This is a genomic window from Mycolicibacterium confluentis (assembly GCF_010729895.1).
In the GTDB taxonomy this organism is placed as follows: Bacteria; Actinomycetota; Actinomycetes; order Mycobacteriales; family Mycobacteriaceae; genus Mycobacterium; species Mycobacterium confluentis.
Map to the genome: position 1 here is coordinate 1195890 of NZ_AP022612.1, position 57671 is coordinate 1253560.

Below are 57671 nucleotides of genomic sequence, written 5' to 3' on the forward strand. Positions count from 1 at the left end.
CTTCGAGAGCAAGAATGGAATTCTCGCTAACATCGAGTGCGTTTCCCGAGGTCTGGGCTAGGCCTCGGCGCGCGCCTGGAGACTTCGATTCCAGCATACTAGAATGATATTCTCGCAGGAAGTCCGCTCTGTGAGACACAAGGCCGAGGGAGAACACGTGCAACTCGAATTCGACACCGAGGTCGAGCAGTTTCGGGCGGAATTCGTCGCATTCCTTGATGAGCACCTGCCGGCCGAGTCGGAGACCTCCGAACGCTCGCAGACGTGTTCGCACATTCCGGAGTGGGCGCGGCGGTGGCAGGCCTGCCAGTTCGACCACGGTTGGCTGCTGCCCGGCAACCCGCCCGAGTTCGGCGGTCGCAACGCGACCGTGGTCCAGCAGTACGTCCACCGCGAGGAACTGTCGAAACGCCGGATCTACCACAGCTTCAACCCGCAGGGGGTCGGCATCGTCGCAGCGTCGATCCTGACGTTCGGGACCGACGAGCAGAAGCAGAAGTGGGCCGTGCCGATCCTGCGCGGGGAGATGACGGCCTCGGTCGGTATGAGTGAACCCGGCGCGGGGTCGGATCTGGCATCGCTGCGCACCAAGGCCGTGCTCGACGGCGACCACTTCGTCGTCAACGGTCAGAAGGTGTGGACCTCGGGCGCCCACGACGCCGACGTCCTGCTGACGTTCGTCCGCACCGATCCGGATGTGCCCAAGCACAAGGGGCTTTCGGTGCTGTTGATCCCCACCGACAGCCCGGGCCTGGTGCGCAGACCGTTCCCGACGATCTGCCACCACGACGACCTCGACTTCAACGAGGTGTTCTTCACCGACGTCCGAGTCCCCCGCGAGAACCTGGTCGGCCCGCTCAACGGAGGCTGGGGTGTGGCCAACGGTGCCTTGGGCCACGAGCGCACCATGATGTGGATGATGTACGCCGATCGGTTGCACAACCTGATCGAGGACTTCCGTCCCACCGATGCGCATGGCCGGGACCGCTACGCCACGCTGCTGATGGACTATCAGGCCCTGCGCCTGCTGGGGTCGGCCGCGATCGCCAAGGCCGCACGCGGGGAGACCGACATGACGACGATCTCGGTGCTCAAGGTGCTCGGCTCAGAAGCCGAACGCGATGCGACCGAGGCTGCGCTGGACTCCGTCGGCGAGGAGGGGCTGCGGCACCCGGCGACCACGTCGCCGTATCGCCCCTACGACCTGGACTATCTGTCGGCCAGTTGGATCGAGCGCTACTTCCGCAGCTTCGCGGGAACCATCGCCGGCGGGACGTCGGAGATCCAGCGCAACATCATCGCGCGCGGACTCGGGCTGCCGATGGGCTGAGTCAGCCCTCGTCGATGTTGATCGCGTGTTCGGGGCAGTGCTCCGCGGCCGCTCGCACCGATTCGACTGCCGCCAGCGGGATCTCGTCGGCGATCGCTTCGGCGTAGCCGTCGTCGGTCAGGGTGAAGACCGTGCCGCACGTCGCGACACAGTCGCCGTGGCCGGCGCACACGTCGGAGTCGACGTGCGCCCTCATACCGAGAACCGGATGTTGAGGTTGGTCAGCCCACGCAGGATGAAGGTCGGCAGATACCTGTAGCGCCGGTCTCCCGGCGGGCCGTGCACCTCCTCGTCGATCCAGAACTCCGACGTGCGTTCCAGCAGCCGCTTCAGACTGACGATCGCCTCGGTGCGGGCCAGCGGAGCTCCAGGACAGCTGTGTGGGCCACGGCCGAAGGCCACATGGTTGCGGGCGTTCGCGCGCTCGGGATCGAAGACGTCCGGATGCTCGAACTTGCGGGGATCGCGATTCATCGCGGCGTTGATGAGCATCACCGTGGTGCCGGCCGGGAGGTCCACCCCGCCGACGGTCACGGGCACCTTGGCGAGCCGGAAGTCGCCGCGGACCGGACTCTCGTAGCGCAGCGTCTCCTCGACGAACTTCGGCAGCAGGCTGAGGTCGGCTCGGATCTTCGCCTGCAGTTCCTGGTCCTCGGCGAGGATCCGCACGGCCGCGGTCAGCAGCCGCACCGTGGTCTCCTGGCCCGCGGCGAAGAGGTTGGCCGCCACCCGGACCGCGTCGATCACCTCCGGCATGCTGCCGTCGGGGAAGGCGGCCGAAGCCACGCCGGTCAGGACGTCGTCGCGCGGATTGGCCCGACGATCGCTGATGTACTCGGTGAACTTGCCGTACAGGTACTCCAGCGGTGAGTGCTGCAGCGAGTCACCCTTGCTGCTGCCGATCGTGCCGGTGCGGCCCTCCAGCAGGGCCCGCCGGAAATCGTCGTGGTCGCTCTCCGGTACACCGAGCAGGTCGGCGATCACGAGCATCGCGAACGGGCTGCCGTAGCCGTCGTTGTACTCGCAGCGTCCGTCGACAAGAACCTCGTCATACTGGCGGTCGGCGAGCTTCCAGATGAACTCCTCGTTCTCCTTGAGCCGCTTGGGAGTGATCATCCGCGACAGCATGGCGCGGTGCGCGGTGTGCTTGGGCGGGTCGAACGTCGGCAGCTGATCGTTGAACGGCAGTTCGTCGCGGTGCGCGTCGATTAGGGCCGAGATGTCGCTGTCGCCATGGCCTTCGAGCGACACCGGGAAACCGGGGAAGGGGCCGGTGACCGAAAGGCACGCGGAGAAGTTCTCGGTGTCGTTGTAGATCGAGACGCCCTCGTCGTACCCCGTGACCATCACGACGCCATGGTGGGGTTCGGGCAGCAGGGGAGACTGGGTCCGCATCTGAGCCAAAAACTCGTATGGGTCATGCAGGACCGTGCTGTCGGTGAAGAAGTCGCGTTCGTCGACGTCTGCTCGGTCGGACTGGGTTGTCACTCCGAGATCTCCGCTCCGTCGTAGCTGCCGAGCATGTCGAGGTTGGGCAGTGCCATCTGCAGATAGAGGTCCAAATGGCGGATTTTGTCCTCAGCCGTGAACTCGAACACCGTCAGAGAGTTGACCACCGACTCGAAGTCGCCGACCCTGCTGCGCTCCTCCAGTTCGAGGAACACCACACCGTTGACCTCGGAGACGCGTTTGAATGAGCCGTCCCATTCCGATGACGGCGCCCAGTTGGTCAGGAACTCGATGTACTCGGTCCAGTTCATGACCTCTTTGAAGTTGCCGACGCGCTCGAACTCGTCGACCGCGACCAGGGCCGCGAGATCGGCCCAACTGTCCTTTGTGAATCCGGGTTGCTTGGCGGCGTCGTTGAGGCGCTTGGTGGTCTGGGTGTACTGCAGTGCGATGAGTGATCGGCCCTGGTGGAGGGCGACGGCCGCGTCGATGTCTGACAACGTAAATCCTTCTCAGGTAGCGGTTGTGGACTCAGTTGGCGCCGGAGGCGGCCAGGTGCTTGTCGATCACGGAGTGGAAGTGGGCGATCACGACCTCCTCCTTGACCAGTGCCATGTGCTCGAGGCTGGTGTTGCGCAGCCCGATCTGCTGACGGGGCATCTGCACGTAATCCTGTTGCAGGGCTTCGAAATACTTGAAGCTGCCGGGTTCGTCGACCACGATCGGCTCGGCGATGAACGCGGCCTTGTGCTCGTCGGGCAGCCACATGTAGCTCGCGACGTGCCAGATGCACCGGTTGGGGTCGCCGTCGGGGTCTGGCATCGACATGACGATGGTCGCCTCGCCGGCGCGGATGGTCATGAAGAAGTTGGGGAACAGCACCCAGCCGTGGTTGTCGCTCATCTGGGCGTCGGTCAACCCGCTCACGTCCAGGCCCATTCCGGTGAGCGTGTCGCGGGTGGCCTGCTGCAACAGGTTTCGGGCCTTGATGCCCTCGGGGAAGGTCAGCGTGCCGTCGGCGTTGCGGTACTGCTCGACGAGCTCGGTGAACCGGGGGAGCACCGCGACCGTGGAGGGGAAGGTTTCGGGCAGCGCCATGATGCCGTCAACCTGGGCCTCGGGACTGGCGCCCACGACGTCGAAGGGCGCCATCGACACGCAGTGCTGGTCGAAGAAGCGGTATCGACTGGTCTTGGGGTCGATGTTGATGACCTGCAGCAGTTGCGGGTGGATGCCGTCGATGTGGTAGCCCTCCTGGAAGGCGTCCATCACGACCTTCCAGTTGCAGTCGATCGCCTCGGTCACGTCCATCACGGTGACCATCTCATCAAGGTGATACGGCGCCAGCATGGTCGCGACCTCGTCGCCGATGAACTCCGACAATGGCACGGCGTTCGGGTCCGGGTTGAGGAAGATGAAGCCGCCGAAGGTGTCCACCGGCACCTCGATCAGGCCGTGGGTGCTCTTGTCGATCGGGCCGGCCAGGGCCTCACGCAACATGCCTTTGAGGTTGCCCTGCAGGTCGTAGGACCACAGGTGGTACTGACACAGGAAGCCGCGCTTGGCATTTCCTCCTGCTTCCGGGCACAGCACGTTACCGCGGTGCCGGCAGGCGTTGACGAAACCGCGGATCTTGTCGTCCTTGCCGCGCACCACGATGTAGGACTGGTCGAAGAGGCGGTACTGCTTCCAGTCGGCCACCTTGGGCAGATCGTCGACCCGGCCCACCACCTGCCAGGTCTTCATCCAGATCGAATCACGCTCGCGGGCAACGAATTCCGGAGATACATAGCGTTCCGTCGGGATCTGCATGCGGTAGCGGTCGGGGGCGATGTCATCGAGGCCCGTCCCGTCCTGGTCGACCCATTCCCCGGGGCGTGTTGTCTGCATTGGCCAACCTCCTGGTCGTGGCTGTGTGTCGAACTGTGAGCGCGCGCAGGCCGTGCGCGAGCAAGTGACCCGCATCACTAATATACATAGTTGTATATAAGATTCAAGAGTGAAGATTTCAGCCCCGGCTCCCACGCGTGTGGGACCCGGGGCTGTCGAGGTGTCTGCGTGTTGAGCGAGACCGGAAGTCAGTCAAGGGGTTCGACATGGCTCATGACCATGCCGAGGAAGGGGCCGTAGAGGTCCTCGCCATCGATGTGGCTGGCCAGCGTCACGCCTTCATTCGTGGCGATGAGCACCTTGGCCAGGGTGTCGGACGGCACGCGGAGCCTGCCGCCGATCTTCTCCAGATGGGCGTCGATGTAGTCGGCCAGTGATCGCACGGTCTCCTTTCGCTGCGCTGCGACGCGCGCGCGGGCGTCCGGGTTGCGCAGCAGGAACAGCGTGAACTCATGGCCCAGTGCCGCGCGGTTCGGTGCGCCAATCGTCAACTCGCGCCACCGGTGCGAGAGCTTGTCGGCGTCGAAATCGCCCAGTGTCTCGAAGGAGTCCACGATGTCGTTGAACCCGTCGAGGAAGCGCTGAAGCTGACGCTCCATCACCGCGAGGAAGAGTTCCTCCTTGGTGCCGAAGTGTGAGTAGATCGCGCCGCGCGTGTATCCCGCGGCGTCGGCGATCACCTCCAGCGCTGCCGCGCCGAATCCGTCGCGCGCCACCACTTCTTCGGCGGCGTCGAGCAGGAGGTTGCGCGTGTGCTCGACTCGCCGTTGCCGTGTCCACCGTTCCGCCACGTTGTCATCCTCCCAGGACGGGCGGGGCACCGGCGCCGCACGGTTGCCGAATGGGCGAATCCATCCTTGTATCTAAGATACACCTCTGTATATTCGAGTGTGCGCTGCGCCACAGCTCCCGATGTCGGCGCCGCAGCGCAACTCTCGCGAAAGGAACGCAATGGAACTGGTGGACCGCATCGCCAAGCACCGCAGGATGGCCGAGAGCTACCGCGACAAGTACATACTGCAGACGGTGCAGGAGGGTGATTCGTACGACGAGTGGGAGTTCACCGACGACGCGGTCTACACCTCGCCCTACTTCGTGGCGGAGCAGGAACTGGTGCTCAAGGACGTTGCGACGTCGTTCGACACGGCCGCAACCGTCGAGGCCAAGGCGTACTCGGTGGTCTTCCCGGACTGGAAGCCCGTTGAATTCAAGTGCTGGCCGGCCGACAACGGCTTTGTCATGCGCAACCGGTGGGAGGGCACCTCGGTCGACGGAGAGACCATGGGGTTCTACTCCATCAGCTTCGTCGAGACCAATGACGAGGCCCAGATCACGCACTGGTCCACCTATGTCAACGACGAGGAGTACGGGCCGTTCCTTGAGAAGGCCATCGGGGCGCGCGGGCCGTTCCACGGGGAGGAGTACATGCAGGCGCTCGCTCGCCATTTCGAGAAGCACAGTCTGACTCTGTGAGTGGCGGAGAGGGCGCCGTGACGGCAGGGGCGACCAGGGGCCTCCTCCCCTTCGGGGTGGGTGCGCACTACTGCCTGGGCAATGCCCTGGCCCGCATCGAGGGCCGCATCGCCCTCGACGAGATGCTCAACAGGTTCCCCGATTGGGAGGTCGACATCAATTCTGCAGTGTTCTCATCATCTTCGGCCGTGCGTGGCTGGGACAGCATGCCCGCCCACACCGTGCGCGGGAACGGCTCGTGACCGCCGCGCGAGTCGCCGTGGTCACGGGCGGTGGATCTGGCATGGGGGAGTCGAGCTGTCATGAACTGGCCAAGCGCGGCAACGCGATCGCCGTCCTCGACATCAATGCGCAAGCGGCCCAACGGGTTGCCGACGAGATCAAGGCCGGTGGCGGGACGGCGATCGGAGTGGGCGTCGATGTCACCGATCGGTTCAGGGTGGAGGCGGCATTCGAGCGTGTTCGCGCGGAGTTGGGCCCGGTCGCCATTCTGGTGACCAGTGCGGGCAAGGTGGGCTTCGGGAAATTCGCGGAGATCACCGTCGAGGCCTGGCAGGACATCATTGATGTCAACCTGACCGGCACCTTCCACTGCTGTCAGGTGGCGCTGCCGGACATGGTGGCCGCGGGGTGGGGTCGCATCGTGATGATCTCGTCGTCGAGTGCGCAACGCGGGTCGCCGTATATGGCGCACTACGCCGCGGCCAAGGGTGGGGTGATCACGCTGACCCGGTCGCTGGCCAACGAATATGCCAAGAAGGGCATCACGGTCAACAACATTCCACCGTCGAGCATCGACACCCCGATGGCCAGACAGTCACAGGCCACCGGCAATCTGTTCAACCCCGAGGATCTGGCGAAGCGCATTCCGGTGGGGCACATGGGCACCGGCGAGGACATCGCGGCCGCCGTCGCATTCCTGTGCTCGGACGAGGCTGGCTTCATCACCGGTCAGGTTCTGGGCGTCAACGGCGGCGCCGTCATCTGAGCACGCATACGACAGTGGGGCCGTCATCGTGACGGCCCCACTTGTCGTTCTGCGGATCACCAGGTGATGACGGCAGCCTCCTTGCGTTCGGTGATCGGCCGGGCCAACTCCTGCTCGACGCAGATCTGCTGCAGGCGCTCCAGCGTCTCGTCGAGGCCGGGGCCCAGCTTCTTACCGGGGGTGAAGGTCGCCGGCAGATGCCGCATGCCCTGGATCACGCCGATGCTGTCGTAGTGCACGGTGCCCTCGGGATCGCACACGTAGTCGGGCATCCGGTCGAACACCGCGGTGACCATCGACTTGAACACGGTCCGTGCCACATTGGAGCCGACGCAGCGGTGCACGCCGATGCCGAAGCTGAAGTGCCGGTTGCCCTTACGGTCCAGGATGACCTCGTTGGGGCTCTCGAACACCGAGGGGTCGCGATTCGCCATCGCCCAGGACAGCCACAGCCGCTCGAACTTCTTGAACTTCTGGCCTTCGACCTCGACGTCCTCGGCGAACGTGCGGCCGTCGCCGGGGGCGGGCGTGAAGAAGCGCAGGAACTCCTCGGTGGCGGGGTTGAGCAGGGTGTCGCGCTCACGCGACAGTCGCTCCCGCTCGTCGGGATGCTCGCCGAGCCACTCCAGGGCATGCGCCGTCAGCGCTGTGGTGGTGTCGAATCCGCCGCCGATGACCAGGCCAAGGTTGCCCAGGATCTCCATATCGGGAGCGGGCTCACCGTCGATCCGCAGCTGCAGCAGTGCGTTCACCAGGCCGGGCCGCGGTGTCTCGCGGATCTCCATCATGTTGGTGATGAGGTCGAGCCCCATCTCCCGGTGCTGTTCGTTGATCTTCTCGCGGTCGGGGGAGTGCTCCGGGGTGTACACCGACGCGTGCGTGGGCTCGCTGTAGACGTTCCACTTCTTGAGCTCGATGCCCATCATCGCCAGGGTGAGCACCGCGGGCACCACGTTCGCGAGGTGCTCGACGAAGTCGATCTGTCCCGACTCGATGTGCTCATCGAGTGCGGCACGCGTGATCTCGTCGACGAAGGGTTCCCAGCGCTTGATCGCTGCGGGGGACAGGTACGGGTTCAGCGCGCCGCGGTAGGCGCTGTGCTCGGGCTCGTCCATCTCGAGGATGCCGCCGCGGACCACGGTCGCCCGGCTGGCCTTGGGGATCGTGATGCCCTGGAACGGCGTTTCACCGGAGATGTCGTGGTGATTCGACACCGCGGGGCAGCGGGCCAACTCGAACACATGCCTGCTGTCGGCGGCGACCCAGTGTCCGGCGTAGGTGTCCGTCCACGCCATGGGGCACTGGGACTGCATCTCCTCGGTGATCTTCTCGAACTGCAGCCGGTACTCCGGGGTGTGTCGATCGAAGTGATAGCGGTTCTGCTTGCGGGGGTCGTCGGTCGTGACATCGTCGATGCTCACGGCGTGGTCTCCTTGGCTGTTCAGTGGACGATCGGACGGCCGGTGCTGCGCCGCACCGTCATTCGATGACGATGGCCTGTTCGGGACAGGACTGGGCGGCTTCGCGGACGGCGTCCTGCTGGTCGTCCGGAACGATCTCGTTGACGGCCGACGCGTGCCCGTCGACGTCGTCGAGTTCGAACGAGTCGGGGGCGATCATCGAGCACAGGGTGTGGCCCTGGCACTTCTCCCGGTCAACCCAGACCTTCATCCTGTGTTCCTTCCCGGTGAATCAATGTGTGCTGCAACAGTTAAGGCGTCGACGATCAGACGTGGTAGTCGTACCACTTGAGGTAGCCGCCCGCGTCGACACGCAACTGCATGCCGGTTACGAAGCGGGACTCCTCCGAGGCCAGCCACAGCACCGCGTTGCTGACATCCTCGGGTTCGATGAAGTTGACCTTCATGGCCTGCTGCACACCGAAGACGGGCTCGGCGTCGGCGCGCGTGGGCTTCTCCAGGTCCGGGCGGAACGAGCGGTACATCGGCTCGCTCTGCAGCATGTCGGTGTTGCAGTTCGTGGGATGGATGACGTTGGCGCGGATCCCGCGGACCGCGAGTTCGGTGGCCAGGCTGTGCACGTACTCGGCGATGAGCCGCTTGGAGACCATGTACCCCATGCCGCCGGGATCGCCCCCGGGGTTGGGCTTGTTGTGCGCATCCATGAGCGCGGCCGCCGACGCCGTCGCGATGATCGAGGCACCCTCCTGAAGGTGGGGGAGTGCGACCTGGATGGCGTTGATGGTGCCGACCAGGTTGGTGTTGATGCCGTCGGTCCAGGCCTGCATCGCGGGCTGGCCCTTCATGGCGGCGACGCCCGCCTGCGCGACGACGATGTCGACCTTGCCGAACTGGGCGAGGCCCGCCTCCAGGGCGGTCTTGAGCTGGCCGGCCTCCCGGACGTCGGCCTTGGCCGTCACGATGCCCTGGCCGGTCTTCTCCACCAGGCGCGCGGTCTCCTCGAGATCCTCGGGCGTGGCCAGCGAGTAGCCGATGGTGTCGATGTTCTCGCAGATGTCGACGGCGATGATGTCGGCGCCCTCCTCGGCAAGCCGCACCGCGTGGCTGCGACCCTGGCCGCGCGCGGCTCCGGTGATGAATGCGACCTTGCCTTCAACGCGTCCCACAGGCGTTCCTTTCGTTCTGATTACACCGTGCTCGCGCCGACGTGCGGCGCCTGATCGCAGGGCGTTGAGGACGGCCGTCCCGGATGAGCGCGTGGCTGGCCGTTTCCTCCGTAAAGAATCGCCCTTTCGATTATGAGAACCGTACTCTCCCGGTCTCGCGTCCCGCAAGGATACTGCACCATTGGTCTCGAAAATCGCCTGCGCACGGCCCTCACCTGCGTGCGGTTGACAGCCCCGTGGGAGTCCTGCTTAGTTGCTTGAGTTCTCGTCTGGCGAATGTAAGATTCGCCGAAGATGAGAATGCAGTTATCACCGAGCAGGAAGGCCCTTTGATGGGATCTCCGGAGACGGCGACGATCGAATCCGCGGACGGTGCCGAACGCCCCGTGGATCGGCGCATGCTGATCGACGGCGGCCTTGTCGCGGCGGCGCGGTCCTTCCCGAGCCTCAACCCTGCGACCGGGGAGGTGTTGGGCTACGCCCCGGACGCCACGATCTACGACGCCGAACGTGCGGTCGCCGCGGCGCGGCGCGCGTTCGACGAGACCGACTGGTCAACCAACGTGGACCTGCGGATCCGGTGTCTCGAGCAGCTGCACTCGGCACTCGTCGAGCACCGGGATGAGTTGGGGCAGTTGACCACCGATGAGGTGGGCGCAACCCCGGCTCTGCTGGCGGGCGCGCAGTACGACCAGCCCGTCGAGATCGTGCGTTTCTACGCCGATCTGCTCAAGACCGTGGACCTGACCGAGGACCTCGGCAACATCGAGATCCGCGGCGGACTGCATCACCGCTGGGTAGAGAAGGAGGCGGCCGGCGTCGTCGCCGCGATCATCGCCTACAACTACCCGAACCAACTGGCGCTGGCCAAGCTCGCCCCAGCCCTGGCCGCCGGATGCACGGTGATCCTCAAGGCCGCACCTGACACCCCGCTGGTCACCCTGGCCCTCGGCGAGCTCATCGCCAATCACACCGACATCCCGGCCGGTGTCGTGAACGTCCTGTCCGGCGCCGATCCCGAGGTCGGTGCGGTGCTGACGACCAACGCTGACGTCGACGCGGTGACCTTCACGGGTTCGACCCCGACGGGCCGGCGCATCATGGCCGCCGCCAGCGACACCCTCAAGCGCGTGTTCCTGGAACTCGGCGGCAAGTCCGCGGCGATCGTCCTCGACGATGCGGACTTCAAGACCGCGGCGACGTTCTCGGCGTTCTCGATGGTGACCCACGCCGGGCAGGGCTGTGCGTTGACGTCTCGGCTTCTGGTTCCGCGCAAGCATCACGACGAGATCGTCGAACTGATCAAGACGAACTTCTCCTTCGTCCGGTACGGCGACCCCAACGACCCGAAGACCTACATGGGCCCGCTCATCAGCGAGAAGCAGCGCGACAAGGTCGACGGCATGGTGCAGCGCGCCGTGGCGGCCGGCGCCACGCTGGTCACCGGCGGCGAGAAGAAGGGGCCGGGCTACTTCTATACGCCGACCCTGCTGACCAACGTCGACCCCGACAGCGAGATCGCCCAGGAGGAGGTGTTCGGCCCGGTGCTCGCCGTCATCGCCTACGAGGACGACGACGACGCGGTCCGGATCGCCAACAACTCCATCTATGGACTGTCCGGCGCCATCTTCGGCGGCCAGGACCGCGCGCTGGCCATGGCCCGTCGCATCCGCACCGGAACGTTCTCCATCAACGGCGGCAACTACTTCAGCCCGGACGCGCCCTTCGGTGGTTACAAGCAGTCCGGCATCGGCCGCGAGATGGGGGTCGCCGGGCTCGAGGAGTTCCAGGAACGCAAGACGTTCGCGGTGCCTGTGGCCGGAGACGACAAATGAGCGCGCCACTCGAGGGCATCCGGGTGCTCGAAGTCGCGATGTACGGCTTCGTGCCGTCGGCCGGAGCGGTGCTGCGCGAGTGGGGCGCTGAGGTCATCAAGGTCGAACACGCCATCACTGGCGACCCGCAACGCGGCCTTCGTCAGACCGGACTGCTGCGGGTCGAGGGCGACCCGAACCCGAACATCGAGCACGCCAACCGCGGCAAGCGCAGCATCGGTCTGGACATGTCAGTGCCCGAGGGCAAGGAGGTGCTGCTGGAACTGGCCAAGCGCGCCGACGTGTTCCTGACGAGCTTCCTTCCCGGGCACCGGCAGAAGTTCGGCATCGATGTCGACGACATTCGCGCGGTCAACCCGAACATCATCTACGCCCGGGGCAGCGCGCTGGGCCCCCGCGGCGAGGAGTCGGTCAAGGGCGGCTACGACATGACGGCGTTCTGGTGCCGGGCTGGTACGGCCCGCACCATCACGCCGCCCGACACACCCGGCATGGTCGGACCGCCCGGACCCGCCTACGGCGACACCATCTCCGGCACCAACCTCGCGGGCGGAATCGCGGCGGCCCTGGTGAAGCGGGAGCGCACCGGCGAACCGTCGGTCGTGGACGTCTCACTGCTCGGCAGCGGCCTGTGGGCCCTGGGCCACACCGTCGCGCTGACCAATCATCTGCAGGAGCGCATGGAGGCCTTCCCGCCGGGTGCGCACGGTTCGCCGATCAACCCGCTGGTCGGGCTCTACCCGACGGCCGACGACCGGTACATCTCCTTTGTGATGATGCAGCCCACCAAGTTCTGGGCCGACGTGTGCCGGCACATGGAGATCGACCAGTACATCGACGATCCCCGGTTCGCGACGGCCGAGACCATCGCCGAGAACACCGAGGCGGCCACCGAGATCCTCACCGAGGCGATGTCCAAGCGCACGCTGCCGGAGTGGAAGGAACGCTTCGCCACGCTGGCGGGCCCGTGGGCCCCGGTGCAGGACACCCTCCAGGCGGCCGACGACGCCCAGATCCGGGCCAACGAGTACCTCGTGCAGGCCGGTGAACTCAAACTCGTGGCAAATCCGGTGCAGTTCGACGTGACCGCACCGCAGACCGGGCCTGCGCCCGGGTTCGCCGAGCAGACCGAGGAGATTCTGCTCGAACTGGGTCTGGACTGGGACCGCATCATCGAACTCAAGACGGCCGGCGCCGTCACGTAATCGCCGGGAGCACAGGGCACATGCCGACCTTCACCGCTATTGACACCCCCACGCCCGCGTGGGGGTGTGAGCGGCGTCCCACTGAATCGTGGGATGAGAGCGGCATCACAGTAGTGTGGGCGTCCGACGAAGTTGACGATTCCGTCACCGGCGTCGCGTTGATCAGCTATGAAGATCACGACTTCGCCCACGGCTTCATCGCCTGCGAACGCAAGGAGGCCCACGTGCGAATGGTGGTTCGGGGAGTCCCCGTGAACCCCACGTGCAGCCTGCGCGCCGCGGGCCCTGCGCATAATCTCAGCGGACCGACGTCTGTGTCGGCGGTCACGATCCTGGAGGGACCTGGCAGTGGCGGTTAAAGGTGCCGAGCGGTGGTCGGTGGGCATACCGAAGTTGAAGAACGCGTCGGGCGCGTTCGCTGCGGTGGGCGGGTTGTTCGCGATGGCGGCCGACGCCGCGCGGTTCGTGTTCGTGCGGCCGTTTCAGTGGCGGGAGTTCTTGGAGCAGTCGTGGTTCGTGGCGCGCGTGTCGCTCGCCCCGACCCTGCTCGTCGCCATTCCATTCACGGTGTTGGTGAGCTTCACGCTGAACATCCTTCTGCGCGAGCTGGGCGCGGCGGATCTGTCGGGAGCGGGTGCGGCGTTCGGTGCCGTTACCCAGCTGGGTCCGATGGTGACGGTGCTGATCGTGGCCGGCGCGGGTGCGACGGCCATGTGCGCGGACCTGGGGTCACGGACCATCCGCGAGGAGATCGACGCGATGGAGGTGCTGGGCATCAACCCGGTTCAGCGCCTGGTCACTCCGCGCATTCTGGCCTCCGGATTGGTTGCGCTGCTGTTGAATTCGCTTGTGGTGATCATCGGGATCCTGGGCGGTTACATGTTCTCGGTGTTCATCCAGGACGTCAACCCAGGCGCGTTCGCGGCGGGCATGACGCTGCTGACCGGAATCCCGGAGGTCTTGATCTCGTGCGTGAAGGCGTTGTTGTTCGGCCTCATCGCGGGATTGGTGGCCTGCTACCGGGGCCTGACGATCACCGGCGGCGGTGCCAAAGCGGTGGGTAATGCGGTCAACGAGACGGTGGTGTATGCGTTCATGGCGCTCTTCGTGATCAACGTGGTGGTCACCGCGATCGGCATCCGGATGACGAGCGGATAGGGGGCGCCGGAGACATGGGTACTTCAGCTGTTCTGCGGGCTCGTTTCCCGCGCCTGGTGTCCCAGGCCAGCCGGCCGATGGACTTCTTTTCGCGCATCGGTGACCACATCCTGTTCTACGGACGGGCCCTGGGCGGTGTACCGCACTCCGCCGTGCACTTCCGCAAGGAGATCATCCGCCTGATCGCCGAGATCTCCATGGGCGCGGGCACTTTGGCGATGATCGGCGGCACGGTCGTGATCGTCGGGTTCTTGACCCTGGCCACCGGCGGCGTCCTGGCGATCCAAGGCTATTCGAGCCTGGGCAACATCGGCATCGAAGCGCTGACCGGGTTCCTGTCGGCATTCATCAACGTGCGCATCGCCGCTCCCGTGGTGGCCGGCATCGGCCTGGCCGCGACGTTCGGTGCCGGTGTGACGGCGCAGTTGGGCGCCATGCGGATCAACGAGGAGATCGACGCGCTGGAGTCCATGGGCATCCGGCCGATCGAGTACCTGGTCTCGACCCGGATCGTGGCGGGCATGATCGCCATCACGCCGCTGTACTCGATCGCGGTGATCATGTCGTTCGTGGCCGCACAGTTCACCACGGTGGTGCTGCTGGGGCAGTCCGGCGGCCTCTACGACCACTACTTCTACACCTTCCTCAACCCCATCGATCTGCTGTGGTCTTTCCTGCAGGCGATCCTGATGGCGTTGACGATCCTGTTGATTCACACGTATTTCGGATACTTCGCCTCTGGGGGGCCCTCCGGGGTGGGGGCCGCGGTGGGGAACGCGGTGCGCACCTCTCTGGTCGTGGTGGTCTCGGTGACCCTGTTGGTCTCCCTGTCCATCTACGGCGCCAACGGCAACTTCAACCTCAGCGGCTAAGGGAACGGATTTGACAGACAAACTCGGCCCCGGTCCGGCCTATCGGTCAGAGACCACGAGCGGGGCGAAGCCCGTTGCCGCCAGTCCTGGCCGCAACTTCGGTGCAAGAGGCTGGGCCCGCCCCCTGGCGGGCATGGTCGCGGTGGCCGCGATCCTCGCGATCGTCGTCGTGGCGGCCGGCCTGTTCCGCGGCAGCTTCACCAAGACGGTCCCGGTGACGTTGATCTCCGACCGCGCGGGCCTGGTGATGAATCCCGACGCCAAGGTCAAGATGCGCGGGGTTCAGGTCGGCAAGGTCGGCACCATCGAGTCGCTGCCCGACGGCAGGGCCAAGCTCCACCTGGAGATGGATCCCGCTGCGCTGCGCCTGATCCCGGCCAACGTCTCGGCCGACATCGCATCGACCACGGTGTTCGGAGCCAAGTTCGTCAACCTGGTTCCGCCGGATGAGCCGTCGGCCAAGCAGATGTTCGCCGGCCAGCAGCTCGAGGGCGAGCACGTCACGGTCGAGATCAACACCGTCTTCCAGCAGCTCACCCACGTGCTGGACAAGATCGATCCGACCAAGCTCAACGAGACCCTCGGCGCGATGTCGGCGGCGTTCGGCGGCCGTGGCGAGAAGATGGGACAGACGCTCAAAGACTTCAACACCCTGCTGGCCGAACTCGAGCCCAGCCTGCCGAATCTCGGTCGGATGATGGAGCTTTCGGGACCCGTCGCGGGTGCCTACGCCGATGCCTCGCAGGACCTGGTGCACACGCTGGACAACACCAGCCGGATCAGCCAGAGCATCGTCGACGAGCAGAACAACCTCGATGCGTTCCTGCTCAGTGCCATCGGATTGGCCGACGTCGGCAACGATGTCGTCGGCGGCAATCGGGAGGCGCTGTCCACGGTCCTCGATCTGCTGGTTCCCACCACCGACCTTCTCAACGAGTACGCACCGGGCCTCTACTGCGCACTCAAGGGTATGGAGTACGTGCTGTACCAGCCGCCGTCGATGGATCCCGGTGTCATGGTGAACGTCGCGTTCACCCTCGGCATCGAGCGCTACCGCTACCCGGGCAACCTGCCGAAGGTCGCGGCCAAGGGCGGCCCCAAGTGCATGGGCCTGCCGTACATCGGATACGGGCAGAAGGCCAAGTACCTGGTCACCGACACCGACGCGAACCCGTGGCAGTACGGCAACCAGGGCATCCTGCTCAACTCCGACGGCCTCAAGCAGTTGCTGTTCGGACCGCTCGACGGACCACCGCGTAACACCGCACAGATCGGACAACCGGGATGACGCGCACTAAGAGCACGCTCGTCAAATTCACGGTGTTCGCCACCGTGATGGCGGTGCTCACCGTGTTCCTGTTCATGGCATTCGGCGAATACCGCAGCGGATCCACGTCGGGCTACTCCGCGGTGTTCAAGGACGCATCCCGGCTGAAGGAGGGCGACTCCGTGCGGGTCGCCGGCGTTCGGGTGGGTACCGTGGAATCGGTTGCACTGCAACCCGATCGCAGCGTGCTGGTGAAGTTCGACGCCGATCGGGACATCAAGCTGACCACCGGCACCAATGTCGCGGTGCGCTATCTGAACCTGGTCGGTGACCGCTACCTCGAACTGATCGACACTCCGGGATCGACGCGAATCCTGCCCACGGGCTCACGGATCCCCGAGGACCGCACGGCGGCGGCGCTCGACCTCGACCTGCTGCTGGGCGGGCTTCGCCCGGTGATCCAGGGCCTCAATCCGCAGGACGTCAACGCGCTCACCTCGTCGCTGATCCAGGTTCTGCAGGGCCAGGGCGACGCACTGGACTCGCTGATGAGCAGGACGTCGTCGTTCTCCACCACGCTGGCCGACAACAACGAGGTCATCCAGCAGTTGATCGACAACCTCAACACGGTGATGGGCACGCTGGCCAAGGACGGCGACAAGTTCGACACCACCGTCGACCGGATGGAGCAGTTGGTCAGCGGGCTGTCCCAGGACCGCAGTTCGCTCGGCGAGGCCGTCAGCGCGCTCGACGACGGCACGGCCTCGATCGCCAGCCTGCTGACGCAGGCCCGGCCGCACCTCAAGGGCGACATCGAGCAGATCAACCGCGTCGCAACGCTGTTGGACGAAGGTAAGGCGACGCTGGACCGTGGCCTGCAGAAGGGGCCGGACAACTACCGCAAGCTGGCCCGGCTCGGCTCGTACGGCAGCTGGATCATGTACTACATCTGCGGACTGTCGCTCCGCGTCACTGATCTGCAGGGCCGCACTGCGGTCTTCCCGATGATCAAACAGGAAAGCGGGAGGTGCGGGGAGCCCTGATGCTGAAATACCGCGAATCAAACCTGATCCGGGCGGGGTTCATCGGCGCCATGCTGATAGTCCTGACCATCGCCGTGGGCCTGCAGCCCGAGCGCATCACACAGTGGGCCACCTCGGTGCGACACCAGGCGCTGTTCACCGAGGCCGGCGGCATCGCCGTCGGCAACGACGTCACGATGTCCGGCATCAAAGTCGGCACCGTGACCGGTGTTTCGCTGCAGAACGGCGATGCGCTGATCACCTTCACCACCGAGGGGCGTCACCCGCTGGGGTCGCAGACCACCGCGCACATCCGCACCGGATCCCTGCTGGGCGAACGTGTTCTGACCCTGGAGTCCGAGGGCAGCGGCACGCTGCGCGCGGCCGACGTCATCCCGACCACTCGCACGTCGTCGCCGTACTCGCTGACCGACGCGGTCAGCGACCTCACCTCCAACACCAAGGGCACCGACACCGAGTCGCTGAACCAGTCGCTGGACACGCTGTCGGCAACCGTCGACCAGTTGGCTCCCCGGCTCGGGCCCACGTTCGACGGGCTGAGCCGACTGTCGAAGTCCATCAACAGCCGCAACGAGAATCTGGGCGACCTGCTCAAGAGCGCCAGCGATGTCACGGTGGTGCTGGGGGAGCGCAGCCAGCAGCTGAACACGCTGATCCTCAACGCCAATGACCTGCTGGGTGTGCTCGACGACCGGCGTCAGGCGATCGTCGACCTGCTGGCCAACACCAGTGCGGTCGCCCAGCAGCTGACCGGACTGGTGGCCGACAACGAGGCGCAGCTCGCGCCGACGCTGGACCGGCTGAACTCGGTGTCCGAGGTCCTCGAGCGCAACCGCGACAACATCACCAAGATGCTGCCGGACATGAAGAAGTTCATGCTGTCGCAGGGCGAAACCCTGGCCAACGGGCCGTATTACAACGCCTTTGTGCCCAACCTGCAGCCCGCGCAGCTCATGCAGCCGTTCTTCGATTACGCGTTCGGCTTCCGCCGCGGCGTCAATGCCGGCCAGCCCCCCGACAACGCAGGCCCGCGCGCTGAGTTGCCGCTTCCCTACAACGGCATTCCTGGAGGTACGCGCTGATGGCCCGGAAACGGTGGACGGCCGTGCTCGCGGTGGCGTTGGCCGCGTTGCTCGCAGTCGGAGGCACAGTCCTCGTGCGCCAGCAGTTCTTCGGCGCCAAGACGATGAGCGCGCTGTTCGAGACGGCGACCGGCGTGTACCCGGGTGACGAGGTCCGGGTGTCCGGGGTCAAGGTCGGCACGATCAAGTCGATCGAACCGCAGGGCACCGAGACCAAGGTGGTCTTCGAGGTCGACAACGACGTGCCGATCCCCGAGGACGCCAAGGCCATCATCGTGGCGCAGAACCTGGTGGCGGCACGGTACGTGCAGCTTGCGCCGGCCTACCGGGACAGTGGGCCCACGCTGGCCGACGGCGCCCAGATTCCTCGTGATCGGACGGCGGTCCCGGTCGAATGGGACGAGGTCAAGACCCAATTGATGCGGCTGGCCACGGAATTGGGTCCGCAGAGCGGCGTCGACGGCACCTCGGTGTCACGGTTCATCGAGACCGCCGCCAACGCGATGGACGGCAATGGGGCCAAGCTGCGCGAGACCATCACGCAGCTGTCCGGGGTGTCACGCATCCTGGCCGAGGGCAGCGGCGACATCGTCGGCATCATCAAGAATCTGCAGTTGTTCCTGACCGCACTGCGGGACAGCAACGAGCAGGTGGTGTCGTTCCAGAACCGCCTCGCGACGCTGACCAGCGTGGTCGACGGCAGCCGATCCGATCTTGACGGGGCGCTGAAGAACCTCTCGGTCGCGGTCGGGGAGGTGCAGCGCTTCGTGGCGGGCACGCGGGACAAGACCGCCGAGCAGGTGCAGCGGCTGTCCAACATCACGCAGAATCTGGCGGACAACCAGATGAACCTGAAGAACATCCTGCACATCGCGCCGAACGCGTTCATCAACGGCTACAACATCTACAACCCCGACACCGGCAGCGCGGTCGGCCAGTTCGTGCTCAACAACTTCTCCAACCCGGTGGAGTTCATCTGTGGCGCCATCGGTGCGATCGAGAACACCACCGGGCCGGAGACCGCCAAGCTGTGCTCGCAGTATCTGGGTCCGGCCCTGCGTTTGGCGAACTTCAACTTGCTGCCCTTCCCGGTCGCGCCGTACCTGATGCCCGCCGCGAGCCCGAAGAACATCGAGTACTCCGAGCCGGGACTGGCACCGGGCGGGGGTGGCGGATCGCCTAAGCCGCCGGAGACGCCGCCTGCGGTCTCCGCCTACGACGGCGCGGCGCCAGGCCCCGCACCGTTCACCGGCCGTGCGCCGGGGGTGCCGCCGCCAGGTGCGCAGCAGATGTTGCCGGGTGGCGACTTCTACCCGCCGAACACGCCGAACATGGTCAACGACCTGCTCAACCCAGCAGGCGCACCGCCGGGACCGGCTCCTGAGGGGCCGCTCGCAGCCGAAGCCCCGCCGGCCCCTGCGCCCGGTCCGGCTCCGGCAGAAGGGATGCCGCCAGCATGATCGTCAGATCAGTCCGGATGGCCGTTGCGGCGGGTTCGTGCGTCGCGCTGACCACAGTGGGATGTTCGTTCCAGGGGGTGAACTCGCTGCCGTTGCCCGGTGCCGTCGGGCGCAGCGGGGACGCGCAGGTCTTCCACGCGGAGATCGCCAATGTCGCCACACTGGAACCGAATTCGCCGGTCATGCTCAACGATGTCGTGGTCGGCAGCGTGCGCAAGATGTCGGTCAAGAACTGGCACGCCGACATCGAGTTCTCCGTGCAGCCTGATGTGGTGGTGCCGGCCAACGCGGTCGCCAGCGTCGGTCAGACCAGCCTGCTGGGTTCCATGCACCTGGCGCTCAAACCGCCGATCGGGGAACCGGCCAGCGGCGAGCTTGCGCCGGGATCGACCATCGCCCTGAACAGTTCGTCGACCTACCCGTCGACCGAGCAGACGCTGTCCTCGCTGTCGACCGTGGTCAACGGCGGCGGCCTCGGTCAGATGGGCGACGTCATCCACAACTTCAGCGCCGCGTTGAGCGGCAATGAGACCGACATCCGCGAACTGCTCACGCGGTTGGATGATTTCGTCGGTGTGCTGGACGCCCAGCGGGACAACATCGTGGGCACGATCCAGTCGATGAACCGACTGTCGTCGACGTTCGCCGGTCAGCGTGATTCGCTCACGGAGGCGCTGAACAAGATCCCGCCCGCCCTGGACGTGCTGATCAAGGAGCGCCCGACGTTCACGACGGCCCTGCAGCGGCTCGGAACATTCTCTGCCACCGCGAATCAGCTGGTCAACGATTCGCAGGAGGACCTCGTCGCCAACCTGCGGAACCTGGAACCGGCGATGAAGGCACTGGCCGACGTCGGCCCGCGCCTGCCCGCCATCGTGGAGTACGCGGGGCACTTCCCGTTCACGCAGAGCTTCATGGATCGCGCGATCCGCGGCGACTATTACAACCTGTTCGCGATCATCGACCTCACCATCCCGCGGTTGAAGCGCAGCCTGTTCCTGGGCACACGGTGGGAGCAGGACGATGCGCAGTTGGTGCCCGCCCCAGGTGATCCGGCCTACCTGAACTACACCTACGACCCGCTCAAGACCGGGGCCACACCGCCTCCCGGGGCCTTCCCGCCCGAGGAGACGGGTCCGCCGCAGGCGCCGCCACCGCTGCCGGGCAACGTCGGTCCGGTGCTGCCGGTCGTGCCGCCCGCGCCGATGGCCGGGGCGCCGGTTCAGCTCGAGGCTGCCCCGGTTGAGCCCGGTCAGCCCGCGCCGATCTTCGCCGGACCGTATGCGCCACAACAGAACCCGCCTGCAGAAACCCCTGGGGGACGCTGATGCTGACACGCTTTGTCCGATCCCAGTTGATCATCTTCACCATCGCGTCGCTGGTCGGCGTGGCGGTGATGCTGTTCGCCTACATGCAGGTGCCCACACTGCTGGGGCTCGGGCGGATCACGGTCAAGATGCAGCTGCCCGCGACGGGCGGCCTGTACCAGTTCAGCAACGTCACCTACCGGGGCGTCCAGATCGGCAAGGTGACCTCGGTCGACCTGACCGCGACCGGCGCCGAGGCCACGTTGTCGCTCGAGCGGTCACCGAAGGTGCCTGCCGACCTGAAGGCCGAGGTTCGCAGCATGTCGGCGGTCGGCGAGCAGTACGTCGAACTGCTGCCCGACACCGATCAACCGCCGTACCTGGAGAACGGGTCGGTGATTCCGGTGGACCGCACCACGATTCCACAGCAGGTCGGACCGATGCTCGATCAGGTCAGTGCCCTGGTCGACACCATCCCCAGCGACAAGCTGAGCCAACTGCTCAACGAGACGTTCAACGCGTTCAACGGCACCGGATTCGACTTCGGCTCACTGTTGGACTCGGCCTCGACGATCTCGAAGGACGCGAGCGCGATCAAGGACCAGACTCGGGCCCTGCTCGACGACTCCCAGCCGTTCCTCGAGGCCCAGGCCCAGACCACCGATTCGACCCGAACCTGGGCCAGGAGCCTGGCCGGCATCACGGGGCAGGTGGCGACCAACGACAACGAAGTGCGGGCGCTGCTGCGCAGCGGACCCGGCTTCGCCCAGGAGACCTCGGCGCTGCTTCAGCAGCTCAAGCCGACTCTGCCGGTGCTGCTGGCGAACCTGACCACGATCGGTCAGATCGGCGTCACGTACAACCCGGCGATCGAACAGCTTCTGGTGCTGCTTCCGCCGTATGTCTCACAGATTCAGACCTACGCGCCGACGAACAACCCGACGGGCCTGCCCAACGGCGAATTCTCGCTGGGCCTGGGCGATCCCGCGTCGTGCACCGTGGGCTTCCTGCCGCCGTCGGCCTGGCGGTCGCCGGCCGACACCACGGTCATCGACACCCCGGACAACCTGTACTGCAAGCTGCCGCAGGATTCGCCTGTGGCGGTGCGCGGCGCGCGCAACTATCCGTGCATGAACCAGCCGGGCAAGCGTGCGCCCACGGTCGAGCTGTGCGAGGACCCCCGCGGGTATCAGCCGCTGGCGCAACGTCAGCATGTGTTGGGCCCGTATCCCTTCGACCCGAACCTGGTGTCGCAGGGTGTTCCGATCGATTCGCGAGCGCGGGCCGACGACAATATCTTCGGACCCCTCGAGGGTTCGCCGCTGCCGGTCGGTGTCGGTGCGCCGCCCGTGGCCGCGCCGCCGGAACCGCAACCGCCCGCCAGCTTCCCGGGTATGCCGCCGGGCCCGCTGCTGCCCGGTCAGCCGTTGTACCTGGAACCGCCGGTGCCTGGCCAGGCGCCGCCGCCACCCCCCAACCCGGATGCGAGTCCGCCAGCCCCGGTGGACGAACCGCGCAACCAGGTGGTGCCGGTGCCGGGTGTGGGTGACGTACCCATCGGTGAGTTCAGCGCACCGGCCGCCGCGCCGTCGGCGTTCAACGGTGCCGACGGGCCGTCGGTGGCCGTGGCGAAGTACAACCCCCGCACCGGTGAGTACATGGGCAAGGACGGCAAGCTCTACCAGCAGGCCGACCTCACCAAGCAGCCGACGTCCTGGGAGGACATGATGCCCACCTGAGGCAGGCTGAAGGACAACAGGTCTGGCCCCCGGCAGTCGCCGGGGGCCAGATCTGTCTGATGGGTGTGGCCCTTCGTGAGCAGACACAAAATCGCCCCTTTTGGGGCGATTCTCTGCGATTCCGCGTCTGCTCGCGAAAGGAACTGAGCCCTAGATCTTCTTCATGTAGAACGGGATTCGAATCACCGGCCACTGGTTGCGCCCGCACGACCCGCTGGGGCCGATGGTGCGGTCCTCGCCGGTGAACTCGTTGGTGGTGTAGGTGGGATCGAAGCGGGCGTCGCTGGACACCGGATAGAACTTGTAGGTCTGCAGACCCTCGACCGGGACGCCGTCGGCGCAGTAACGCCAGTTGGGGACCGCACGCTTGATGTACCACAGCCCGTTGGTCGTGTAGATGGGTGCCGTCCAACCCTGATCGCTGGTGACGGTGCCGGCGCAGTCGGAGGGGGAGGTGCAGGACGTGGAGATGGTCCAGGTGCTGCGTATCGACGGCTGGTCCTCGTAGCGGTCGTTGATCATCGCCCAGTCGCCGTTCGACGATGTCGCGAAGGTGCCGTTGATGCCCCACTCCTGGGCCGACGCAGGCGCGGCGCTCATCAGGCCGGCGCCGAGCAGGCCGACAGAGGCCGCCAGGGCCATGGTCTTGACACCCAAGGGGGAGGCCGACATTGAGCTGCTCCTTCGACCGGTGATAGTCACATTCTCAGAACCGGAGAATAGCACTGCCGCAGTGTCTCTCAGTGGGCATCGGCGACTTTGACGTACGACGCCTTCGAGTTGCTCAGAGGAACTCCACCTCGGAGATCTTCGGCTGGCCGCCGTCCCTGGTGAGGGTCATGGCCACGCGGAAACGCTGCGGCGCCTTCCGCTCATCCTGGGCGTTGCGGGCGACCGACTGCGCGGCCACCAGAACCACCGCGTTGTCCTCGCTCATCGACTCGACGGCCACGGCGTCGACCTTGACCTCGGTGACGACCTTGGACTGCTCCAACGCCTTGACGAGCATCTCCGACTGGGACGAGAACTCCTCTTTGAACTTCCCCGTGGAATCGTCGATGACGCGCTGCACCGACCCCTGGGCGTCGTTGAAGTCCAGCGACATGATGTTGATGGTGCCCTGCCTGGCCACCGCGGAGTACTCCGCTTCCCGCTGCCGGTCCTGGTCATGGGCGTGCCGCTGCCAGGCCATCACGCCGCTGAGTGCCAGCAGTCCGCAGATCGCGACGACGGCCACCGTGGCCAGCGCGGGCAGGGCGGCTCGCCGCCACGCGGCCGGCTTGGCCGCGGCCGGCGCATTGACCGCTTCGGCCTCGTAGTCTCGGGCCTGCTCCGACTCCTGCGCCTGCTCCGCCTCTCGCGCCTGCTCCGCCGCGACTCGGAGCTGCTCGGCGCGGGCACGGGCCTGCGCGGCCCTCTGCTCGGCGGCGCGGGCTTCGGCCAAGGCCTGTTCGGCTGCCGTGGGCTCGTGCGCCATTTCGTCCCTCTCCTCGTCGTTCAGGATGCACACTACCGTCGGGCGAAGATTCGTCGGCGACGGACCGTAGTAATCTTCTCCAAAACCGAGAGTTTCGTTTCCGCCTATGCGAAGGTGACGATGTGCGTGTGACTCGTGCTGCTGTGGCCGCAGCCGCCCCGGTGATCGTGGCTTCGATGTTGACGGCTCCGCAAGCGAATGCCGGCCCGCAGACCTGCAACGATGCGTTCTGCGTTCCAGGCATCACGCCCAACGTGGTGCTGGGTTCCTACTGTGACAACACCAGCTACTTCGTCTTCGGCACCGCGGTCGCGGGCCCGTCGATTCAGCCTGGGCGGTTGGTGTTCTGCGGTTCGCCTCGTCGTTACGAACCCCGCTGGTTCCGGTCGCCACCGATGGCGGGCATCCGCGAAGAGGGCAGCCTGTGCACCACGGAACTGAGCATGGTCGCGCAGGCACCCGATGGGCTGTTCCTGTCGTGTGTGCCGATGGCCGGTGACTCCCGCTGGCGGCGCGGCGACGCCTGACCGCTTCCACGCTTTCTCTGCGCGGCGTCATCCTCGTCGATGGCGCCGCGCAGTCATGTGGGGACCACGGTCCGTGACCGCGCTCCCGGCGGTCACGCGCCAGTCGGCGCAAGCCCGCCGCAGAAAAATGAGCAGTGCACTGCGTCGCCTGCCCTCAAGAAGGTTCAGGCGGGACGGTTTTCGGCCAAGCGCTCTACCAGGGGCGCAGCGAGCACAGCGCGCCCTTGGGCCCGCTGTCGGTGGCCACCACGACGCCGTCGACCTCGAGGGTGCAGTTGAAGGCCGGGGGTGTGAAGTTCGGCGACTCAGCGGACTGCACCGTCACCATGGCCCACATCTCCGGATCCGCCAGCGACGTCTCGAGGACCCACGGTCGGTCCGGCGCGAGGTCGACGTCGGCGCGCGGACTGAAGACGTAGGGGTTGTGGCTGTAGTCGGAGAAGACCGCGGGTTCGGTGTCGCGGTAGTAGATGTGGGACCAGATGGGGCCATCGGCGGTGACGGTGTACCGGATGTGGTGCATCACCGGGTCGGCCGCAGCCTGCGGGGCGGCGGCGAGGGCGCCGGCCATCAGGCCGAGCGCTGCAGTGGTCGCCAGGGCAGAGCGCATCGTCACATCCTCGTGAGCGTGATGGGGTAGGTGAGGCTGCCGCCGGGTGCGCCGTCGCAGCCGGCGTCGAAGGTCGAGACCATCTCGCCGGTCAGCGTGGTGGCGTCCCAGGAGTAGACGTCATGGGTGGGAATGACAGGACCGTAATAGATGTCGCCGCAGCGCAGGCCGAACGGGTCATCGATCGTCATGGTGTAGCGCCCGTCGACGAGCCACGCGTCCGCGGTGATGTAGGCCGCCTTCGCGATGGGCTGCGGGATGGTCACCACTCGGGTGCAGTCGGGGATGACGTCGGCGGCGGCGTCCTTGCAGGGCTGCACGGCCGAGAAGACCCAGGTGTGGAAGTCGCGCCGCTCCGGGATGTGCAGGTTGTAGTTGCCGAAGTACATCGCATTGGCCGGAGGGGCCACCGAGACTGCGGCCGCGGCCAGGGCGACGCTGGCCGCCGTGGTCAACACGGTCCGGATGGACTTCACGAGGCTCCTCCACGGTTGGGCTGTCCGGCTGACTATAAAACGGGATCGGAGGCCGCCGGGGCCGAAACCGGGATCCCGTCTTCGCCACACCGGAGATTGGCATTCTCGTGTGGGGAGAATAACATCATCGACCGAAGGTGAGGTGCGAGCCACTGATGCGAACGATCCCCGACGAACTCGTCCGGCGTTACCTGGAGCAGGGCTGGTGGACGTCAGACACCCTCGGCGACCTCCTGGCGCGTGAGCTGAGTGCGCAACCGCAGTTGGAGTTCCGGGTGCACTCCGCGGTGCGTCCGTACAGCGGGACGGTGGGCGAGGTCGAGAACAACGCCCGGCGCCTCGCGGCCGGGCTGCACAGGCGCGGGGTGGGGCCCGGCGACGTCGTCGCGATGCAGCTGCCCAACTGGGTGGAGGCCGCCGTGACGTTCTGGGCGTCGGCGTTCCTGGGCGCCGTTGTCGTGCCGATCGTGCACTTCTACGGCCGCAAGGAGCTGACGCACATTCTCGGCGACGCCAAGCCCAAGGTGTTCATCACCGCGGAGTCCTTCGGGCGCATGCAGTTTGAGCCTGACCTCGCCGCGGACATCGAGATCGTCGGTGTCGTGGGTGGGAACGACCCAGGTGTGGTGGGCGGTGAGAACCCGACCTTCGACGATCTGCTGGACGACGAACCGCTGCAGGGCGTCCTGCCCACTGATCCGGCCGGTCCGACGCTGTTCGCCTACACCTCGGGCACCACGAGCGCACCCAAGGGTGTGATCCACAGCCACCGCAGCCTGGTGCACGAAACGCACCAACTCGTCGGGCAGAACATGATGGACACCGGCAAGATGCTGATCGCGACACCGGTGGGGCATTTCATCGGGATGGTGGGCGCGTTGCTGATGCCGGTGCTGGCGCGGCATCCGATCCACCTCACCGACGTCTGGGATCCGGGCGTCGCGCTGAAGTTGATGCTGAGTGACGGGCTGGCGCTGGGTGGAGGACCGCCGTACTTCGTCACGAGCCTGCTCGACCACCCCGACTTCACCACCGAACACCTCGCTGGGGTGCGCACGGTCGGTCTCGGCGGTTCGACGGTCCCGATCGCGGTCACCAGGAGGCTCGCCGACCTCGGCATCAACACCTATCGCTCGTACGGCAGCACCGAGCACCCGTCGATCACCGGATCCCGTTGGGACGCAGCCGAGGACAAGCGCCTGTACACCGACGGCTGCCCGCTCTCCGGGGTGGAGGTCAAGCTCGGCGAGGATGGCGAGATCCTGTCCCGTGGGCCCGATCTGTGCCTGGGCTACACCGATGACGCCCTGACGGCCAAGGCGTTCGACGCCGACGGTTGGTACCACACGGGTGACATCGGAATCCTCGACCAGGACGGCTATCTGACCATCACCGACCGCAAGTCCGACATCATCATCCGCGGCGGCGAGAACATCAGCGCGGTCGAGGTCGAAGAGGCGCTGCTGGCGATGCCGGGAGTGGCAGAGGCGGTCGTGGTGGCCGCACCCGACCCACGGACCGGCGAGCATGCGACCGCGGTGCTGCGCATGCACTCCGGTCATGACCTCCCCTCGCTCGAGGAGGTGCGCGCGCACTTCGAGGCCTCCGGCATGGCCCGGCAGAAGTGGCCCGAGGAGCTGAAGCAGGTCGACGAGTTCCCCCGCACCGCCAGTGGCAAGGTGCAGAAGTTCAAGGTGCGCCAACTGGTCTCGAGTGGACGGTGATGTGAATGGCGGGCAGGACTGCAGCTAAGAAATTAGTGCTCGGCGCCAGCGGATTCCTCGGCTCCCATGTCACCCGTCAGCTCGTCGAGCAGGGTGACGACGTCCGGGTCATGCTGCGGAAGACGAGTTCCACCAAGGGCATCGACGATCTCGACGTCGAACGCTGCTACGGGGACCTCTACGACGACGACGCGTTGCGGGCCGCCATGTCCGGGTGCGACGTCGTCTACTACTGCGTGGTGGACGCCCGGATGTGGCTACGGGATCCGGCGCCGCTGTTCCAGACCAATGTCGAGGGTCTGCGCAACGTCCTGAACATCGCCACCGAACCCGAGATCGCGTCCGGACTGCGGAAGTTCGTGTTCACCAGCACGGTCGGCACGTTGGCGATCAGTGACTCCCGGTTGATCACCGAGGAGGACGAACACAACTGGGACGGAGGCGGCGCCTACATCGAGGCTCGCGTGGCGGCCGAGAACCTGTTGTTCTCCTACGTGCGGGAGCGCGGCTTACCCGCGGTGGCGCTGTGCATCTCGACCACGTACGGCCCGGGTGACTGGCAGCCGACACCGCACGGATCGCAGATCGCGATGATCACCGCGGGTCGCATGCCGTTCTATCCGGACATCGGCCTCGAGGTGGTGGGTATCGAGGACGCGGCACGCGCGATGCTGCTGGCCGCCGACAACGGCCGGGTCGGGGAGCGATACATCATCTCGGACCGGTTCATGACCATGGGCGAGATCCAGCGGGTTGTGGCCGAGGCCGCGGGTGTGCGCCCAGCGCGCGTCAAGATCCCGCGATCGGTCCTGCGGGTGGCCTCGCGGATCAACGACGTCGCCGCGCGCCTGCTGAACCGGGACCTGCCGTTCGCCGCGGTGGGTCAGCGGATGGTGGAACTGATGTCGCCGCTGGACCACAGCAAGGCCGAGCGCGACCTGGGGTGGAAGCCCGAGCCCGTCGAGGAGTCTCTGGTGCGGGCCGTGGAGTTCTTCAAGTCCCGCGCGGCGGGGTAGCTCAAGTCACCAACTCAGCTGACCGACTCAGCTGACTGAAGTCCCCGTGGCCGCGTGCTGCCCGGCGCGGAAGCCGAACACCATCGCGGGGCCGATGGTGCCGCCGGCACCGCCGTAGGCGCGGCCCGTGACGCCCGCCATCGCGTTGCCCGCCGCGTACAGGCCGGGGATGACCTCGCCCGACACGTGCCGCACGCGACCGTCGCGGTCGGTCCGGGGGCCGCCCTTGGTGCCCATCGCTCCCAGGGCGACCGGCACCGCGTAGTACGGCGCGGTGTCGAGAGGACCCAGCGTCTTGCCGGCGTCAGTGGTCGCGTTGGGGTCACCCCAGTAGCCGTCATAGGAGCTGCTGCCGCGGCCGAAGTCGGGATCGTGCGGATCGTCGACGTCCACGTTGCTGTTCCACGCCGCGATGGTCTGCGCGAGACCGGCGGGATCGATACCGGTCTTCTCGCCGAGTTCGGCGAGATCGCGTGACCTGCAGAACCATTCCGGGGCATCCTGGCCGGGTTCGACGCCGAGGAAGCCGTAGCGCTTGAGGTGCTGATCGTCGAACACGATCCAGGCCGGGTCGTTGACGTAGCCGTCGCGCGGGTGCAGGTATTGAAAGGCCCCGGCCATCGAGTTGTAGTCGCAGGCCTCGTTGATGAAGCGGCGTCCGGCGCGGTTGACGATGATGCTGCGGGGGCGGGTGCGCTCGAGTCGCACACTGCGACTGCGCTGGTGTCCCTCGATCGTGTCGTCGGGGATCTGCACGATCGGCACCCACCAGGCCTCACCCATGTTGGCAAGGTCGGCGCCGCGTGCCATCGCCATCCGCAGGGCGTCGCCGGTGTTGTACGGCGGTGACACGGGCCCGTGCATGGGGCCACGCAGGAACGCCTCGACCAGGCCGGTGTCCCATTCGAATCCGCCGTTGGCCAGGATCACCGCGCGCCGCGCGCCGACGTCGATGGTCTTGTCTCCGAAGTTGATTCGCACACCGGTGACGGCGCCGTCGGGTGCGGTCAACAACTCGGTGGCGCGCGCACCTGTGACGGGTTCGATGCCGGCGTCGAGCAGGCCCTTGAGCAGGCCGGCGATCAGCGCGGTGCCGGCCACCACGATGTCACCGGTGGCGTCGTCGATGTCGGCGTGCAGGCGTGCGCGGGTCTCGGCGTCGATGCCGACATTGCTGAAGTCGGGCGGGAACGACGTGATGCGGTCGCGCCACTGCGGAATCCGGTTGAGGTCGTAGGGAACCGGTCCCAGCGATCGCCCGCCGCCGGGGCGCCCTCCGGGCAGTTCCGGCTTGTAGTCGGGGAATCCCGTGGCGATCTCGAACCGCATGTCGCTGTGCGCCTCGACGAAGTCGATCATCGCGGGCCCGGTGCGGACGAACGTCTCCACCAGTTCCTCGTCCATCGCGCCGAAGGACTGCGCGCGCAGGTAGGCCATGGCGTCCTCGACCGTGAGTTCACCCTCGGGGGAGCGGTGATGCGCCGGAATCCAGGCGATGCCGCCGGAGACCGCGGTGGTCCCGCCCACGGTGTCGGCCTTCTCGTACACCGCGACCTTCGCGCCGCCGTGGACCGCCGCCAGTGCCGCGGTCAGGCCCGCGCCTCCGGTGCCCAGCACCACGACATCGGTCACTGTGTCCCAATTCCTCTGGGCGGACGAATTGCTCACGGCGCCAATCTCCTTATCGGACTGTCAGTTCAGGATCGCCGACAGTTCGTCGGCGGCGCGGATCAGCGCGTCGCGGCCACGCGCGACGACATCCTCGCGATGCGAGATCAGGTTGAGGCACGTCGGGGGTGCCGGGGGGAGGCGGGGCACCGAGACGGCCAAGCCGAACGTGTTGGGCTCGATCTCACCGTGGGTGATCACCCACCCGCGCTCGCGGGTCAGCGTCACCAGATCCCGCTCCCCGGGCCGGGGCGGCATGCTGGCCAGGAGGGCGATGCCGGCGGCGCCGCGATCAAGCGGGTGGCGACTGCCCTCGTGGAACGACAACTGGTAGGACACCTGTGTCGGCACGATCACCGCGACCGCGACCTGCTGATCACCCTCGGCCACCAGCAGCGAGACCGTCGTGGACAACTCGTCGGCGAGCGCGCGCAGCCTGGGCAGGCACAGTTGGCGCAGGTTGTTGTCGAAGGACGCCCCGAGCACCGCGAGTCCGGCCGCGGGGCGGTAACGCCCATCGCCGGCCTTGGCCACCAGTCGGTGCTGCGCCAGCGTGGTCAGCAGGCGATACGCGATGGTGCGGTGCACACCGATCCGTTCGGCCACCTGCTGGGCTGTGAGCCCACCCGGCGTCGTGGCGACCACCTGCAGCGCAGTGAGCCCGCGGGCCAACGTCTGCGAGCCCGGTGCGGTGCTGGATGCGCTCTTGGCGACCCCGTTCGTCGACTGCTCGATGACGGTGATCCTCCCTTGACATACATCACACCGAGAGTGATGCTCTATACATAGTGCACACTGGTGTCCGATATTAGCACACATCGGTTGCAGAAAAAGAGAATGACGTAATCGCAGGCAGAGGGGCATTTGTGGCCGAATTCGAGAGCATCTGGAGTGACCTGCAAGGTGTTCCGTTCTCGCAGGGATACCTGGATGTCGGCGGGGTGCGCACGCGCTACCTGCACGCCGGCGACCCCGAGAAGCCCACCCTCGTCCTTCTGCACGGATCGGGTGGTCACGCCGAGGCCTACGTGCGCAATCTCGAGTCGCACGCCGAGCACTTCTCGACCTGGTCGATCGACATGCTGGGCCACGGTTACACCGACAAGCCCGGCCACCCCCTGGAGATCAGCCACTACGTCGACCATCTGCTGGCGTTCTTCGACACGATCGGGGCCGAGCAGGTCCTGCTGTCCGGGGAGTCCCTGGGCGGATGGGTGGCATCCCGTGCGGCCTCGGACCACCCGGATCGGATCACCCGACTGGTGCTCAACACCGCGGGCGGATCGCAGGCCGACCCCGAGGTGATGAAGCGGATCATCACCTTGTCGATGGCCGCGGTCGAGGACCCGACCTGGGAGACCGTGCAGGCCCGCATCAAATGGCTCATGGCCGACAAGTCGAAGGACTACGACGACATCGTGGCCAGTCGGCAGCGCATCTACCGTCTTCCCGGGTTCACCGCCGCCATGCGGGACATCATGGCGCTGCAGGACCCCGAAATCCGCGCCCGAAACCTGATGGGCCCCAAGGAGTACGGTGCCATCACCGCGCCCACCCTGGTGTTGTGGACCAGCGACGACCCCACCGCCGACGTCAGTGAGGGCAGCCGGATCGCCTCAATGATCCCGGGCGCCCGCTTCGAGGTCATGTCGGGATGCGGCCATTGGCCGCAGTACGAGGACCCCAAGACCTTCAACCGCCTGCACATCGACTTCCTGCTGGGGAAGGAGCAATGAGCCCGAAAACCCCTGCCAACCAGCTCGACTCCGTCGACGTCGTGATCGTCGGCGCGGGCCCGGTGGGCCTGACCCTGGCCAACGTGCTGGGGCAGCAGGGTGTCTCGACACTCATCGTCGAGGAGCGCGACACGCTGATCGACTATCCGCGCGGCGTCGGCCTCGACGACGAGTCACTGCGCACCTTCCAGTCGATCGGCCTGATCGACGCCGTGCTGCCGCACACTGTCCCCAACCAGATCCTGCGCTTCTTCGACTCGCGCCGCAGGCTGCTCGTCGAGATGGCCCCGCCGGACGCACGATTCGGCTGGCCCAAGCGCAACGGATTCGTTCAGCCCATGGTGGACGCCGAACTGCTGGTCGGCCTCGACCGGTTCTCGTGTGTGCAGGTGCGGTGGGGCACCGTGATGACCGACTGCGCCGAGGACGACGACGGTGTCACCGTCCACCTCGACGGCGGCGAGACCGTCCGGGCCCGCTATGTGGTGGGCTGCGACGGTGGGCGCAGCGCCACCCGGCACCTGATGGGCGTGTCGTTCGAGGGCACCACGTCTCCGACCCGTTGGGTCGTCATCGACCTGGCGAACGACCCGCTGGGCCATCCCAACAGTGAGGTCGGCGCCGACCCCGAGCGGCCCTACGCCTCGATCTCGATTGCGCACGGAATCCGCCGATTCGAATTCATGATCCATGACGACGAATCCGACGAGATGGCCTCGGATCCCGCATTCGTGGCGAAACTGCTGTCGACGTTCGTGTCACACCCCGACAAGGTCGACATCATCCGCCACCGCGTCTACACGCACCATTCGCGCATCGCCGGGGCATTCCGCAGGGGGCGACTGCTGCTGGCGGGCGACGCCGCGCACCTGATGCCGGTCTGGCAGGGCCAGGGGTACAACAGCGGCATCCGGGACGCCGCCAACCTCGGCTGGAAACTGGCCGCAGTGGTCAACGGTGCCGCCGGTGACGCGCTGCTGGACACCTACGACGTGGAGCGCCGCAAGCATGCGCGCGCCATGATCGACCTCTCGACCATGGTCGGCCGAGTCATCTCGCCCACCAACCGGCGGGTGGCGAGCCTGCGTGACCGCGCCATCCGCGCGGCGTCGATCGTGCCCTCGCTCAAGCGGTATGTCCTGGAGATGCGGTTCAAGCCGATGCCGCGCTACGAGCAGGGCGCTGTCGTGCACGCGAGCACACCTCCCGCCCCGGGATCCGCGGTGGGCACGCTCTTCATCCAGCCTAGGGTGGACACTCGCGACGCCGCGAACGTGCTGCTCGACGACGTGATCGGCCCCGGATTCGCCGTGCTGTGCTGGAACAACGATCCGCGTCGCCTCCTGGGCGAGCAGGCCTTCGCGCAGTGGAAGTCGCTGGGCGCCAGCTTCATCGCGGCGCGCCCCATCACCCAGCTGCACTGGCGGGCCGACGACGCGGTCGAGGATCCCGACGTCATCGTGGTCGGGGACCGCACCGGCGCGCTCAAGGGATTCTTCGACGGCCAGACCGATTCGGTGCTGTTCCTGCGTCCCGACCGCTGCATCGCCGGCGCGTGCATCGCACAACGCAGCCCCGAACTGTCCGCCGCACTGTTCGACGCCCTGCACCTGTCCACCTCGACCGAGTCCGAAGGCGGTGAAACCCATGGCTCAAACGGCTCTGTGCTGCATGTCGCACAGCCCGCTTCTGAACCTTCCGGGACCGTCGGCTGACCTGCTCGCCGACATCGGCGAGAACCTGGATGCGGCCCGGGCCTTCGTTGCCGACTTCGATCCCGACCTCGTGGTGATCTTCTCGCCCGACCACTACAACGGGTTCTTCTACCGGCTCATGCCGTCGTTCTGCATCGGCACCGCCGCCAGCGGTGTCGGCGACTACGGCACGCAGTCCGGTCCGCTCAACGTCCCGCAGGACATCGCGACCGCCTGTGCCACAGCGGTTCTCGAAGCCGGCGTCGACGTCGCGATCTCGGCGGGTATGGACGTCGACCACGGCACCGTGCAACCGCTGCAGACCCTGTTCGGTGACGCGGCGGCGGTGCCCACGATCCCGGTGTTCATCAATTCGGTGGCGACGCCGCTGGGACCCGTCCGCCGGGCGCGCGCCCTCGGCGCGGCGATCGGGGAGTTCGTCGCCACACTCGACCGCCGGGTGCTGCTGCTCGGGTCGGGCGGGCTGTCGCACGACCCACCGGTGCCGACACTGGCCACGGCGCCGCCGGCGGCGCTGGACCGGATCGTCCGCGGCGTGGCGATGTCGCCCGAGCAGCGCATGGCGCGGCAGGAGGCGGTCATCGCGGCCGCCGAGCAGTTCGCACACGGTGACTCGCCGCTGCAGGCCCTCAACCCGGACTGGGACCGCGCCTTCCTCGATCTGGTGGACACCAACCGCCTCGACGAGGTCGACGGTTGGACCAACGCGTGGATCGCCGCCGAGGCCGGGAACTCGGCGCATGAGGTGCGCACCTGGGTCGCCGCGTTCGCCGCGCTGGCCGCCCAGGGGCCCTATGACACCACGACGCGCTACTACCGACCGGCGCCCGAACTGATCGCAGGATTCGCGATCCGAACGGCGTCGCCCCGATGACAGCGAAAGCACCCCGATGACAGCGAAAGGTCCCGTGAACGATTTCGATTCGAGTTTCGACGCGGAAGTGGACGTCCTCGTCGTCGGAAGCGGCGGCGGAGGTCTGACCGCCGCGCTGACCGCGCGCGCCGCATGCCTCGACACCGTGGTGGTGGAGAAGTCCCCGGCCTTCGGCGGGTCGACGGCGCTGTCCGGTGGCGGCATCTGGGTGCCGGGCGCACCGTCGCAGCGCCGCGAGGGCTACTCGCCGGACCCCGACGAGGTGTTCGGCTACCTCAAGCAGATCACCGGCGGCCTGGTCAGTGACGCACGACTGCGGCAGTACGTGGACTCCGCGCCGAAGATGATGGAGTTCCTGGAGAACAACAGTCGCTGGTTCGAGTTCGTCTGGAAACCGGGCTACGCCGACTACTACCCGGAACTCCCCGGCGGGTCCGCACTGGGCAGCACCATCAACGTGCCCGCCATAGACCTGCGCACGCTGGGGGATGAGGAGCAGAACCTGCTTGCGCCGCTGGCGCTTGCGCCGAAGGGGATCTGGTTCGCGCCCAAGGACCTTCGGCTGTTCTACCAGGTGCGGCAGAACTGGCGCGGCAAGGCCGTGCTGTTCAAGCTGATCTGGCGGATGATTCGGGCCCGGGTGTTCGGGGACCGGATGGCCGCCATCGGGCAGTCGCTGGCCGCCCGAATGAGGCTGGCGTGCAAGGAGCATGACATCCCGTTGTGGCTCAACGCGCCGATGACCGAACTGATCACCGACGGTGACGCACCGGGGGCCCGCGTCGTGGGTGCGGTCGTGCAACGCGACGGCAAGCCTATGCGGATCGGTGCGCGCGGCGGCGTCATCATCGCCTCCGGTGGCTTCGACCACGATATGGACTGGCGTCGCGAGCACCTTCCACTGCTCGAGAAGGACTGGAGCTTCGGTAATCCCGCCGCCACCGGGGACGGAATTCGGGCCGGCCAGAAGGTCGGCGCCGCGACAGAACTGCTCGACGAGGCGTGGTGGTTCCCGGCGATGTGCTGGCCCGACGGCCGTCTGCAGTTCATGCTCAACGAACGCATGATGCCCTCGCAGTTCGTGGTCAACGGTGCCGGTCGCCGGTTCATCAACGAGGCCGCGCCCTACATGGACTTCGCGCACGCGATGATCGAGGGCCAGCAGTCGGGCGTCACGCACATCCCGTGCTGGCTGATCACCGACACCCGGTCCTTCCATCGCTACGTCGTGGGCGGGCATCTGCCGATCCCGAAGATCCCGTTCGCGCCGGTGCCCACTGGTTTCAAGCTGCCCAAGGCCTGGCTCGACTCCGGGATCGTCAAGCAGGCTGACACCCTCGAAGGCCTGGCCGAGCAGATCGGCGTGCCCGCCGACGCACTGCGCGAAACCGCCACGCGGTTCAACGAACTCGCGGCCAAGGGGCATGACGACGACTTCAACCGCGGCGACAGCGCCTACGACAACTACTACGGCGATCCGACGCTGCCCAACCCCAACCTGCACCCGCTCACCAAGCCGCCGTACCTGGCGTTCCAGATCATCCTCGGCGACCTCGGCACGTCGGGCGGACTGAGCACCGATGAGCACGCCCGGGTGCTCGACACCGAGGACCGCGTCATCGACGGGTTGTACGCCGTAGGCAACGCCTCGGCCGCCGTGATGGGCCGCAGCTACGCCGGCGCCGGTGCCACCATCGGCCCCGCCATGACCTTCGGCTACGTCGCGGCGCGTCATATCGCGGCACAACGCGCCGAAGAAGTTCCGGCGCAACGCACCGAAGAAGCCCCGGCGCAGCAGACCGAAACGCACACCGTCCCGACCGCCCACGACAACGCCAGAAACGCCTGAGGAGGCAACCGATGAAGATCTCCCTGTTCTACGAGTTCCCGCTTCCGCGGCCCTGGACCGAAGATGACGAGCACAAGCTGTTCCAACACGGTCTGGACGAGGTCGAGGCGGCCGACAAGGCGGGGTTCTCCACGGTCTGGCTGACCGAGCATCACTTCCTCGAGGAGTACTGCCACTCGACGGCGCCGGAGATGTTCCTGGCCGCAGCGAGCCAGCGCACCAAGGACATTCGGCTGGGCTTCGGCGTCATGCACCTTCCGCCGCCGATCAACCACCCGGCCCGCATCGCGGAGCGCGTGGCCACGCTCGACCACCTCTCCAACGGCCGCGTCGAATTCGGCACGGGTGAGGGCTCCTCGGTCGCCGAACTCGGCGGGTTCAACATCGACCCGGCCGACAAGCGTGCGCAGTGGGAGGAGGCCCTCGAGGTCGCGATCCGCTGCATGGTCGAGGAACCCTTCAGCGGGTTCAAGGGTGAGCACGTCGAGATGCCGGCTCGCAACGTGATTCCCAAGCCGTTGCAGAAGCCGCACCCGCCGGTGTGGGTGGCCTGCACCAGGCCCGCGTCGGTGCAGATGGCCGCGCAGAAGGCGATCGGCGCCCTGAGCTTCGCCTACACAGGTCCGGAGGCCCTCAAGGACCGCGTGGACGGCTACTACAAGACGTTCGAGGAGGAGGGTGCGCCCATCACCCCGGTGATCAACCCCAACATCCTCGCGATCGGCGGCGACCTGTCGATGATGGTGGCCAAGTCCGACGACGAGGCGCTCAAGCGACTCGGAATCGGCGGCGGCTTCTTCTCGTTCGGCATCATGCACTACTACCTGACCGGCATGCACACGCCCGGCCGCACCAAGGTGTGGGAGCGCTACGAGCAGGCGGTGCAGGAGGATCCGACGCTGGCGTACGGGCCCGGCCGCGGCGCGATCGGCTCGCCGGACACCGTGCGCGAGTTCCTGCGCGGCTACGAGGCCAGCGGCGTCGACGAGATCATCCTGCTGCTCAACCCGCGCAGCCACGAGGGCACCATGGAGTCCATCGAGATCATGGGCAAGGAGATCCTGCCCGAGTTCATCGAACGCGATCAGTTGGCCGTCGCTGACAAGGCCAAGCGCCTCGCGCCGGTCATCGAGAAGGTCGAAGCGCGCCGGCAACCGTCGGACGCTCCGCTGTTCGACGAGACCTACGCATTCGGTGGGTTGCCCACCGGTCGCGGGGGTAAGTTCACCGCGGGTGAGATCCCCGAGGCGATGGCCGAGATCAACGAGGGCCGGGTCAAGGCGGCCCAAGCCGAGAAGGCCGCCCGCGAAGCCGCGAGCTGACGCAGTGGCGACAGGACTCGATGAGCTGGTGCGCTACGACGGCAGGCACGTCGTGGTCACCGGCTGCACCTCGGGTATCGGCGCGCAGCTGACTGGACAGCTGCGCGGGCTCGGAGCCCGGGTGACGGGCCTCGACGTGCGTGCCCCCGAGGACGGCCCGCACGAGTTCATTCCGGTCGATCTGTCGGACCCGCAGTCGGTCGAGGCCGCCGCCGGGTCGATCTCCGGCGGCATCGACGCGCTGTTCAACGTCGCCGGGGTCTCGTCCGGAATCGGCGATCCGGTGCTGGTGGTGCGGATCAACTTCCTGGGCATGCGGCAGTTCACCGAGTCGGTGCTCGACCGGATCTCCGCGAATGGTGCGATCACCTCGGTGTCGTCACTGGCGGCCTCGGCCTACCGCGAGAACGCCGCGGTGACCGCGGGCCTGCTGGACACCGCGTCCCCAGAGGACGGATTGGCCTGGTGCGCAGATCATCCCGAGGCCCTGGCTGACGGCGGGTACCGGCTGTCGAAGGAGGCGACGATCCTGTACAGCATGCGCAAGGCCGTCGAACTCGGTCCGCGTGGCATCCGGGTGAACTGCACCGGTCCCGGTGTCACCGAGACGCCGATCCTCGACCAACTGCGCTCGGCGTACGGTCAGCAGTTCCTCGACTCCTTCAGCACGCCGCTGGGGCGGGTGGCCACGGCGGCCGAACAGGCCCGTGTGCTGGCGTTCCTGGGCGGCCCGGCTGCCAGCTACATCACGGGGCAGGTGATCTGGGTCGACGGCGGCATCGTCGGACAGCGCGAATCTGGTGGGGAGGCCGGCGTGTCCGACTCCCTCGACACAGGACAGAGAGGTTGACGTGGCCGGTTCGATGACCGACTTCCGCAGGATGGCCGATGATGTGCGCAACTGGGGCCGCTGGGGGGACGCGGATGAACTCGGCACACTGAACTTCATCACCGCCGAGAAGGTCGCCGAGGCGGCCTCACTGGCCAAGCAGGGCAAGGTCTTCGCCCTCGGGGCCGACTTCGGCTCGTCGGGTCCGCAGGGCGCGTTCAAGTTCCGCAACAACCCGGTGCACGTGATGACGGTCGACGGCGGCGATGCCGACACCCTGGTGCAGTACGGACCGGAGTGGCTGCGCAATGCCGTCGCGGCCGACGTCAGCGCATTCTTCGCCGACAACCCGTTCCGGTTCAACGACGACATGATCGTCATGCCGCTGCAGGCCGCGACGCAGTGGGACGCGTTGAGCCACGTCTATTACGAGGACAAGCTGTACAACGGTTTTCCGGCCAACAGCGTCACCAGTTTCGGGGCCTATCACTGCGGCATCGACAAGGTCGACGCCAAGGGCATCACGTCCCGTGGTGTCCTGTTGGACGTCGTGCGGCACCGGGGAGCGGACGTGTTCTGCGAACCGGGTCAGCCGATCACGCCCGACGAGCTCGACGCCATCGCCAAGAGCCAGGGTGTGGAGATTCGTTGGGGCGACATCGTGGTGGTGAACACGGGGTGGTGGACGCGGTTCTGCGCGACGGGCGATGGCGCCGAACCGGGTTCGGGCCTGGACTGGACCTGCGCGCAGTGGTTGCACGACCATGAGGTCGCGGCCGTGGCCGCCGACAACCTCATGGTCGAAGACCCCGACCCGGCCAACGGTGTCGAGGGCACGTTCCTCCCGATGCACATGCTGTGCCTGCGTGACATGGGTCTGATGCTCGGCGAGTACTGGAACCTCACGGCGCTGTCGGCCGACTGTGCGACCGACGGCGTCTACGAATTCCAGCTCATCGCTCCGCCGCTGAGCGTCGTCGGGGCAGTGGGATCCCCGGTGAACCCGATCGCGATCAAGTGAGGTTCGTTCTCGTGCACGGCGGTGTCCACTCCACTTGGAAGTACTTTTATCACGACTGCGACGAGGTGACGGCGCGGTGGGCCTTCGACCGATTGGGCCCGGAGAGATTCGGCGACACGACCGTGACCCCGGTGTCGGTGCCGGCGTTCTGGGCCGCCGACCTACCACGCAGTTTCATTGTCTGTGAACAGGATCGGTCGATGCCGCGCTGGTTGGCCGACACCGTGGCGCAGAGGTTGGGCGTCGAGCAGTTGAGCATCGACGCGTCACACTCACCGTTCGTGAGACGCCCCCGGGAACTGGCCGAACTGTTGGTGCACGCCACCACGACATCACCCGTCGGCCCACTGATTCCGGACTGAGGGTCAGGGCGCTGATCTCTGGCCCATCGCGGCTCGGAATGGTTAACCTGTGACGCAGTATGAGTGACTCGGATGACGACGCCCGGCTGCCGGCCGAAGCGCGCGCCCGCAAGCTCATCGAAGCGCAGCTGGCCCAGGCGGGTTGGGTTGTTCAGGACAAAAAGGACCTCAACCTATTCGCGGCGCAGGGTGTCGCCGTCCGTGAGGTGGTGATGAAACCTGGGCACGGTCGTGTCGATTACCTGCTGTACGTCGACAAGGCCGTCGTCGGCGTCATCGAGGCTAAACCGGTTGGCACGCCGCTCTCCGGCGTGGAGTGGCAATCGGCGATGTACGCCGACGGTCTGCCCGCCGACGTCCGGATTGCGGCGAAGGCACGGGACGGCCGATTGCCGTTCGTGTTTGAGGCCTCCGGCGTGGAAACCCATTTCACCAACGGGTTCGATCCGGATCCGCGTGCCCGGCTGATCTTCAATGTGCCGCGGCCCGAGACACTGGCCCGTCACCTCCGTGAGGCCGAGACGAATCCGGATAACCCCACCTGGCGCGCAAAGGTCCGCAAGTTGCCCGCGCTGGACACTGATGCGCTGAGGCCGGCGCAGATCGAGGCCATCAACGGGGTTGAGCAGAGCTTGGCCAATCAGCAGTGCGACAGGTCTTTGGTGCAGATGGCGACGGGTGCGGGCAAGACGTTCACGGCGGTGACGCAGTCCTATCGACTGCTCAAGCACGGCGGCTTCGACCGGATCCTGTTCCTGGTCGATCGCAACAACCTCGCAGACCAGACGTTGGGGGAGTTCCAGAACTACCGCACACCAGATGACGGCCGACGCTTCACCGAGCTGTACAACGTCAACAAGCTTTCGAGCGCGGGTCTGCTGGGGTCCACTAAGGTCACGATCTCGACGATTCAGCGGGTGTTCCGTTTCATCAAGGCCGGCGAAGTCAGCGATGCCGATGACCCCGATATCGATGATTACATCCCGGACACGCCTGTCACTGTTTCGTACAGCGACGCGCTGCCGCCGGAGACCTTTGATCTGGTCATCGTCGACGAGGCGCATCGCAGCATCTATGGGGTGTGGCGCGGAGTGTTGGAGTATTTCGACGCGCATGTGGTCGGTCTGACGGCCACTCCGGGCAAGCAGACTTTTGCGTTCTTCCGGCAGAACCTGGTCTCCGACTACACATACCCGGAATCGGTCGCCGACGGTGTCAATGTCGATTTCGACGTCTACCGCATCCGCACGAAGATCAGCGACCAGGGATCGCACATTGATGCCGGCACCATCGTCCCCAAGGTGGATCGCCGCACCCGTGAACAGCGTCTCGAAGCACTCGATGATGATCTGGATTACGTCCCCGGGCAGCTTGACCGAGCGGTCACCGCCACGGATCAGATCCGCACTGTTCTGGAGACATTTCGCGACCGGCTGTTCACCGAGATCTTTCCCGGCCGCAGTACGGTTCCGAAGACGCTGATCTTCGCCAAGGATGACAACCACGCCGAGGAGATCGTCAAACAGGTGCGCGAAGTCTTCGGCAAGGGCAATGACTTCGCCGCCAAGATCACCTACAACGCCCGCAATGCCAAGGAACAGTTGAAGGCGTTCCGCACCAGTCCCAGTCTGCGTATTGCGGTGACGGTCGACATGATCGCGACGGGCACCGATGTCAAACCGCTGGAGTGCGTGTTCTTCATGCGCGACGTGCGTTCGGCACAGTATTTCGAGCAGATGAAGGGCCGGGGCGCACGCACCATTCCCGATGCCGACTTCCAATCTGTCACCCCGGATGCGAAGAGCAAGACCCGGTTCGTCATCGTCGACGCGATCGGTGTCACCGAACACGATTTCGTCGAACCACCGCTGAACAGGCAGCGCTCGGTGCCGTTGAAGAAGCTGCTGGAGAAGGCTGCCAATCTGACGATCACCGAGGATGAGGCGGCGACACTCGCCTCACGTCTGGCCAAACTTGAACTCGACCTGACCGATGCGGAACGGGTCGAACTCGATGAGGTGGCGGGGCAGCCGGTGCGCGACATCATCCGGTCGCTGGTGGATGCGGTCGAGCCGTCGACCACGACTCCGGAGGCCATCGAAGCGGCCCTGGTGCCGATCGCGTCAAGCCCGGAGTTGCGCAGCCGTGTCCTGGAGCTTCGGGCCGCCCACGACCGCATCATCGACGAGGTCAGCTCCGATGAGCTGATCGAAGCCGGGGGGGTGGTGGACGCCGGCAAGGCGCGGTCGATCGTGGAGTCTTGGACCGCCTATCTTGATGAGCACCGGGACGAGATCACGGCGCTGCAGTTGGGGTATGAGGCCGGTGAACGACGCATCGACTTTGGCTTCGTCGAAGGGTTGGCGGCGAGAATTGCTCGGCCGCCGCACAATTGGACGCCCGACGTCATCTGGAACGCCTATGCCGCGGTCGACGGCGAGAAGGTGCACAAGAGCGCCACGCACGCGGTGACCGACCTGGTGTCGCTCATCCGGTATGCCACCGGCGTCGACGACGAGCTGGTCCCCTACGGTGACCGGGTGCGGGAGAAGTACGCGGCGTGGTTGACGCAGCAGGAGCAGGCCGGGGTGACGTTCAGCGACACCGAGCGATGGTGGCTGGACCGAATGGTGTCGGTGATTGCGAGTTCCGCCGGCATTCGTGTCGAAGATCTCGATGATGCACCGTTCACGGAGCGTGGTGGGACCGATGGGGCGATACGGGATTTGGGTGACCGGGCGGGCGAGCTGATCGACGAGTTGAATGCGGAGCTGACGGCGTGAACTGGCAGATGGTTGCTCTCAATGCCGTGGCTGAGATCCAGGGCGGTATTCAGAAGCAGCCCAAGCGGACTCCACGTCAGAATGCTTACCCCTTCCTGCGGGTGGCGAATGTTACGAAATTCGGCCTTGAACTAGATGATCTGCACGCGATTGAACTCTTCGAAGGTGAAATTGAGCGATACCGCTTACAGCGTGGTGACCTGCTTGTAGTCGAGGGCAACGGTAGTGCCAGCCAGATCGGCAGGGCTGCAGTTTGGGACGGCTCGATTCCTGATGCTGTCCACCAGAACCATTTGATTCGCGTTCGCCCAGGCGCGCGGGTGGATCCGCGGTACCTCGGACACATATGGAACTCGCCGGCGATAAGGGGCGAGCTGTCTTGGGTGGCCAGTTCAACGAGTGGTCTGCACACCTTGAGTGTCGCGAAGCTTAAGCGGATCGCATTGCCACTGCCTTCCCTAGCCGAGCAGCGCCGCATCGTCGACCTTCTCGAAGACCATTTGTCGCGCCTCGAAGCTGCGGAAACCAACCTTGATCATGCCGCCAGACGGCTCGAACTATGGCATCAGAAGGCGGTTGATATGTCGATATGGTCGATGGAGACCACCTGCACCCCCGTGGGCGATTTGTTGCGCGAGCCAATGCGAAACGGGCGTTCGGACCGCGCTGTCAAGGGAGCCGAACCGGGAATCAGAACGTTGACGCTCACTGCGGTGACCAAAAACTCGTTCACTGAAGCGAATACGAAACTGACAATCACAACGCATGAGCGCGCCGCAGGATTGTGGCTGGAACCCGGGGATATTTATGTCCAGCGTTCAAATACTCCGGAATTGGTCGGGTCTTCTGCGCTCTACACAGGTGCGAAGGACTGGGCGATATTCCCGGATCTCCTTATTCGGTTGCGTGCGGACGAATCGAAGGTCGACCCTCGGTTCCTTGCATCGGCCCTGCAGTCCGAGCGGGGCCACGATCAGCTTCGCCGCAAGGCAAAGGGGCTCGCGGGGTCTATGCCGAAGATTGATCAGAAAGCGATTGCTGACGTCCTAGTTCCAGTTCCTGACGCGACGACTCAACGTCAGATCATCGAACGGGTCGAGCGTGTGTCCTCGGCTAGAGAAACACAGATCGAGGCAATCGGCCGTATGCGACTCAGAGTCGCGTCGTTGCGTCGGTCCCTCTTCGCCGCAGCGTTCTCCGGCCGCCTCACCAACTCGTCGAACGAACTGTTAGAAGAACTCGAATCCGTATGACGGGCAGGCAGATCAAGCTCTTCCTGGTGGACGGCAGCCCCGGAAGCCTCACGACCGCGGAGATCACCAATTGGACCGGTCACGTCCTGTCTGCGCCGAGGTCCGAACTGGCAGATCTGCTGAAACGCGATGAGGCACAGCGCACCGGTGCCTACTTGTTGCTCGGTGAGGACGAAGAGGCGGTTGGCAACACCCGGTGCTACATCGGTGAGGCCGATGTGGTGGCCGAGCGGTTGCGCCATCACCAGCGGGAGAAGGACTTCTGGGACCGCGTTGTGGTCATCACGTCCAAGGACGCGAATCTGACAAAGGCGCACGGCCGCTACCTGGAGTCACGGATCATTGATTTGGCCAGGCGTGCTGGCCGAGTGAAGGTCGAGAACGGGACGGCTCCACCACTGCCAGCACTGCCCGAAGCGGATGCCTCCGACATGGATTACTTCGTGACGCAGCTGGAGATCGTGCTCCCTGTGCTGGGCGTCAATGCGATCCGAGTTCCCTCGGCGAAGCCCGGTCCGAGTGGCAGTCGAGACGAGTCGCTCTCACCGGTTTTCCAGCTGCGCAACGGCAAGCTCGGCGTGGACGCCAGAGCCCAGCAGATCGACGGTGAATTCACCATGCTGGCCGGCTCAACTGTGGTAGGCACCTGGCAAGGTGTTGGTAAGGCGGAGAGCACTGTGAAGGCATATGCGTCCTATCGGGCTCAACATGAACACCTGGTCTCCGACGGTGCGATCGCTGTCGAAGCGGGGCGGGGCCGCGTCACTCGGAACATCCCGTTCAGCTCACCCTCGACCGCCGGCTCCATCGCATTGGGCCGATCGTGCAACGGTCGCCGGGAGTGGATCGCGGCTGATGGTTCGACGTTCGGAAGCTGGGAGAGCCGCGGCGTCGAGTAAGGGACATCTCGGTTGTCGGACGGTTCTGCGAGTATCTGAGTGGTCACTGCCTGCGAACGAGGCAGAATTGCAGGTGGTCGCTCGCAATGCAGATGGGAGGCGCCGATCATGATCAAGCAGATCGAGCTGCGTCTCGTCGATGGAGCGGCACCCAGCGGTGAGATCGCGCTGAAGGACCTGAGCGGTATCGCGGCGGCCCTGCAGGAGCTGGTGACTCGCCTCAGCAGGGAGGCCGCTGACGCGGCGGGTCCCGGCCGGTCGAAGCAGTACGTCGAAGAGTTCGCCGAACTCCGTCTGGACGGCATCACCGCAGGTAGCACCGTACTCAAAGTCAGCAAGGGGCCGACGGACAAGCTGGATGTCGACGTGCCTGGTCTCACCGAGGCCGACGAACGGCTGTGGGACATCCTGGGTGCCATCGGCGCTGATCAACGACCTGACTGGACCAGTACGTTGGTCGCCGAGTCGGTCGGCAAGCTTGCCGTCGCGCTGCGGGGAGCGGCATCGACAACGGTTGTTTCCTCGCCCGCCCGCACTGACGTGCGGATCGACTCCGCACAGATCCACCTCGAGACCTGGGCGGTCAACCGGGTCTCGGCCGCAGGCTCGGGCACCGCTGCGGGTTGGCTGGAGAAGGTGGACCTGCGCTCGCACACATTCCGGATCCGTGACGACGTCGGAAACACCGTCGAACTCCGACGGGTCATCGATGACAAGGCGGCGGGGCGGCTCGTCGGACGATGGGTGACTGCCGAGGGGGACGCGACGCTGAGCCCCTCGGGACGGGTGGTCCTGAACAACGCGCGCGTGCTCGCGACGGGCGACCCTGCGGCGGCATTCCTGAGCAGTCATGTTGTGTCCCTCGACGAGATCCTCGCGAGCGCGCCAGGCCCAGATCCAAGCGGTGGGCTCGACCTCACCGACGAGGAAGCGGCGGAGTTCCTTCGGGCCATTCGTTCATGACCGTGTTGAACGCGATCGTCGATACCGACGTCTTCAGCCGTGTCTACGTGCTCCCGAGGGGTACCGAGCCTCGCGCATCAACATGGACGGACGAGCTGGCGGATCGCCGAGTCATCATCTCGTTCCAGACGCGGGCCGAGATTCTCTCCGGCGCTCGTCAGAGTAAATGGGGTGCGCCACGGGTCACTCGGCTTCAGGAGATCCTGGCGCGCACTCCGACCATCTACTCGGATAGCGAGGTTGTCGACGCGTACGCGGTCCTCTCGGCTGAGTGCCGCGCGGCCGGCCATGCTCTCCACGAGAAGATCCACACGGCTGATCGGTGGATTGCGGCTTGTGCGATAGCAAAGGGCCTAGAACTGTTCTCTGGCGACGCCATCTTTGAAGGTGTACCGAATCTGAATGTCCACAGCTGAGCTCGAAGGAATGCATGTCTGAATCACGCCGCCTCGTCGACAAGCTCTGGTCGTACTGCAACGTCCTGCGAGACGACGGTGTCGGGGTCATCGAGTACACCGAACAGCTCACGTACCTGCTGTTCTTGAAGATGGCGCACGAGCGGGAAACCCGCAAACTGAACCCGCAGAAGATCGTTCCCGACGAGTATTCCTGGCAGAAGCTCCTCGATGCCGAAGGCACCGACCTCGAAGTTGAATACACCAATATTCTCGTCGGCTTGGCGCAGCAGCCGGGAACCCTCGGCACCATCTATCGCAAGGCACAGAACAGGGTTCAGGACCCGGCCAAGCTCAAGCGTCTCATCGTCGACCTGATCGACAAGGAGAACTGGTCCGCCTCGGGCACCGACCTCAAGGGCGACGCCTACGAGGAACTGCTCGCCAAGGGGGCGTCCGACAAGGGTTCTGGAGCGGGCCAGTACTTCACGCCGCGCGACCTCATCCGCGCCATCGTGGACGTGATCGATCCGTCGGTGGCGGACACCGTCGTGGACCCGGCCTGCGGCACCGGAGGCTTCCTTCTCGTCGCCCACGAACACGTCGCAGAGGGAGCGGGAACGCTCACCCCGACGCAACGGAACCATCTGCGGGACAAATTCGTCGCAGGGTATGAGCTCGTCGACGGCACCGCGCGTCTGGCGGCGATGAACTTGTTGCTGCATGGAATCGGAACCGCAGACGGCCCCTCGTTGATCGAGGTTCGCGATGCCTTGATAGCCGATCCAGGGCAGCGATGGTCGGTGGTGCTGTCCAACCCGCCATTCGGGCGCAAATCGTCGCTGACCATGGTCGGAGCGGACGGGCGGGAAGTGCGCGACGACGTCGAAATCGAACGCCAGGACTTCGTCGTCACCACCAGCAACAAGCAGCTCAATTTCCTACAGCACATCATGACCATCCTCGACATCAACGGTCGCGCGGCCGTCGTGCTACCCGACAACGTGCTGTTCGAAGGGGGAGCTGGGGAGACGCTGCGTCGAAAGCTGCTGGAAGACTTCGACCTTCACACCATGCTGCGGCTGCCGACCGGCATCTTCTACGCCCAGGGTGTGAAGGCGAACGTGCTGTTCTTCGACAAGAAGCCAGCCGCTGAGCAGCCGTGGACCACCAGGCTGTGGGTCTATGACCTGCGCACAAACCAGCACTTCACGCTGAAGCAGAACCCCTTGCGGCGGCACCACCTCGATGAGTTCGTCGACTCCTACCTTTCGGGAAAACCGCATGAGGAGCGCGTCGAGTCGGAGCGGTGGAAAGCGTTCACCTATGACGACCTCATCGCTCGCGACAAGGTGAACCTCGACATCACCTGGCTGCGCGACGAATCGCTGGAGGATGCTGACAACCTCCCGGCGCCGGAGGTGATCGCCCGCGAGATCGTGGAGGACCTGACCGCCGCGCTGGCTGAATTCGAAGCTGTCGCGGCCGCACTGGAGGCGTCGGCGAACGACCGGGGCTGAGCACCGCAGCCATCTCGCTGTTCGAGAATGATGTTCTCCAATTGCGAAAACATCAGTATCGTGTGGCCGTGGACTTCGAACACAAGACCGTCGTGGTCGACGGACTGGTGACCAGCTACCTGGAGGCGGGCACCGGTGACCCGGTGGTGCTGCTGCACGGCGGGGAGTTCGGTGCCAGCGCGGAACTCGGCTGGGAGCACACGATCTCGGCCCTGGCGGCTCATCACCGGGTGCTGGCCCCCGACATGCTGGGCTACGGAGGCTCGGCCAAGGTGCTCGATTTCGTCGACGGGCGCGGGATGCGGATCCGGCACATCGCGGCGTTCTGCGCGGCGATGGGGGTCACCTCGGCGCACTTCGTCGGCAACTCGATGGGGGCGATCAACCTGCTGGTGGACACCACCTCCGCGATGCCCGTGTTGCCGGTGCGGACGATGGTGGCCATCTGCGGCGGCGGCGAGATCCAGGCAGGCGACTACATGCGCGCGCTGTACGACTACGACGCGACCCTGCCGGCCATGCGCCGCATCGTCGAGGCCCTGTTCTTCGACCCGCGCTACCCGGACGACGGGGCATACGTGGCGCGCAGGCACGAATCGGCCACTGTGCCGGGCGCGTGGGAGGCGATCGCCGCGGCCCGGTTCCGTCGACCGGGGGCAGAGCCACCGTCGGCGGCCTCGAGTACCCGTGCCTACGAGCGGATCACGGTGCCGACCCTCGTCGTCGAGGGCGCCGGTGACAAACTGCTGCCAGCGGGGTGGGCCGCGGAGATCGCCGCGCAGATCGACGGTGCACGCTCGGCGGTCGTCGATGCCGCGGGACACTGCCCCCAGATCGAACAGCCACAGGTCGTCAACGACCTGCTGCTGTCCTTCTTCGCCGAACACCAGGACTCAGAACACAACGACAAGGGAGCACGCGCTTCATGAGCAGCCAGCAGGAACTCGCCGGCAAGGTCGCCGTCGTCACGGGCGGTGCGGGCGGGTTGGGCCGCGGTATCGCCGAGCGGTTCGTGGCCGAGGGCGCCAAGGTCGTGGTGGGCGACATCGCCGAGGGCGAACCACTCGGCGGGGACAGCCTTTTCGTGCCCACCGACGTCTCCGACCTCGAGCAGGTGAGCCGACTGGTGTCGACCGCGATCGAGGAGTTCGGCGGCCTGGACATCATGGTGAACAACGCGGGAGTCTCGGGCACCATGCATCGCCGGTTCCTGGACGACGACCTGGCCGACTTCCACAAGGTGATGGGGGTCAACGTGCTCGGCGTCATGGCGGGCACGCGGGACGCCGCGCGGTACATGGCCGAACACGGCGGCGGGTCCATCCTGAACCTGACCTCGATCGGTGGCATCCAGGCGGGCGGGGGGGTGCAGACCTACCGCGCCTCCAAGGCCGCCGTCATCCAGTTCACCAAATCAGCGGCAATCGAACTGGCGCACTACGAGATTCGCGTCAACGCGATCGCACCCGGCAACATCCGCACCGCGATCGTGAAGAAGTCGGCCACGGGTGAGGACCTCGAACGTCTCGAACAGTTCGAGGAGGCCATCCGCGCCCAGATGCGCGCGGACCGCCCGCTCAAGCGGGAGGGCACGGTCGAGGACGTCGCCGAGGCCGCGCTGTACTTCGCGGGCGACCGCTCGCGCTACGTCACGGGTACGGTGCTGCCGATCGATGGCGGGACGGTGGCCGGAAAGGTGATCGTCCGCAAGCCCAAGGCGGAGAAGTCCTAGCGTCCGTCGGCGCGGTCGACGTGCTCGGCCACCAACCGCGGGTACCGGGCACGGTCGGGGCGGAAGATGTCGTGCGGCGAGTCGGCGAACTCGACCAACTGCGCCGAGGGGAACAGGCGCGCGTAACGGTCCCAGACCTCGTCGGGGACGATGACGCGGGACTCGGGGCTGCGCACCGCGAGCAGCGGGATGTTCAACTCGGTCAACGGCTCCCAGAACGAGCGCTCCTGCGCGGCCTGGAACGTCAGAAGCGCGGCCTTCTCGTCAAGTCGGTCTCGCACGGGTGTGCCGCGCCACTTGCCGTCCAGCAGCCAGCGCACCGCGTCGTCTGGCACGAGCTTCTCCTCGGGCACGTAGTCGCCGATCGACAGCGACCGGACGCGGGCGGCGTTGCCCAGGGTCCACAGGACCGCGGCCGACGTGCCGCGCGAGAACGTCACGATGTGCACGGGTCCGTCGGTCACCGCGTCGACTACCGCGCCCACGTCGCCGCTGAGCGTCTCCAGGTCGTAGCCGTCGACGGGCGCGTCGCTGCGACCGTGTCCGCGCACTTCCACCACGACGGTGCGGCGACCGAACTCTGGCAGCACGGCCTCGTAGTCGTAGGCCAGGCAGGTCATCCCGGGAACGAACACGATGGGCGCACGGCGGTCATTCTCAACGGACTCTCCGCCGGAGTCGAGGTAGTGCAGGCGGACACCGTCGTGGTGGGTGAACTGTGACCTCATCGTGCGCACTCTATCGCCCGCTAAATCAAGCGCTTGACTTAAATCAGCATGAACGGTTGACTCGTGTGGTGACCGCCACAAGGCCGCTGCGTTCCGTGCGGGCGCAGAACACGCAGGAGGCCATCCTCACTGCCGCCGAGCGCCTGTTCGCCGAGAACGGCGTGTTCGCGGTGTCCAACCGCCAGGTCAGCGATCAGGCCGGGCAGGGGAACAACGCCGCGGTCGGGTACCACTTCGGCACCAAGGCGGACCTGATCCGCGCGATCGTCCGTAAGCACAACGAGCAGGTGGAGCGCCTGTGCGAGCAGATGGTCGCGCAGGTACTGGAGAAGGCCGAGGCGTCCGGCACGGCACCGGAACTGCGGGACTGGGTGCAGTGCCTGGTCCGTCCACTGGCGGCGCACCTGACGGCGCTGACGGAGGCGGACGGCACGTCCACCTACGCGCGGTTCTCGGCACAACTCATGCCGGATCCCGCGCATCGCGATCTGGTGTCCGAGGAATCGTTGTCCTCGCCCTCGGTGCTCCGGATCATCCAGGGCCTCAACAGCCGTCTGGCGGACGTGCCCGTCGACGTGCGAATCGAACGCAATGCCATGGCGCGACACCTGATCGTGCACATGTTCGCCGAGCAGGAACGCGCACTGGCGCAGGGGGATCCGATGGCCCGGCCGGGCTGGGACGGCACCGCCGACGGTCTGGTGGATGCGATCACCGGCCTGCTGCTGGCGCCGGTGACCCCGCGAGCACAGGGAGAGTCCAGATGAAAGTGACTGTCGACCAGGCCAAGTGCGTCTCCGCGGGTAACTGTGTCGCGCACGCGCCGGATGTCTTCGACCAGGACGAGGACGACGGCAGCGTGATCCTCCTCGACGAACACCCCTCCGACGATCACCTGGACGGCGTGCGCGAGGCCGTGGCGGCATGCCCGGCGTTGGCGATTCATCTCGTCGAGTGACCTCTCTGTCCCGCGCCTGACCAGAACCCAGCCCAGACCACCGCAAGGAAGAGCAGATGACCGAGATCCTCCCCGACACGCAGGTCGACATCCCCGAGTACCCGATGGAGCGCTCGGCGGCCTGCCCCTTCGCGCCGCCGCCCGGCGTGATGGAACTCGGCGCCAGGGCCCCGCTGTCGCGGGTGCGGATCTGGGACGGCAGCACGCCCTGGCTGATCACGGGCTACGAGGTCGCGCGGACGCTGTTCGCCGATTCCCGGGTCAGTGTCGACGACCGCATCGCGGGTTTCCCGCACTGGAATGAGCACATGCTGTCCACTGTGGACAAGCGACCCCGGTCGGTGTTCACCTCGGATGCCGAGGAGCACACCAGGTTCCGCCGGATGCTCTCCAAGCCGTTCACCTTCCGACGCGTGGAGGGACTGCGCCCGGTCATCCAGAAGATCACCGACGAGTGCATCGACGAGATCCTGGCCGGGCCCCAACCCGCCGACCTCGTGGACAAGCTGGCATTGCCGGTGCCGACCGTGGTGATCAGCGAAATGCTCGGCGTCCCCTACGAAGATCACGAGTTCTTCCAGGAGCACGCCAACGCCGGCCTGGCCCGCTACGCCGCGGCGGACGCCATGCAGAAGGGCGCGATGAGCCTGCACCAGTACCTGATCGACCTCATCGAGAAGAAGCAGGCCAACCCCGTCGAGGACGCGGTGTCGGATCTGGCCGAGCGCGTCAACGCCGGCGAGATCAGCGTCAAGGAGGCCGCGCAGTTGGGGACCGGCCTGCTCATCGCCGGCCACGAGACCACCGCCAACGTCATCGGCATCGGGGTGCTGGCGCTGCTGGAGAATCCCGAACAGGCCGAATTCCTGCGTAATACCGAGGATCCGAAGGTCATCGCGAACGCGGTCGAGGAGTTGATGCGCTACCTGAGCATCATCCAGAACGGTCAGCGTCGAGTCGCGTTGGAGGACATCGAGATCGCGGGTGAGACGATCAAGGCCGGCGAGGGCATCATCCTCGACCTGGCGCCCGCGAACTGGGACGGCACCGCCTTCCCGGAGCCCGACCGGCTGGACCTGAGCCGCGAGAATGCCCGCGACGAACTGGGATTCGGTTTCGGCAGGCACCAGTGTGTGGGCCAGCAGTTGGCCCGCGCCGAACTGCAGATCGTCTTCCACACCCTGGTGCGCCGCATCCCCACGCTGTGTCTGGCGATCCCGTTCGACGAGGTGCCGTTCAAGAACGATCGCCTGGCCTACGGCGTCTACAGCCTGCCCGTCACCTGGTAGCCCCAGCACCTACCGCCGAGCCTGCGGTGGCTGCGAAGATCCTTGCGGTTTCTCGCAGCCACCGCAGGCTCGCGTTGAGGCTCAGACGTCGATGACCACCTTGCCGATGGCCCTGCGGTCAGCCACATGGCGCAGTGCCGCGGCGGCCTCGGCCAGCGGATAGCGCGCACCGATGTGGGGGTGCACCCGGCCGTCGGCGAACATCTGGTCGAGTTCGGCGGTGTCGCGCGCCACCTGATCGGGATAGTCGGCGGCGAAGGTCCGAATCTCCATGCCCTTGACCGTGATTCCCTTGAGCATCACAAGATTCAGCGGAATGGCCGGGATACGGCCCGCGGCATACCCCAGCGTCACGAAGGTGCCGCCGCGGCCGAGTGCGCGAAGTGCGGGCTCGGAGTAGTCCCCGCCGACCGGATCGAGCACCACCGAAGCGCCCGCACCCTCGGTGATCTCGCGGATCCGGTCCCGCAGGTTCTCGTCTGCGTAGTTGACGACCGCGTGTGCGCCGCGACTCCGGCACACCTCAAGCTTGTCGGCGCTGGACGCTGCGGCGATGACCTTGGCGCCCATCGCGACGGCCAGGTCCACGGCCGCCAACCCGACGCCGCCGCCCGCGCCCAGCACGACCACCCAGTCACCGGGTCGCACGGGTGCCACCGTGCGCAGCGTGTAATACGCCGTGCGGTAGGTGACGCCGAACGCCGCGGCCGATGCGTAGTCGACGCCGGGCGCCAACGGCGTCAGCGCCTCGGCAGACACGACGACCTGCTCGGCGAACGCGCCCACCATGGTCGACCCCGACACCCGGTCACCCACCCGCAGCGAGACACCGTCACCGACCGCGAGAACTTCACCGGCGAACTCACTGCCCGGGGAGAACGGTGGCGGGATCTTCACCTGGTAGGACCCCGACATGAACAGCACGTCGGGAAAGTTCACCGCCGCGGCGCGCACGCGCACGACGACCTGACCCGGTCCCGGTGTCGGGTCGGGAAGGTCGGCGAGTTCGAGACTCTCCGGAGGTCCGTACTCCCGGCACAGCATGGCCTTCATCGCGCACCTTTCGTCTCTGCGGTCAATCCGCCCAGGCAGAATCGCACCAGGTGCTTGACGTCGTCGGGAAGGGGTTGGGTTCCGGACCCGACGTAGCGCCGCATGGTCGCGATGGTCAGCTGGAACACGGCCTCGGCGTCCCTGTCTGGGTCGGCGCTGCCCAACTGCGCGATGGGACCGACCAGCAGGTCGCGCATCGGGGCCATGATCCCGTCGACGGGGGAGGTCTGGGTCATCTGCTCAACGACCGCGCGACTCATGCTGATCAGGTGCGGGTCCGAAACCTGCGCCAACGCACCGGAGATCCACCGGCTGATCTTCTCGGCCGGGTCGTCGGCCTTCTCCATCTGATGCCCGAGATAGGACGCCACGATGCCGATCCCGCGTTCCATCACCGCGAGAAGCAGTTCGTCCTTACCAGCGAAGTAGCGGTAGAAGCCTTTCTTCGACGCGCCCGCCTCGGCGACGATGTCGCTGACGCGCGGCGGTTCCGGGGCGACACGCTGCATCACGGTGACCGCGGCGGCCAGGATCCGCTCAACCTCATCGGTGGCCTCGCGGTGCCGACTGTCCAGCGCGCGGTCCACCGCGCGCGCGGCGCGGGTGCTCATGGCGTCGCGGGCACCGAGGGGATGTTCTTGACCCGGTCGCCGTACTTCGCCTTGGCCGCCTCGATGCGGACCTCGCTGAACTCACTGGGCCATTCCGGATCCTCGGCCTCGTAACCCTTGAGCAGCATGCGGGCCAGGTTGACCTTGTGTGCCTCGGTGGGCCCGTCGGCGAGGCCCAGCGCCACACCGCCGAGCAGCACGTTGGCGACCGGCAACTGCTGGGTCAGGCCCATCGCGCCGTGCACCTGGATGGCGCGCATGCCGATGGACTTGAGCACCTGCGACGCCAGGATCTTGCACACGCCGATCTCCTTGCGGGCCGCGTGTTCTCCGGCGGTGTCGATCAACCAGGCGGTGTGCAGCACGGTCAACCGGAACTGCAGCAGTTCGGCGTAGGAGTCGGCGATGAAGGCCTGCACCAGCTGTTTGTCGGCCAGCTGACTGCCCTGCGTGAAACGGCTTTTCGCGCGGTGCGCCATCATGTCCAGCGCACGCTGGGCCACCCCGATCGATCGCATCGCGTGGTGGATGCGGCCGCCGGCGAGTCTGGCCTGCAGGATCTCGAAGCCGTGGCCGGGTTCACCCAGCATCGCGGTCGCGGGCACTCGGACGTTGTCGTAGTGGATCAGCGAGTGCCCGGCCTCGTGGGGGAGCGATCCCACCAGGTGATGGGTGGCCTCGATGTTCAACCCGGGGGTGCCGGCCGGGATGAGAAAGGTCGACGCACCGCGGTGCACCGGGACGTCTGGATCGGTGATGGCCACCACGATGAAGAACGAGGCGACCGAGGCGTTCGACGAGAAGTACTTGCGCCCCTTGACCACCCAGTCACCGCTGCCGTCATCGGCCGGCACGGCACGGGTGGTGAACACGCGGGGGTCGGAGCCGCCCTGGGGTTCGGTCATCGAGAAGCACGAGAAGATCTCGCCCGACAACAGGCCCTCCAGGTAGTTGTCCTTCTGCTCCTGTGTGCCGAAGCGGGCCAGGATCTCGGCGTTGCCCGTGTCGGGGGCCTGCGTGCCGAACACGATCGGGCCCCAACTGCTTCGGCCGAGGATCTCGTTGATCAGTGTCAGCTTGACCGCGCCGAAGCCCTGCCCGCCCAGTTCGGGGCCGAGATGCGGGGCCCACAGGCCGTGATCTCGGACCTGCTGTTTGAGCGGGTCGACGATCGCACGGCGCTCGTCGTCGAGGGGGAGGAACTCGCACCCCGGGAACAGCACCTCGAGTGGTTCGACCTCGTCGCGGACGAACTCGCGGATCCAGACCAGTTTCTCTTCGAATTCGGGCTCGGTGGAGAAGTCCCAGGCCATGTCAGATTCCTTTCGTTGTGCCGATCACGGGATTCCGCCGTCGGCGCGCAGGATCGATCCGGTGGTGTAACTCGAGGCGTCGGACATCAGGAACAAGGCGGCGCCGACGATCTCGGCGGGTTGTCCCGCGCGCTGCAGGGCGAAGTGCCCGAACGGATTCGCATCGCCGAAGTTCCACGCCTTGCTGATGTCGGTGAGGAACGGGCCGGGCATCAGCGTGTTCACCCGGACCGTCGGACCGAATGCGTGCGCCAAACCTTCGGTCATGGCGTTGAGCCCGGCCTTGGACGCCGCATAGGGGATGAACGACGGGTGGGGGCGCAGCGACCCGTGCGTGCTGACGTTGATGATCGCGCCGCCGCCGTCGGCCACCATGCGCTCGCCGACCAGTGCCGAAAGCCGGAACGGGCCTTTGAGATTGAGGTTGACCACAGCGTCGAACATCTTCTCGGTGACGTCGGTCTGCTTGTCGTACACCGGGGACATGCCCGCGTTGTTGACCAGGACGTCCACCTTGCCGAACCGGTCATACGCGGCTTCGACCAGTCCGTCGAGCTGATCCCAACGCCCGACGTGCACCGCGTAGGGGAGTGCGCTGCGTCCAGTCTCGGCCTCGATCTCGGCCGCGGTGGCTTCGCAGGACTCCAGCTTGCGACTCGCGATGACGACGTCCGCGCCGCAGCGCGCCGCGGCGAACGCCATCTCGCGGCCCAGGCCGCGGCTTCCTCCCGTGATCAGGACGACGCGGTCGGTCAGGTCGAAGAGCTGCTCGGGGAATGCCACGTCAGGCTCCTTGCTGGGTTCGGGCTTGGTGGGTTCGGGCTCGGTGGGATCGGCTCAGTAGGATCTCGCGAGATCGGCGGCCGTGGTCATCAGCTTCAGGACCATCGGTCCCATCGCCTCGGCGACGCGGGGATCGACCTTGGTATCGGGCGCCAGCGACGCCGCGTAGGTCTTCTCGAGCATGATGCCGAGCTTCCAGTTGGCGAGCACCAGGTAGTAGCCAATGTGCTCGGTGGACAGGCCGCTGATCGACTCGTAGTGCTCCAACAGCTCACTACGCGTGGGCATACCGGCCATGTCGAGGTAGAACCCGTCACTGGCGGGCTCCTCGCCGTCATAGCCCAGCAGCGCCCAGCCCAGATCCAGCAGCGGATCACCGATCGTTGTCATCTCCCAGTCCACGATCGCGGCGAGACGGGCAGGTTCACCGTGCGCGTACATGACATTCGCGAACTGGTAGTCGCCGTGCATGATTCCGGGCGTGTAGTGCTCGGGCCGGTTGCGCCGCAGCCACTCCGCGGCGACATCGAGACCGGGCATCTCCCGCACCTGGTACGCGGACAGGAACGTCAGCCACCGGTCGACCTGACGCTCATGGAACCCGTCGGGCCGGCCGAAACCCTCCAGGCCCTGTGCGCGCCAGTCGACGCGGCCGAGCTTGGCCGCGCCTTCGACGAGTTGGAACGCCAGGCCGCGCCGCGCCTCGAGATCGGTGTCGAACGGTGGCTGCCAGCCGCCGTTCATCGGGCTCCAGCCGTCGATCTCGGCCATGACGTAGAACGGGGCGCCCAACACCGATCCGTCGTCGTCGGCCGCGAGGAGTTCTGCGTGCGGGACGTCGGTGCCCTTGAGCGCGCGCACCAGTCGGATCTCGCGCAGCAGGCCGTCGATCCGGGCGTCGTCGGCGCGGGCGCCCGGCATGCGCAGCACCATGTGGTGCTCTCCGCGGACCACTCGATACAGCGTGTTCTGCGACCCGCCGGTCAGCAGTTCGAGTTGTGGACGCTCGCCGGCGCCCGGTGCGTCGTTGGTGTCGAGCCACCTGCCGAGCGCGTCGGCGTCGATGCCGGCGGAAGTCTGTGTCACTGCGAACCCCTCACTCTCCGATCGGAGACTAGCATTCTCCAAACCGGGACCGATAGTCCCCAGCGGGTTCGCCGAGATTGGCGAATTGAGCGTCCGCAGGCGTTGTGTGAGCGTCGACCGGACGCTGCCAGCAACCGGTTGCTGGGGGTGCGCTGAGGGCGATAAGAGAACGCATTCTGCAATAAGGAGAATGCTATTACCGCAGGAAAACCGCTCCCGAATGCGCAGCGTAAGTGGCACTTTGCTGTTCATTGCGGACATGGCCTGATAACGTCATTACCAGTCCGCGAGTGCAGCGCTCGCAAATGCGCATCCGGTCTCCCAGGAACCGGCTGGCGCACTTCGTGAAACCAGCCCGCGTGGCAGTCCCGCGCAGGCAAGCTGAAGGTCCGGAACGCCAACCGGAAGGACGGA

The 57671-nt window shown here is 66.2% G+C and carries 55 protein-coding genes and 2 pseudogenes; 37 read left to right on the plus strand and 20 right to left on the minus strand.

What is annotated here, in order from left to right:
* Window positions 1-157: 157 nt before the first annotated feature.
* Window positions 158-1330 carry an acyl-CoA dehydrogenase family protein gene (locus G6N34_RS05750; protein ID WP_085152896.1) on the plus strand — a complete coding sequence of 391 codons (1173 nt, stop codon included), beginning with the start codon at window positions 158-160 and terminating at the stop codon, window positions 1328-1330.
* Window position 1331: 1 nt separating this feature from the next.
* On the opposite strand, the gene G6N34_RS05755 is transcribed toward G6N34_RS05750, so the two are convergent.
* The 5 genes from G6N34_RS05755 to G6N34_RS05775 form a co-directional block, all read right to left on the minus strand.
* Complete coding sequence (locus tag G6N34_RS05755) at window positions 1332-1526, minus strand: ferredoxin (RefSeq protein WP_085152839.1); 195 nt, start codon at window positions 1524-1526, stop codon at window positions 1332-1334.
* The gene (locus G6N34_RS05760) at window positions 1523-2818 is read right to left on the minus strand and encodes a cytochrome P450 (RefSeq protein ID WP_234812956.1); all 1296 of its coding nucleotides are present in this window, start codon (window positions 2816-2818) and stop codon (window positions 1523-1525) included. Before G6N34_RS05760 ends, G6N34_RS05755 begins: the two co-directional genes overlap by 4 nt.
* The gene (locus tag G6N34_RS05765; RefSeq protein WP_085152837.1) at window positions 2815-3279 is read right to left on the minus strand and encodes a hypothetical protein; all 465 of its coding nucleotides are present in this window, start codon (window positions 3277-3279) and stop codon (window positions 2815-2817) included. Before G6N34_RS05765 ends, G6N34_RS05760 begins: the two co-directional genes overlap by 4 nt.
* Before the next feature lie 31 nt (window positions 3280-3310).
* Window positions 3311-4669: an aromatic ring-hydroxylating oxygenase subunit alpha gene (locus tag G6N34_RS05770; protein ID WP_085152835.1), complete on the minus strand. Its 1359-nt coding sequence runs from the start codon at window positions 4667-4669 to the stop codon at window positions 3311-3313.
* Window positions 4670-4857: 188 nt separating this feature from the next.
* Window positions 4858-5460 carry a TetR/AcrR family transcriptional regulator gene (locus tag G6N34_RS05775; RefSeq protein ID WP_085152833.1) on the minus strand — a complete coding sequence of 201 codons (603 nt, stop codon included), beginning with the start codon at window positions 5458-5460 and terminating at the stop codon, window positions 4858-4860.
* 160 nt (window positions 5461-5620) lie between these two features.
* On the opposite strand from G6N34_RS05775, the gene G6N34_RS05780 reads away from it, so the two are divergent.
* The 3 genes and pseudogenes from G6N34_RS05780 to G6N34_RS05790 all read left to right on the plus strand — a co-directional run bounded on the left by G6N34_RS05780 (window position 5621) and on the right by G6N34_RS05790 (window position 7130).
* Entirely contained in the window at window positions 5621-6142 is a 522-nt protein-coding gene (locus G6N34_RS05780) for a hypothetical protein (RefSeq protein WP_085152831.1), read from the plus strand.
* 44 nt (window positions 6143-6186) lie between these two features.
* Window positions 6187-6384 (plus strand): annotated as a pseudogene (locus tag G6N34_RS05785) (cytochrome P450); the annotation flags it as partial.
* Window positions 6381-7130, plus strand: coding sequence for an SDR family NAD(P)-dependent oxidoreductase (locus tag G6N34_RS05790; protein ID WP_264017034.1), 750 nt, complete (start codon window positions 6381-6383; stop codon window positions 7128-7130). The pseudogene G6N34_RS05785 and the gene G6N34_RS05790, both read left to right, overlap by 4 nt.
* 56 nt (window positions 7131-7186) lie before the next feature.
* Here the strand turns inward: G6N34_RS05790 and G6N34_RS05795 are convergent, their stop codons facing one another.
* The 3 genes from G6N34_RS05795 to G6N34_RS05805 are packed head-to-tail and all read right to left on the minus strand — an operon-like array spanning window position 7187 to window position 9717.
* Entirely contained in the window at window positions 7187-8551 is a 1365-nt protein-coding gene (locus G6N34_RS05795; protein WP_085152829.1) for a cytochrome P450, read from the minus strand.
* Window positions 8552-8609: 58 nt separating this feature from the next.
* The gene (locus G6N34_RS05800) at window positions 8610-8801 is read right to left on the minus strand and encodes a ferredoxin (RefSeq protein ID WP_068250490.1); all 192 of its coding nucleotides are present in this window, start codon (window positions 8799-8801) and stop codon (window positions 8610-8612) included.
* Window positions 8802-8856: 55 nt separating this feature from the next.
* Complete coding sequence (locus tag G6N34_RS05805; RefSeq protein ID WP_085152827.1) at window positions 8857-9717, minus strand: mycofactocin-coupled SDR family oxidoreductase; 861 nt, start codon at window positions 9715-9717, stop codon at window positions 8857-8859.
* A gap of 332 nt (window positions 9718-10049) precedes the next feature.
* Here G6N34_RS05805 and G6N34_RS05810 point away from each other — a divergent pair, with 332 nt between their 5' ends.
* From G6N34_RS05810 to G6N34_RS05855, 10 genes are all read left to right on the plus strand, one after another.
* Entirely contained in the window at window positions 10050-11552 is a 1503-nt protein-coding gene (locus tag G6N34_RS05810) for an aldehyde dehydrogenase family protein (RefSeq protein ID WP_085152825.1), read from the plus strand.
* On the plus strand, window positions 11549-12757 hold the full coding sequence (locus G6N34_RS05815; protein WP_085152823.1) for a CaiB/BaiF CoA transferase family protein: 1209 nt from the start codon (window positions 11549-11551) through the stop codon (window positions 12755-12757). Before G6N34_RS05810 ends, G6N34_RS05815 begins: the two co-directional genes overlap by 4 nt.
* A 348-nt stretch (window positions 12758-13105) precedes the next feature.
* The gene (locus G6N34_RS05820) at window positions 13106-13915 is read left to right on the plus strand and encodes an MlaE family ABC transporter permease (RefSeq protein ID WP_085152819.1); all 810 of its coding nucleotides are present in this window, start codon (window positions 13106-13108) and stop codon (window positions 13913-13915) included.
* A gap of 14 nt (window positions 13916-13929) precedes the next feature.
* A complete protein-coding gene (locus tag G6N34_RS05825) occupies window positions 13930-14787 on the plus strand; it encodes an MlaE family ABC transporter permease (protein WP_085152817.1) in 858 nt (285 codons plus the stop codon).
* 10 nt (window positions 14788-14797) lie between these two features.
* On the plus strand, window positions 14798-16075 hold the full coding sequence (locus tag G6N34_RS05830) for an MCE family protein (protein ID WP_085152815.1): 1278 nt from the start codon (window positions 14798-14800) through the stop codon (window positions 16073-16075).
* Window positions 16072-17097 carry an MCE family protein gene (locus G6N34_RS05835; RefSeq protein WP_085152813.1) on the plus strand — a complete coding sequence of 342 codons (1026 nt, stop codon included), beginning with the start codon at window positions 16072-16074 and terminating at the stop codon, window positions 17095-17097. The genes G6N34_RS05830 and G6N34_RS05835 overlap by 4 nt, the downstream gene beginning before the upstream one ends.
* Window positions 17097-18179, plus strand: a complete 1083-nt coding sequence (locus G6N34_RS05840; protein ID WP_085152890.1) for an MCE family protein — start codon at window positions 17097-17099, stop codon at window positions 18177-18179. The genes G6N34_RS05835 and G6N34_RS05840 overlap by 1 nt, the downstream gene beginning before the upstream one ends.
* Window positions 18179-19639 carry an MCE family protein gene (locus G6N34_RS05845; protein ID WP_085152811.1) on the plus strand — a complete coding sequence of 487 codons (1461 nt, stop codon included), beginning with the start codon at window positions 18179-18181 and terminating at the stop codon, window positions 19637-19639. Before G6N34_RS05840 ends, G6N34_RS05845 begins: the two co-directional genes overlap by 1 nt.
* Window positions 19636-20967 carry an MCE family protein gene (locus G6N34_RS05850; protein WP_085152809.1) on the plus strand — a complete coding sequence of 444 codons (1332 nt, stop codon included), beginning with the start codon at window positions 19636-19638 and terminating at the stop codon, window positions 20965-20967. The genes G6N34_RS05845 and G6N34_RS05850 overlap by 4 nt, the downstream gene beginning before the upstream one ends.
* Window positions 20967-22685, plus strand: a complete 1719-nt coding sequence (locus tag G6N34_RS05855; RefSeq protein WP_085152807.1) for an MCE family protein — start codon at window positions 20967-20969, stop codon at window positions 22683-22685. Before G6N34_RS05850 ends, G6N34_RS05855 begins: the two co-directional genes overlap by 1 nt.
* A gap of 150 nt (window positions 22686-22835) precedes the next feature.
* On the opposite strand, the gene G6N34_RS05860 is transcribed toward G6N34_RS05855, so the two are convergent.
* Both G6N34_RS05860 and G6N34_RS05865 read right to left on the minus strand, forming a co-directional pair.
* On the minus strand, window positions 22836-23357 hold the full coding sequence (locus tag G6N34_RS05860; protein WP_085152805.1) for an Rv2253/PknI dimerization domain-containing protein: 522 nt from the start codon (window positions 23355-23357) through the stop codon (window positions 22836-22838).
* A 112-nt stretch (window positions 23358-23469) separates the two neighbouring features.
* Window positions 23470-24162, minus strand: a complete 693-nt coding sequence (locus G6N34_RS05865) for an Rv1363c family protein (protein ID WP_133057778.1) — start codon at window positions 24160-24162, stop codon at window positions 23470-23472.
* 176 nt (window positions 24163-24338) lie between these two features.
* Between G6N34_RS05865 and G6N34_RS05870 the strand changes: the two genes are divergently transcribed.
* Entirely contained in the window at window positions 24339-24689 is a 351-nt protein-coding gene (locus tag G6N34_RS05870; protein WP_085152888.1) for a hypothetical protein, read from the plus strand.
* 193 nt (window positions 24690-24882) lie between these two features.
* Here the strand turns inward: G6N34_RS05870 and G6N34_RS05875 are convergent, their stop codons facing one another.
* Window positions 24883-25299, minus strand: a complete 417-nt coding sequence (locus G6N34_RS05875; RefSeq protein WP_085152801.1) for an Rv2576c family protein — start codon at window positions 25297-25299, stop codon at window positions 24883-24885.
* Window positions 25300-25301: 2 nt separating this feature from the next.
* Entirely contained in the window at window positions 25302-25775 is a 474-nt protein-coding gene (locus G6N34_RS05880) for a hypothetical protein (protein WP_085152799.1), read from the minus strand.
* Window positions 25776-25930: 155 nt separating this feature from the next.
* On the opposite strand from G6N34_RS05880, the gene G6N34_RS05885 reads away from it, so the two are divergent.
* Both G6N34_RS05885 and G6N34_RS05890 read left to right on the plus strand, forming a co-directional pair.
* The gene (locus tag G6N34_RS05885; RefSeq protein ID WP_085152797.1) at window positions 25931-27499 is read left to right on the plus strand and encodes an AMP-binding protein; all 1569 of its coding nucleotides are present in this window, start codon (window positions 25931-25933) and stop codon (window positions 27497-27499) included.
* A gap of 5 nt (window positions 27500-27504) precedes the next feature.
* The gene (locus G6N34_RS05890) at window positions 27505-28515 is read left to right on the plus strand and encodes an NAD-dependent epimerase/dehydratase family protein (RefSeq protein ID WP_085152795.1); all 1011 of its coding nucleotides are present in this window, start codon (window positions 27505-27507) and stop codon (window positions 28513-28515) included.
* A gap of 27 nt (window positions 28516-28542) precedes the next feature.
* On the opposite strand, the gene G6N34_RS05895 is transcribed toward G6N34_RS05890, so the two are convergent.
* Both G6N34_RS05895 and G6N34_RS05900 read right to left on the minus strand, forming a co-directional pair.
* The gene (locus G6N34_RS05895; protein WP_085152793.1) at window positions 28543-30183 is read right to left on the minus strand and encodes an FAD-dependent oxidoreductase; all 1641 of its coding nucleotides are present in this window, start codon (window positions 30181-30183) and stop codon (window positions 28543-28545) included.
* A 24-nt stretch (window positions 30184-30207) separates the two neighbouring features.
* Window positions 30208-30855 (minus strand): IclR family transcriptional regulator, encoded by a 648-nt coding sequence (locus G6N34_RS05900; protein ID WP_235680626.1) that lies wholly within the window; start codon window positions 30853-30855, stop codon window positions 30208-30210.
* On the opposite strand from G6N34_RS05900, the gene G6N34_RS27895 reads away from it, so the two are divergent.
* The 17 genes and pseudogenes from G6N34_RS27895 (at window position 30800) to G6N34_RS05985 (ending at window position 49436) form a co-directional block, all read left to right on the plus strand.
* On the plus strand, window positions 30800-30937 hold the full coding sequence (locus tag G6N34_RS27895) for a hypothetical protein (RefSeq protein WP_235680639.1): 138 nt from the start codon (window positions 30800-30802) through the stop codon (window positions 30935-30937). The genes G6N34_RS05900 and G6N34_RS27895 overlap by 56 nt on opposite strands.
* A gap of 112 nt (window positions 30938-31049) precedes the next feature.
* Window positions 31050-31919: an alpha/beta fold hydrolase gene (locus G6N34_RS05905; RefSeq protein ID WP_085152789.1), complete on the plus strand. Its 870-nt coding sequence runs from the start codon at window positions 31050-31052 to the stop codon at window positions 31917-31919.
* Window positions 31916-33634: a bifunctional 3-(3-hydroxy-phenyl)propionate/3-hydroxycinnamic acid hydroxylase gene (locus tag G6N34_RS05910; protein ID WP_085152787.1), complete on the plus strand. Its 1719-nt coding sequence runs from the start codon at window positions 31916-31918 to the stop codon at window positions 33632-33634. The genes G6N34_RS05905 and G6N34_RS05910 overlap by 4 nt, the downstream gene beginning before the upstream one ends.
* Entirely contained in the window at window positions 33567-34508 is a 942-nt protein-coding gene (locus G6N34_RS05915; protein WP_085152785.1) for a 3-carboxyethylcatechol 2,3-dioxygenase, read from the plus strand. Before G6N34_RS05910 ends, G6N34_RS05915 begins: the two co-directional genes overlap by 68 nt.
* A 34-nt stretch (window positions 34509-34542) precedes the next feature.
* Entirely contained in the window at window positions 34543-36357 is a 1815-nt protein-coding gene (locus G6N34_RS05920; protein ID WP_234812955.1) for an FAD-binding protein, read from the plus strand.
* Window positions 36358-36368: 11 nt separating this feature from the next.
* On the plus strand, window positions 36369-37679 hold the full coding sequence (locus tag G6N34_RS05925; protein ID WP_085152781.1) for an LLM class flavin-dependent oxidoreductase: 1311 nt from the start codon (window positions 36369-36371) through the stop codon (window positions 37677-37679).
* 4 nt (window positions 37680-37683) lie between these two features.
* Window positions 37684-38529, plus strand: coding sequence for a coniferyl-alcohol dehydrogenase (locus tag G6N34_RS05930; RefSeq protein WP_234812954.1), 846 nt, complete (start codon window positions 37684-37686; stop codon window positions 38527-38529).
* Between the two features lies 1 nt (window position 38530).
* Window positions 38531-39529, plus strand: coding sequence for a cyclase family protein (locus G6N34_RS05935; RefSeq protein WP_085152779.1), 999 nt, complete (start codon window positions 38531-38533; stop codon window positions 39527-39529).
* Window positions 39530-39564: 35 nt separating this feature from the next.
* A pseudogene (locus G6N34_RS05940) lies at window positions 39565-39891 on the plus strand (alpha/beta fold hydrolase); the annotation flags it as partial.
* Window positions 39892-39950: 59 nt separating this feature from the next.
* Window positions 39951-42674 (plus strand): type I restriction endonuclease subunit R, encoded by a 2724-nt coding sequence (locus tag G6N34_RS05945; protein WP_179965727.1) that lies wholly within the window; start codon window positions 39951-39953, stop codon window positions 42672-42674.
* The gene (locus G6N34_RS05955; protein WP_085152775.1) at window positions 42671-43927 is read left to right on the plus strand and encodes a restriction endonuclease subunit S; all 1257 of its coding nucleotides are present in this window, start codon (window positions 42671-42673) and stop codon (window positions 43925-43927) included. Before G6N34_RS05945 ends, G6N34_RS05955 begins: the two co-directional genes overlap by 4 nt.
* Window positions 43924-44826: a GIY-YIG nuclease family protein gene (locus G6N34_RS05960; RefSeq protein ID WP_085152773.1), complete on the plus strand. Its 903-nt coding sequence runs from the start codon at window positions 43924-43926 to the stop codon at window positions 44824-44826. Before G6N34_RS05955 ends, G6N34_RS05960 begins: the two co-directional genes overlap by 4 nt.
* Before the next feature lie 108 nt (window positions 44827-44934).
* Window positions 44935-45789, plus strand: coding sequence for a hypothetical protein (locus G6N34_RS05965; protein ID WP_085152771.1), 855 nt, complete (start codon window positions 44935-44937; stop codon window positions 45787-45789).
* Window positions 45786-46205 carry a PIN domain-containing protein gene (locus tag G6N34_RS05970; RefSeq protein ID WP_085152770.1) on the plus strand — a complete coding sequence of 140 codons (420 nt, stop codon included), beginning with the start codon at window positions 45786-45788 and terminating at the stop codon, window positions 46203-46205. The genes G6N34_RS05965 and G6N34_RS05970 overlap by 4 nt, the downstream gene beginning before the upstream one ends.
* Window positions 46206-46219: 14 nt before the next feature.
* Complete coding sequence (locus tag G6N34_RS05975; protein ID WP_085152768.1) at window positions 46220-47704, plus strand: type I restriction-modification system subunit M; 1485 nt, start codon at window positions 46220-46222, stop codon at window positions 47702-47704.
* Between the two features lie 68 nt (window positions 47705-47772).
* Entirely contained in the window at window positions 47773-48633 is an 861-nt protein-coding gene (locus G6N34_RS05980) for an alpha/beta fold hydrolase (RefSeq protein ID WP_085152883.1), read from the plus strand.
* On the plus strand, window positions 48630-49436 hold the full coding sequence (locus tag G6N34_RS05985; RefSeq protein ID WP_085152766.1) for an SDR family NAD(P)-dependent oxidoreductase: 807 nt from the start codon (window positions 48630-48632) through the stop codon (window positions 49434-49436). Before G6N34_RS05980 ends, G6N34_RS05985 begins: the two co-directional genes overlap by 4 nt.
* Here the strand turns inward: G6N34_RS05985 and G6N34_RS05990 are convergent.
* On the minus strand, window positions 49433-50164 hold the full coding sequence (locus tag G6N34_RS05990; RefSeq protein WP_085152764.1) for an alpha/beta fold hydrolase: 732 nt from the start codon (window positions 50162-50164) through the stop codon (window positions 49433-49435). The two genes, G6N34_RS05985 and G6N34_RS05990, sit on opposite strands and share 4 nt — an antisense overlap.
* Before the next feature lie 65 nt (window positions 50165-50229).
* On the opposite strand from G6N34_RS05990, the gene G6N34_RS05995 reads away from it, so the two are divergent.
* The 3 genes from G6N34_RS05995 to G6N34_RS06005 are packed head-to-tail and all read left to right on the plus strand — an operon-like array spanning window position 50230 to window position 52411.
* Window positions 50230-50931 carry a TetR/AcrR family transcriptional regulator gene (locus G6N34_RS05995; protein ID WP_085152762.1) on the plus strand — a complete coding sequence of 234 codons (702 nt, stop codon included), beginning with the start codon at window positions 50230-50232 and terminating at the stop codon, window positions 50929-50931.
* Complete coding sequence (locus G6N34_RS06000; RefSeq protein WP_085152760.1) at window positions 50928-51122, plus strand: ferredoxin; 195 nt, start codon at window positions 50928-50930, stop codon at window positions 51120-51122. The genes G6N34_RS05995 and G6N34_RS06000 overlap by 4 nt, the downstream gene beginning before the upstream one ends.
* A 56-nt stretch (window positions 51123-51178) precedes the next feature.
* Entirely contained in the window at window positions 51179-52411 is a 1233-nt protein-coding gene (locus tag G6N34_RS06005; protein WP_085152758.1) for a cytochrome P450, read from the plus strand.
* Window positions 52412-52492: 81 nt separating this feature from the next.
* Here G6N34_RS06005 and G6N34_RS06010 read toward each other — a convergent pair whose 3' ends face one another.
* The 5 genes from G6N34_RS06010 to G6N34_RS06030 are packed head-to-tail and all read right to left on the minus strand — an operon-like array spanning window position 52493 to window position 57257.
* The gene (locus tag G6N34_RS06010) at window positions 52493-53464 is read right to left on the minus strand and encodes an NADPH:quinone oxidoreductase family protein (protein ID WP_085152756.1); all 972 of its coding nucleotides are present in this window, start codon (window positions 53462-53464) and stop codon (window positions 52493-52495) included.
* On the minus strand, window positions 53461-54075 hold the full coding sequence (locus tag G6N34_RS06015; protein ID WP_085152754.1) for a TetR/AcrR family transcriptional regulator: 615 nt from the start codon (window positions 54073-54075) through the stop codon (window positions 53461-53463). Before G6N34_RS06015 ends, G6N34_RS06010 begins: the two co-directional genes overlap by 4 nt.
* Window positions 54072-55388 (minus strand): acyl-CoA dehydrogenase family protein, encoded by a 1317-nt coding sequence (locus G6N34_RS06020; protein WP_085152752.1) that lies wholly within the window; start codon window positions 55386-55388, stop codon window positions 54072-54074. The genes G6N34_RS06015 and G6N34_RS06020 overlap by 4 nt, the downstream gene beginning before the upstream one ends.
* Before the next feature lie 24 nt (window positions 55389-55412).
* On the minus strand, window positions 55413-56171 hold the full coding sequence (locus tag G6N34_RS06025; protein WP_085152750.1) for an SDR family NAD(P)-dependent oxidoreductase: 759 nt from the start codon (window positions 56169-56171) through the stop codon (window positions 55413-55415).
* A gap of 54 nt (window positions 56172-56225) precedes the next feature.
* Entirely contained in the window at window positions 56226-57257 is a 1032-nt protein-coding gene (locus G6N34_RS06030) for a phosphotransferase family protein (RefSeq protein ID WP_234812953.1), read from the minus strand.
* Window positions 57258-57671: the final 414 nt, after the last annotated feature.

Coding starts and splice junctions, on each gene's coding strand:
- G6N34_RS05870 (WP_085152888.1), top strand. CDS start 24,339: ATGTTGACGGCTCCGCAAGCGAATGCCGGCCCGCAGACCTGCAACGAT.
- G6N34_RS05985 (WP_085152766.1), top strand. CDS start 48,630: ATGAGCAGCCAGCAGGAACTCGCCGGCAAGGTCGCCGTCGTCACGGGC.
- G6N34_RS05755 (WP_085152839.1), bottom strand. CDS start 1,526: ATGAGGGCGCACGTCGACTCCGACGTGTGCGCCGGCCACGGCGACTGT.
- G6N34_RS05865 (WP_133057778.1), bottom strand. CDS start 24,162: ATGGCGCACGAGCCCACGGCAGCCGAACAGGCCTTGGCCGAAGCCCGC.
- G6N34_RS05860 (WP_085152805.1), bottom strand. CDS start 23,357: ATGTCGGCCTCCCCCTTGGGTGTCAAGACCATGGCCCTGGCGGCCTCT.
- G6N34_RS05925 (WP_085152781.1), top strand. CDS start 36,369: ATGAAGATCTCCCTGTTCTACGAGTTCCCGCTTCCGCGGCCCTGGACC.
- G6N34_RS05840 (WP_085152890.1), top strand. CDS start 17,097: ATGCTGAAATACCGCGAATCAAACCTGATCCGGGCGGGGTTCATCGGC.
- G6N34_RS05855 (WP_085152807.1), top strand. CDS start 20,967: ATGCTGACACGCTTTGTCCGATCCCAGTTGATCATCTTCACCATCGCG.
- G6N34_RS05885 (WP_085152797.1), top strand. CDS start 25,931: ATGCGAACGATCCCCGACGAACTCGTCCGGCGTTACCTGGAGCAGGGC.
- G6N34_RS05770 (WP_085152835.1), bottom strand. CDS start 4,669: ATGCAGACAACACGCCCCGGGGAATGGGTCGACCAGGACGGGACGGGC.
- G6N34_RS05975 (WP_085152768.1), top strand. CDS start 46,220: ATGTCTGAATCACGCCGCCTCGTCGACAAGCTCTGGTCGTACTGCAAC.
- G6N34_RS05910 (WP_085152787.1), top strand. CDS start 31,916: ATGAGCCCGAAAACCCCTGCCAACCAGCTCGACTCCGTCGACGTCGTG.
- G6N34_RS05800 (WP_068250490.1), bottom strand. CDS start 8,801: ATGAAGGTCTGGGTTGACCGGGAGAAGTGCCAGGGCCACACCCTGTGC.
- G6N34_RS06010 (WP_085152756.1), bottom strand. CDS start 53,464: ATGAAGGCCATGCTGTGCCGGGAGTACGGACCTCCGGAGAGTCTCGAA.
- G6N34_RS05810 (WP_085152825.1), top strand. CDS start 10,050: ATGGGATCTCCGGAGACGGCGACGATCGAATCCGCGGACGGTGCCGAA.
- G6N34_RS05965 (WP_085152771.1), top strand. CDS start 44,935: ATGATCAAGCAGATCGAGCTGCGTCTCGTCGATGGAGCGGCACCCAGC.
- G6N34_RS06000 (WP_085152760.1), top strand. CDS start 50,928: ATGAAAGTGACTGTCGACCAGGCCAAGTGCGTCTCCGCGGGTAACTGT.
- G6N34_RS05850 (WP_085152809.1), top strand. CDS start 19,636: ATGATCGTCAGATCAGTCCGGATGGCCGTTGCGGCGGGTTCGTGCGTC.
- G6N34_RS05815 (WP_085152823.1), top strand. CDS start 11,549: ATGAGCGCGCCACTCGAGGGCATCCGGGTGCTCGAAGTCGCGATGTAC.
- G6N34_RS05875 (WP_085152801.1), bottom strand. CDS start 25,299: ATGCGCTCTGCCCTGGCGACCACTGCAGCGCTCGGCCTGATGGCCGGC.
- G6N34_RS05960 (WP_085152773.1), top strand. CDS start 43,924: ATGACGGGCAGGCAGATCAAGCTCTTCCTGGTGGACGGCAGCCCCGGA.
- G6N34_RS05970 (WP_085152770.1), top strand. CDS start 45,786: ATGACCGTGTTGAACGCGATCGTCGATACCGACGTCTTCAGCCGTGTC.
- G6N34_RS05835 (WP_085152813.1), top strand. CDS start 16,072: ATGACGCGCACTAAGAGCACGCTCGTCAAATTCACGGTGTTCGCCACC.
- G6N34_RS05990 (WP_085152764.1), bottom strand. CDS start 50,164: ATGAGGTCACAGTTCACCCACCACGACGGTGTCCGCCTGCACTACCTC.
- G6N34_RS06015 (WP_085152754.1), bottom strand. CDS start 54,075: ATGAGCACCCGCGCCGCGCGCGCGGTGGACCGCGCGCTGGACAGTCGG.
- G6N34_RS05780 (WP_085152831.1), top strand. CDS start 5,621: ATGGAACTGGTGGACCGCATCGCCAAGCACCGCAGGATGGCCGAGAGC.
- G6N34_RS05890 (WP_085152795.1), top strand. CDS start 27,505: ATGGCGGGCAGGACTGCAGCTAAGAAATTAGTGCTCGGCGCCAGCGGA.
- G6N34_RS06020 (WP_085152752.1), bottom strand. CDS start 55,388: ATGGCCTGGGACTTCTCCACCGAGCCCGAATTCGAAGAGAAACTGGTC.
- G6N34_RS05945 (WP_179965727.1), top strand. CDS start 39,951: ATGAGTGACTCGGATGACGACGCCCGGCTGCCGGCCGAAGCGCGCGCC.
- G6N34_RS06005 (WP_085152758.1), top strand. CDS start 51,179: ATGACCGAGATCCTCCCCGACACGCAGGTCGACATCCCCGAGTACCCG.
- G6N34_RS05915 (WP_085152785.1), top strand. CDS start 33,567: ATGGCTCAAACGGCTCTGTGCTGCATGTCGCACAGCCCGCTTCTGAAC.
- G6N34_RS05825 (WP_085152817.1), top strand. CDS start 13,930: ATGGGTACTTCAGCTGTTCTGCGGGCTCGTTTCCCGCGCCTGGTGTCC.
- G6N34_RS05845 (WP_085152811.1), top strand. CDS start 18,179: ATGGCCCGGAAACGGTGGACGGCCGTGCTCGCGGTGGCGTTGGCCGCG.